The 50,549-nt window shown below is 43.4% G+C and carries 35 protein-coding genes and 1 pseudogene; 33 read left to right on the top strand and 3 right to left on the bottom strand.

The features are described 5' to 3' along the window. The first annotated feature begins 15 nt into the window (after positions 1–15). From K339_RS0114195 to K339_RS0114205, 3 genes are all read left to right on the top strand, one after another. Positions 16–7,305, top strand: coding sequence for a T9SS type B sorting domain-containing protein (locus K339_RS0114195; RefSeq protein ID WP_157607594.1), 7,290 nt, complete (start codon positions 16–18; stop codon positions 7,303–7,305). Positions 7,306–7,310: 5 nt separating this feature from the next. Beyond that, positions 7,311–8,315: a PorP/SprF family type IX secretion system membrane protein gene (locus tag K339_RS0114200; RefSeq protein ID WP_028524188.1), complete on the top strand. Its 1,005-nt coding sequence runs from the start codon at positions 7,311–7,313 to the stop codon at positions 8,313–8,315. Between the two features lie 101 nt (positions 8,316–8,416). Next, a complete protein-coding gene (locus K339_RS0114205; protein ID WP_028524189.1) occupies positions 8,417–10,801 on the top strand; it encodes a carboxypeptidase regulatory-like domain-containing protein in 2,385 nt (794 codons plus the stop codon). Positions 10,802–10,877: 76 nt separating this feature from the next. Here K339_RS0114205 and K339_RS0114210 read toward each other — a convergent pair whose 3' ends face one another. Further along, positions 10,878–11,237, bottom strand: a complete 360-nt coding sequence (locus K339_RS0114210; protein ID WP_028524190.1) for a helix-turn-helix domain-containing protein — start codon at positions 11,235–11,237, stop codon at positions 10,878–10,880. Between the two features lie 346 nt (positions 11,238–11,583). On the opposite strand from K339_RS0114210, the gene K339_RS0114215 reads away from it, so the two are divergent. The 16 genes and pseudogenes from K339_RS0114215 to lpdA all read left to right on the top strand — a co-directional run bounded on the left by K339_RS0114215 (position 11,584) and on the right by lpdA (position 34,047). After that, a complete protein-coding gene (locus K339_RS0114215) occupies positions 11,584–12,126 on the top strand; it encodes a cysteine peptidase family C39 domain-containing protein (protein WP_037300363.1) in 543 nt (180 codons plus the stop codon). A 17-nt stretch (positions 12,127–12,143) separates the two neighbouring features. After that, positions 12,144–13,271: a thioredoxin domain-containing protein gene (locus K339_RS0114220; RefSeq protein WP_211243801.1), complete on the top strand. Its 1,128-nt coding sequence runs from the start codon at positions 12,144–12,146 to the stop codon at positions 13,269–13,271. Positions 13,272–13,303: 32 nt separating this feature from the next. Continuing rightward, the gene (locus tag K339_RS37155; RefSeq protein ID WP_157607595.1) at positions 13,304–13,528 is read left to right on the top strand and encodes a hypothetical protein; all 225 of its coding nucleotides are present in this window, start codon (positions 13,304–13,306) and stop codon (positions 13,526–13,528) included. Between the two features lie 149 nt (positions 13,529–13,677). After that, positions 13,678–15,606, top strand: coding sequence for a TlpA family protein disulfide reductase (locus tag K339_RS0114225; RefSeq protein ID WP_028524193.1), 1,929 nt, complete (start codon positions 13,678–13,680; stop codon positions 15,604–15,606). Positions 15,607–15,819: 213 nt separating this feature from the next. Continuing rightward, positions 15,820–18,147, top strand: a pseudogene (locus K339_RS33685) (peptidase domain-containing ABC transporter). A 38-nt stretch (positions 18,148–18,185) separates the two neighbouring features. Next, positions 18,186–19,508 (top strand): HlyD family secretion protein, encoded by a 1,323-nt coding sequence (locus K339_RS0114235; RefSeq protein ID WP_051398008.1) that lies wholly within the window; start codon positions 18,186–18,188, stop codon positions 19,506–19,508. A 91-nt stretch (positions 19,509–19,599) separates the two neighbouring features. Beyond that, positions 19,600–21,597 (top strand): carboxypeptidase-like regulatory domain-containing protein, encoded by a 1,998-nt coding sequence (locus K339_RS0114240; RefSeq protein WP_084332210.1) that lies wholly within the window; start codon positions 19,600–19,602, stop codon positions 21,595–21,597. A gap of 164 nt (positions 21,598–21,761) precedes the next feature. Next, positions 21,762–22,886 (top strand): TlpA family protein disulfide reductase, encoded by a 1,125-nt coding sequence (locus K339_RS0114245; RefSeq protein WP_028524196.1) that lies wholly within the window; start codon positions 21,762–21,764, stop codon positions 22,884–22,886. Between the two features lie 268 nt (positions 22,887–23,154). Further along, the gene (locus K339_RS0114250) at positions 23,155–24,411 is read left to right on the top strand and encodes a TlpA family protein disulfide reductase (protein WP_211243802.1); all 1,257 of its coding nucleotides are present in this window, start codon (positions 23,155–23,157) and stop codon (positions 24,409–24,411) included. A gap of 64 nt (positions 24,412–24,475) precedes the next feature. Beyond that, the gene (locus tag K339_RS0114255; RefSeq protein ID WP_157607596.1) at positions 24,476–25,576 is read left to right on the top strand and encodes a TlpA family protein disulfide reductase; all 1,101 of its coding nucleotides are present in this window, start codon (positions 24,476–24,478) and stop codon (positions 25,574–25,576) included. Positions 25,577–25,734: 158 nt separating this feature from the next. Then, a complete protein-coding gene (locus K339_RS0114260) occupies positions 25,735–26,655 on the top strand; it encodes a PorP/SprF family type IX secretion system membrane protein (protein WP_028524199.1) in 921 nt (306 codons plus the stop codon). A gap of 83 nt (positions 26,656–26,738) precedes the next feature. Next, positions 26,739–29,513 (top strand): 2-oxoglutarate dehydrogenase E1 component, encoded by a 2,775-nt coding sequence (locus tag K339_RS0114265; protein WP_028524200.1) that lies wholly within the window; start codon positions 26,739–26,741, stop codon positions 29,511–29,513. Positions 29,514–29,561: 48 nt separating this feature from the next. After that, entirely contained in the window at positions 29,562–31,106 is a 1,545-nt protein-coding gene (gene odhB, locus K339_RS0114270; protein WP_028524201.1) for a 2-oxoglutarate dehydrogenase complex dihydrolipoyllysine-residue succinyltransferase, read from the top strand. A gap of 53 nt (positions 31,107–31,159) precedes the next feature. Continuing rightward, positions 31,160–32,188 (top strand): AAA family ATPase, encoded by a 1,029-nt coding sequence (locus tag K339_RS0114275; RefSeq protein WP_028524202.1) that lies wholly within the window; start codon positions 31,160–31,162, stop codon positions 32,186–32,188. Further along, positions 32,185–32,640: a hypothetical protein gene (locus K339_RS0114280; protein WP_028524203.1), complete on the top strand. Its 456-nt coding sequence runs from the start codon at positions 32,185–32,187 to the stop codon at positions 32,638–32,640. The genes K339_RS0114275 and K339_RS0114280 overlap by 4 nt, the downstream gene beginning before the upstream one ends. A gap of 3 nt (positions 32,641–32,643) precedes the next feature. Beyond that, positions 32,644–34,047, top strand: a complete 1,404-nt coding sequence (lpdA, locus tag K339_RS0114285) for a dihydrolipoyl dehydrogenase (protein WP_028524204.1) — start codon at positions 32,644–32,646, stop codon at positions 34,045–34,047. Positions 34,048–34,086: 39 nt separating this feature from the next. Here lpdA and K339_RS33690 read toward each other — a convergent pair whose 3' ends face one another. Then, on the bottom strand, positions 34,087–35,376 hold the full coding sequence (locus K339_RS33690; protein ID WP_051398009.1) for an McrC family protein: 1,290 nt from the start codon (positions 35,374–35,376) through the stop codon (positions 34,087–34,089). Between the two features lie 114 nt (positions 35,377–35,490). On the opposite strand from K339_RS33690, the gene rimP reads away from it, so the two are divergent. The 7 genes from rimP (at position 35,491) to K339_RS0114325 (ending at position 43,770) form a co-directional block, all read left to right on the top strand. After that, positions 35,491–35,958, top strand: coding sequence for a ribosome maturation factor RimP (rimP, locus tag K339_RS0114295; protein WP_028524205.1), 468 nt, complete (start codon positions 35,491–35,493; stop codon positions 35,956–35,958). A gap of 63 nt (positions 35,959–36,021) precedes the next feature. Then, a complete protein-coding gene (nusA, locus tag K339_RS0114300) occupies positions 36,022–37,266 on the top strand; it encodes a transcription termination factor NusA (RefSeq protein WP_028524206.1) in 1,245 nt (414 codons plus the stop codon). A gap of 168 nt (positions 37,267–37,434) precedes the next feature. Further along, the gene (infB, locus tag K339_RS0114305; protein WP_028524207.1) at positions 37,435–40,776 is read left to right on the top strand and encodes a translation initiation factor IF-2; all 3,342 of its coding nucleotides are present in this window, start codon (positions 37,435–37,437) and stop codon (positions 40,774–40,776) included. A gap of 224 nt (positions 40,777–41,000) precedes the next feature. Then, a complete protein-coding gene (locus K339_RS0114310; protein ID WP_064750983.1) occupies positions 41,001–41,897 on the top strand; it encodes a CPBP family intramembrane glutamic endopeptidase in 897 nt (298 codons plus the stop codon). Positions 41,898–41,951: 54 nt separating this feature from the next. Then, positions 41,952–42,164, top strand: a complete 213-nt coding sequence (locus K339_RS0114315) for a DUF2007 domain-containing protein (RefSeq protein WP_028524209.1) — start codon at positions 41,952–41,954, stop codon at positions 42,162–42,164. Beyond that, the gene (locus K339_RS0114320) at positions 42,145–42,978 is read left to right on the top strand and encodes a phosphatidate cytidylyltransferase (protein ID WP_028524210.1); all 834 of its coding nucleotides are present in this window, start codon (positions 42,145–42,147) and stop codon (positions 42,976–42,978) included. The genes K339_RS0114315 and K339_RS0114320 overlap by 20 nt, the downstream gene beginning before the upstream one ends. A 57-nt stretch (positions 42,979–43,035) precedes the next feature. Then, a complete protein-coding gene (locus K339_RS0114325; RefSeq protein ID WP_028524211.1) occupies positions 43,036–43,770 on the top strand; it encodes a carboxypeptidase-like regulatory domain-containing protein in 735 nt (244 codons plus the stop codon). Here K339_RS0114325 and K339_RS0114330 read toward each other — a convergent pair whose 3' ends face one another. Continuing rightward, a complete protein-coding gene (locus K339_RS0114330) occupies positions 43,771–44,586 on the bottom strand; it encodes a UDP-2,3-diacylglucosamine diphosphatase (RefSeq protein WP_028524212.1) in 816 nt (271 codons plus the stop codon). An 84-nt stretch (positions 44,587–44,670) separates the two neighbouring features. On the opposite strand from K339_RS0114330, the gene K339_RS0114335 reads away from it, so the two are divergent. The 7 genes from K339_RS0114335 to hemJ all read left to right on the top strand — a co-directional run bounded on the left by K339_RS0114335 (position 44,671) and on the right by hemJ (position 50,319). Continuing rightward, a complete protein-coding gene (locus tag K339_RS0114335; RefSeq protein WP_028524213.1) occupies positions 44,671–45,177 on the top strand; it encodes a cupin domain-containing protein in 507 nt (168 codons plus the stop codon). After that, positions 45,177–45,707, top strand: a complete 531-nt coding sequence (locus K339_RS0114340) for a YfiT family bacillithiol transferase (protein WP_028524214.1) — start codon at positions 45,177–45,179, stop codon at positions 45,705–45,707. The genes K339_RS0114335 and K339_RS0114340 overlap by 1 nt, the downstream gene beginning before the upstream one ends. Positions 45,708–45,789: 82 nt before the next feature. Continuing rightward, entirely contained in the window at positions 45,790–46,230 is a 441-nt protein-coding gene (locus tag K339_RS0114345) for a YkvA family protein (RefSeq protein WP_028524215.1), read from the top strand. A gap of 180 nt (positions 46,231–46,410) precedes the next feature. Then, positions 46,411–46,611, top strand: a complete 201-nt coding sequence (locus tag K339_RS0114350) for a Sec-independent protein translocase subunit TatA/TatB (protein WP_028524216.1) — start codon at positions 46,411–46,413, stop codon at positions 46,609–46,611. Positions 46,612–46,765: 154 nt separating this feature from the next. Further along, positions 46,766–48,220, top strand: a complete 1,455-nt coding sequence (gene gatA / locus K339_RS0114355; RefSeq protein ID WP_229598747.1) for an Asp-tRNA(Asn)/Glu-tRNA(Gln) amidotransferase subunit GatA — start codon at positions 46,766–46,768, stop codon at positions 48,218–48,220. 78 nt (positions 48,221–48,298) lie between these two features. Beyond that, a complete protein-coding gene (locus K339_RS0114360; RefSeq protein ID WP_028524218.1) occupies positions 48,299–49,768 on the top strand; it encodes a lytic transglycosylase domain-containing protein in 1,470 nt (489 codons plus the stop codon). Positions 49,769–49,779: 11 nt separating this feature from the next. Beyond that, positions 49,780–50,319, top strand: a complete 540-nt coding sequence (gene hemJ / locus K339_RS0114365) for a protoporphyrinogen oxidase HemJ (RefSeq protein ID WP_028524219.1) — start codon at positions 49,780–49,782, stop codon at positions 50,317–50,319. Positions 50,320–50,549: the final 230 nt, after the last annotated feature.

The raw sequence follows: 50,549 nt of genomic DNA on the forward strand, positions 1-50,549 counted from the left end.
AGAAATGGCAACACAGTGAAGGATAAAGATTCGACGCCAGGCAACGGCTTCACCCGTGGTGAAGACGATGACGACGACGAGCCAGTATTCTTGGCACCTTGTCCAATTCCTCCAACTCCAACTTGCACGGGTACAATTACGAATGACTGCCCTGAGGTTTGTGTTAACTTAATGGCACACATTTCAAGCGATATTCGTACGCCTGGTGGTAAGTTTGAGTGGCGCACAGGCCCACGCCCAACCGACCCATTGGTTGCTGATCCAACAAAAGTATGTGCTTCTGGTAAATACTATTTGTTTGAAGTAGCTGCTTGTGGAGTATATAGCAACGGTGCGTTGGCAGAAGTATCTATTAAGAGATGTCCAGCTGATTTGAGTTTGGCTAAAACAGTTAGCAACAAAACACCAAATCAGAACGATAACGTTACTTATACTATTAAAGTAACAAACAGCGGGCCGTCAAGAGCGACCAATGTAGAAGTAACAGATACATTGAAAGCTGGATTGCAGTACGTTTCTGGTGATGCTGCATTCACATTGACAGGTTCAGTATTGACAGGAAAAATTGCTCAAATTGATTCTGGTGCAACTGTTTCACTTTCGTTTGTAGTAAAAGTAACTGGTTCAGGAACCATCAAGAACTTTGCTCAAGTAAGCAAGTCTGACCAACCTGATCCTGACTCAACTCCAGGCAACGGTACAGGTACACCAAAAGAAGATGATGAAGATGATGAGGTTATCACCGTGAAGGTGCCATGTACAATTCCTCCAACACCAACGTGTGGTGGTATGGGCGAAAATACATGTCCTGATGAGTGTGTAAACTTGACTAGCTTCGTTCACAGCGAAATTCGCACCGAAGGTGGACACTTTGAATGGTACACTACGTTTGACCACAAACCTGGCACACAAGTAGAGGATCCAACGAAAGTATGTAAATCAGGCGAATACTTCTTGTTTGAGGTAGCTAAATGCGGTGAGTATAGCAATGGCGCGATGTTGAGACTTACAATCAGACCTTGTATTAAATTCACTGACTTGGCAGTAGCAAAATCAGTAGTAGAAGCAGGCCCATACACAGTTGGTCAAACAATTACATACAATGTAGTTGCTTCTAACAATGGTCCAGTGAATGCTACAAGTGTAACAGTAAGCGATGTGTTACCAGCGTCATTGACGTTTGTAAGTGCAGATCCAGCGGCTGAGTACAATTCAGCAGCAGGTGTTTGGACAATCGGAAACTTGGCAAATGGTGCAAACCGTACCTTGAAAATCCGTGCAACAATCAATGCAGTTGGTACAATTACTAACACGGCGATTGTGAAGAGCCCAGACAACGATCCAAGCAAAACGTCTAACGATACGTCGAGTGTGACGATTAGAGTGGATTGCGTGAAACCAGAACCACCAATCTTGGCATGTGCTATTACGAATATCTGTCCAAGTGAAAGCGTAGAAATTCATGCAGTGGGTTGTGCAGGTGGAACCATCCAGTGGTCAAACGGCGCAACAGGTTCTAGCATCACTGTTAGTCCAGTAACAACTACAAACTACACAGCAACGTGTAAGAAAAATGGTTGTGAAAGCGTATCATCAAACGTAATCACGATTTATGTAAATACACCAACAACGCCAACAATCACAGTAAGTCCTTCGACGACCATCTGTGCTGGAAGCTCGGTTGTATTGACAGCTGCTAATTGTGCAGGTACACTTTACTGGAACACAGGCGCAACAGGCGCTCAAATCACAGTAACACCAGGCACGACGACAACTTACACTGCTTATTGCAAAATTGGTAAGTGTGAAAGTCCAAAAGCAAGTGTAACAATTACTGTAACACCAGGCGGCCCAACACCAGAGGTTATTTGTAGCACAGACAAAGTTTGTCCAGGCGAAAGCGTAACACTCGAAGTGAAAAACTGCACGGGAGTTGTAGAATGGTCAACTGGCGAAACTGGTCCAGCGATTGTAGTAACACCATCTACAACAACTGCTTACTGGGCAGTGTGTAACAATGGTGGATGTAAGTCACGCTCGAAAGACTACGTGATTACTGTAACTCCAATTTCGGCACCAACAGTAACAGCAAGCGCTACGGCAGTTTGTAACGGCTCAGGGGTAACCTTGACAGCAGCAGGTTGCACAGGAACAGTATTGTGGTCAAATGGCGCATCAGGTGCAAGCATCGTGGTGACACCAGCTTCGACAACTACTTATACTGCCACTTGTACAATTGGTAAGTGCGTAAGCGCTCCATCTGCTCCAGTGACAATCACAGTAGGTAACCCAACTGCACCAACAATTGCAGCGGAACCAACGTTGATTTGCGCAGGTCAGAGCACAACGCTTACAACAAGCAGCACTTGTGAAGGTACAATCGTTTGGTCAAACGGTTTGACTGGAAGCTCAATCGTAGTAAGCCCAGCTTCTACAACTGAATATACAGCAGTATGTAAAGTAGGTGCTTGCGAAAGTGCTAAATCAAATAAAGTGAAGGTAACTGTAACAACCGCGGGTGCAGCACCAACCGTAGTTGCTTCTAACACAAGCATCTGCGCAGGTGAAAGCTCAGTACTCACAGCTTCAGGATGCTCAGGCACGTATGTGTGGAGCACAGGGGCAACGGGTGTAGCAAGCATTACAGTATCTCCAGCAACGACAACGACTTACACAGTTTCTTGCCGCGTGAATGGTAAGTGCGACAGCGCACCAGCAAGCGTGACGATAACAGTAGGTCAAAACGCAACTGCGCCAACAATCACTGTAAGCCCATCATCAACAGTATGTGCGGGTACGAAAGTGACGTTGACAGCAGCAGGATGTAACGGTGGAACAATTACTTGGAGCACAGGCGCTACGGGCTCAAGCATCGAAGCAGTAGTAACAACGACAACTACTTACACAGCAATCTGTAAAGTAGGTAAGTGTGAAAGTGCGCCAGCAACAGCTACCGTAACAGTAGTACCTGCGCCAGAGAAACCAGTGGTAATTTGTAGCACTGACAAGCTCTGCCCAGGTGAAAGCGTAACACTCGAAGTGAAAAACTGCGCAGGCATAGTTCAGTGGTCAACAGGTCAAACAGGCCCAGCTATTGTAGCTACACCTGCTGTAACAACTACGTACACTGCCATCTGCAAAGTAGGTGAGTGCTCAAGCCCAATTTCGGCTGATTACACCATCAAAGTGATTCCAGTAACACCTCCAACCGTAACAGCTGCACCATCGAGCATCAAGCTAGGTGAATCATCAGTGTTGACGGCAACAGGTTGCGAAGGCGAAATCACTTGGTCGAATGGTCAGACGGGAGCAAGCATCGTGGTATCACCAACTTCAACAACTTCTTACACAGCAGTATGTAAAGTAGGCGTATGCGTAAGCTCGGCATCAGTTCCTGTAACAGTAACTGTGAAGACTTGCACAGCACCAGTGATTGCTGCAAATGCGGCGGTTATTTGTGAAGGTACGCCAGTATCGCTTACTGCAACTGGTTGTGAAGGTGGTACAATCAACTGGTCAAACGGTGCAACTGGAAGCAGCATCACTGTCAATCCAGTAGGTACAACTACATACACAGCAGTATGTCAGAAAGGTGATTGCACAAGCGAAGCATCGAATGCCTTGACTGTGGTCGTTACGAAAGTATATGCACCAACTATCTTGGTATCGAATACAGTGATTTGCAAAGGCGAATCAGTAAGCTTGAAAGCGTCAGGTTGTGAAGGAACAGTGTTGTGGTCAAATGGTGCTACAGGTAGCACAATTACCGTAACGCCAGAAACAACTACTACTTACACTGCCACATGCAAAGTAGGTAACTGTACTAGCTCGGCTTCTACACCAATCACAATTACGGTTGGAAAACCAGAAGCTCCAGTGGTTACAGCATCGAAAACAAGCTTGTGCTTCGGTGAGTCAGTAACGCTCTCAACAACGAGCCAGTGTAATGGATACATCCAATGGTCAAATGGCCAAGTTGGAAGTTCAATTACGATTGTTCCAGCGGCAAGCACTATTTATGTAGCATACTGCTGCAACAATGAAGCTTGTAAGAGTGTAGCATCGAACCCAGTGAACGTCTCAGTAGCTCCGAAAGTAACCACTCCAGTGGTAGTAAACATCGCCAATGTTTGCCCAGTGAAGACGGTTGATTTGGCAACGGCTGTTAAGAACTACACGGCAGGTTCGGGTCTAGTACTTGAATTCCGTCAAGGAAATACACCAAGCTCACCGTTGGTAGAAAATCCATCGGCAGTAGGTGTAGCAGGTACTTACTACGCATTCTTCCGCTCGACAACAGGCTGCTATAGCGACGGTGTGGCGATTTACGTACAGATTTCATCTTGCGAAAATACGCCATGCGAAACTAATCCAGCTACGGCGGATGCAGGTGCAGATGCTTCAATCTGTGCGGCTCTTGAATACAAACTCAATGGTAAGATTGGCGGTGTAGCGACAAGTGCTGTTTGGACAACAAACGGTACTGGTCGTTTCAGCAACGCTCTTGCACTTGATGCAACTTATTATCCATCGTTGGAAGACTTGATTAAGGGTGACGTAATACTCACCCTTACCACCAACGATCCAGACGGTGATGGTAAATGCGTTGCAGGAAAAGATGACTTGAAGTTGGTGTTTGAAGGTATCAAATTCAGACCTCAAATCATCGTAAACGGTACGCTTAAAGCAGATACATTGCCACAAACAATTACTATCTGCCAAGGTGACACCGTGAAATTGAAAGCCAGCGAAGAAGGCTACCAAGTGAAATGGTTTAAGGATGGTAAAGTGTTGTTCCCTGCTTCTGATGGTATCAGACAGTGGAATGTGACTGAGCCAGGTACTTACTCTTACGCTTTGGTGGACGCTAAACGTTGTTGCTCAGTTAACTCCGCTTACATTACAGTAGTAGTGAAGTCGGTACCAACGCCAATCGTGAAAAACATGCGTAATACTTGCCCAAGTACTACAGTGGATTTGACAAAAGCGATTGAAGGTGGTTCAAACTACACGACGGAATTCCGTTCGGCAGCCGAACGCCTTTGCACTTGCTTGGTCGGAACACCAGAAGCAGTGGGAGCTGGTACTTACTACATCTACTACAAGAAAGATGGATGTTTCAGTGCGCCAGCAGCAGTTGAAGTGAAAATCTTCGACTGTGCTACTGATACGCTTCGTTCGGATGTGAGCATTGCAAAAACGGCTAACAAGTCGGTTGTAAGCTTAGGTGAGCAAGTAACGTATAAAATTGTAGTGAAAAACGGTGGCCCTCATACCGCAACTAACGTGGATGTACGTGACGTGATGCCAGCTGAACTCGAAGTGGTTTCAACTTCAGGAATGACAGCATCAAACGGTACACTTACAACACGCATTGCAACGTTGGCATCGGGAGATTCGGCTACATTGACTGTCGTAGCGAAAGCAATCAAAGCAGGTAACCAAGTGACAAACAAAGCCTTGATTACGTATGCTGACCAAGTTGACCCAGCTACTTCAAACAACCAATCTTCAGTGAGTATCGTAGTAAGCGATGGTACAGTTAGCCCAGCTATCGGTGTTGCGCTTGCGGTTGATAAAATCACGAAGAAAGGCGAAGGAAGCGATGAAAGCTATGACGTAACGTACAAGATTACGGTTAAAAACGTAGGAAATGTGCCACTTACGAATGTAGCAATTGCGGATAGCCTAACTAGTAAGATTGGCGCACCAGCTACGTTCACCGTAGTGGGAGCCCCAGCAGTAGTTAGTGGAAGCACATTGGTTCCAAATACCAACTACAACGGAACGACTGATAAGAACATCTTAGGTACTGGAAGCGCACTTGCAGTAGGTGTAGAAGAGGTGATTACAGTAGTTGTAAACATCAAGCCTAACGGCAACTACGGACCGTTTGCTGGTAATGTAGTAGCAAGTGGCGATGGAAGCGGAACACCAGTATCTGATGTGTCAAACAAAGGTACAGTGGTGGATGCTCCAGCAAGCACTTCTACAGCAGTACGTTTCGATTTGCCAAGCAACTTGATTGGTTTGTCTAAGTCAGCAGGTTCACCAGTATTGCTCGAAAATGGAACTTTCAAAATTCCATACACAATCACTGTAACGAACTTGGGTACAAATGACCTTACAAAGGTTCAAGTAAAAGACGACTTAGGTCTTACATTTGGAAACAAAGCGTCGATTATTGGTAAGCCACTTGTGACTGCTGAAGAAGGATTCGTAGTAGAATCTAACTACACAGGTCAAGGGCTTCTTACAAACATGTTGGTAGATTCGTTGAGCTCATTGCCAAAAGGTGCGTCTCGCAAAATCGAGCTTGCAGTGATTGTTTCGTTGCACAACCCTGATTCGGTAACAACGTTCAATAACATTGCGATTGGTTCGGCACTCACCCAAGCAGGGGTTGCAACGTCGGATACGTCAACGGTAGGTTCAAATGCTGACCCTGACAATGACCTTGATCCACGTAACAACAGCGAATCGACACCAGTATCGCTTAACTCGACTCCAGGTAAAGGATTGCTTGGTCTTGCGATGTCAATCAAAGATACCTTGCGCAAAGGCGACGGTAGCTTGAACATCACTTACCGTGTCATCCTCAAAAACTACGGAACGGGTACATTGACGAACGTTCAGGTATCTGACTCATTGTCGAAAGTATATAGCTCATTGACTGGCGCAAGCTATCAATTGGTTGGAACACCAACGGCAAATGACTCAAGTACACTACGTATCAACCCTGACTTTGATGGTCTTCGTGATGTGAATCTCTTGATTGCAGAGCAAAGCCGCTTGGCAGGTGGACGTACAGATTCGTTGTTCTTCACAATCAATGTGACAACGGATGGACGTTTGACACCATACCAAAACCGCGCCCTTGGAACAGCCCTCGCTGGTCAGAATACGGTAACAGACTTGTCAACAAACGGTCTGAACCCAGATTTGAACAACGACAACGACCCAACAGGTGCAGCAGAGTCTGAGTTTACTCCAATTGTGATTCCTTCGGATGGCGGTATGTTTATCCCAGAAGGTTTCTCACCAAACGGCGACGGTATCAATGATAAATTTGTCATTCGTCACCCATCTGGCACGAAGATTGTATTAGAAATCTATAACCGCTGGATGAATTTGGTGTATCGTAACAACGATTATAACAACGATTGGGAAGGTACATCAAACGTAGGTATTGGAACAAGTAATCAGAGCATACCTGCTGGAACTTACTTCTACAACGTAGTTCTGATTGACCAAAACGGCGGCGAGATTAAGAAGTCAAGTCGATTTATGACCATTAACCGCTAATAACGATGATCAACCTCATCAAACAAAAGTATGCGTTCTTACTGCTGCTAATCGCTCTGATTAGCAGCAGTAAAACCTGGGCCCAGCAGGACAAGTTGTTCTCGCAGTACATGTTTAACATGATGGCCTTGAACCCCGCGTATGCTGGGAGTCGTGACGTGCTAAGTGCAACTGCACTGTACCGTAACCAATGGGGCGGAATGACAGGAGCACCCCAAACCGCAACTTTCAGTATTGATATGCCCGTAAACCGCGAAAGAGTAGGGTTGGGCTTGCAGTTGTTCAACGACCAAATTGGTCTCGAAAACTGGACAGGTGCGATGCTTTCTTACGCTTTCCGAATTAAAGTTGGCGAACGTACAACTTTGGCATTAGGTTTGCAGGGTGGTGCCATGAATTTTCGTTGGGATTTGGCCAAGGCAGATTTAGGAAATAACTTATCCGATCCTGCTTTTGCTAGTAACATCTCGAAAATTCTGCCAAACTTCGGTACGGGTATTTACCTGAGCAACGACCGCTCATATCTAGGGGTGTCAGTACCTTATTTGATTGAGAACAATTTGAATGATTATGACAACGACCAACGTGCGAAAGTACGTCGTCACTTCTATGCAATGGCAGGTTTTGTGATAGGAAAAAATTCCGTTAAACTCAAACCTTCTATGATGGCTCGCTACGTAAATGGCGCGGGGCTATCGTTGGATGGAAACTTAAACTTGTGGTTCAACGACCGTATTGCGTTTGGAGCTTCTTATCGCCACAATCGTTTTTCAACTTATGCGGGCAAAATCCAACAACTTCCTAATGGGAGTGTAATGAGAGGAGACGCCCTCGTAGGAATGATTGAGCTTCAGCTTTCTGATCAATTCCGATTGGGATACTCGTACGACTGGACGCGTAACAACCTCAATCAAAGTCGTAAGTTTTTGAACATCCCAACCCACGAAATTATGCTGCGTTACGAATTCGGATTCAGCAAGAGTAAGATTCTTACTCCACGTTATTTCTAAGGGTTTATTAGTAGAATCTAGTTAAGGGTATATTCTTCATGAAGGGGTATTGCAACGCCAACAGGGGAATATACCTTTTTCTTTACCCAAATTTTGGAATTATGAAGACGTCTATCTTATCGACTCTATTGGTAGTTGCGCTTGCATGTGTTGAAGTGAAGGCCCAGACGACGTTGAGTCACGCAAATCGCCAATACGAAATGATGGCCTATTCAAAGGCTATCGAGCTTTATGAACAGTCATTAAAAGACAACCTAAAAGACTCTACCAAAGTAAATACACTCGTCAAATTAGGGCATAGTTATCACCAAATTAGAGATACCCAGAACGCCGAACGTGTGTATCGACTTTTGTTTGGAGAAACAAAAAGTATTCCTAAAAGCCAAGCAAGCAGCTATTTGTACTACGCCCAGGCATTGGCAAGCAATGGCAAATACGATGAGGCAAAAGACATGTATGAGCGCTACAGCCAAGCGCAACAAGATGACACCCGTGGCAAAGAATTTACGAAGCTTTACGGCGACGTAAGTAAGCTTAAAAAGAATAAAACAAGTTATAAGATTGAGTCTCTCGATAATATAAATACCAATAGAGCAGAATTTAGCCCTACCTATTATAAAAAAGGCTTGGTGTTTGTGTCTTCAAGAAATGAAGGCGTAAACATCAAACGAACCTATGGTTGGAACCAAACCGCGTTTTTGGATTTGTACGAAATCCCTGATTTGTCGGTGGTCAACTCTGCTAAAACAAGCCGTGTGGGTGGCTCTGAAACCACTGCAAGAGCGGCCAAAGGCAAAGGCGTGTATTTACTTGGCGCGGATGAATATACCGAAAGAACAGCCAACGATTCGAATACGCCAGGGAATTTTAAAGTAACGAGTGCTGGAAAACCTGACCCTCTTCAAAATGCGAAAATTGAATCGCAAAACATGGGGAAAGCAATCAACTCAAAATACCACGAAGGCCCCGTGGCTTTCTTTAAAGATGGAAGCAAAATGCTCTTTACTCGTAATAATTACTTGGATGGCAAGTACAAAACGAGCAAAGACGGTGTGAATAAATTGAAACTGTACATCGCCGATAAAACAGGCAGCGACTGGGGAAAAATCAAAGAACTACCTTTCAACAGTGACGAATATTCGGTAGGGCATCCTGCTTTGTCCAAAGACGATAAGCTGCTGTATTTTGTATCCGATATGCCAGGTGGTTTTGGTGGAACCGATATTTACGTCAGCAAGTACGAAAATAACAATTGGTCGGTGCCCGTCAATCTAGGCCCAGCCGTAAACACCAAAGGCAACGAAATGTTCCCGTTTGCCGATGAGCAAGGAAACTTGTATTTCTCTTCAGATGGTCACGCAGGACTTGGTGGACTGGACATGTTTTATGCCAAACTCATCGAAGGCGTAATGGCCAAAAAACCAAAGAACCTTGGTGAGCCTATCAACTCAACCAAAGACGATTTTGGACTTATTACTGACGGTGAGCGTAAAAGTGGCTTTTTCAGCAGTAACCGCCGCAACGGTGGTGCCGACGACGATTTGTACCGTTTTGAGCGTTCGGGGCCGCTAGACCCTTGCCAAGACATCATCGTAAACGTGTTTGACGCTGAAACCAAGAATGCCTTGGCCAACGTGGATGTAGAAGTCATTAGCAAAGATGAAAGCGCGCCAGAGTCAAAAACAATGACAACCGACAGCGAAGGAAACCTTCGTTTGTGCTTGGATAGCGACATTGATTTTGTGTTTAAAGCGTCGAGCGAGGGCTATTTGAACAATACCCGCAATTTTACCACCAAAGACCTTGATATTTCGGAGCTGGTAAAATTGGAAATCCCGCTTGACAAAGCAAAGCCTAAAAATACGGGACCTAAGACCTTTACGTTGCGTGGGTTGGTAACGACGCAAAAAGAACGTAAACCCATTCCTGGCGTAAAAGTATTGCTCCACAACGAATGCGACGGCTCGACACAAGAGTCAGTGACGGACGAAAACGGAAGCTATAAATTTGAGGTACCTATTGGCTGCGATTACTCGATTGAAGCCATGAAAGATAACTTGGGTACGATGGGTAGCAAAGTCAAAGGAGGCGAAACGACCGAGGCTAACATTACGATGTTTGAAAAAGGTGACGTCATCAAAATTGATAATATTTACTACGACCTCAACAAATGGGATATTCGTTCGGACGCAACGGTAGAGCTCAATAAGCTGGTTGACCTGATGAAAAAATACCCGAAAATGAAAATTGAGTTTGGGTCGCATACCGACAGCCGTGCCTCGGCCAAGTACAACAAGACGCTCTCAACGCAGCGGGCAAAATCGGCCGTGTCGTACATCGTAAAACAAGGCGTTAATTCAAAGCGGATTATTGCGGCGGGTTACGGTGAAAGTAAACTGGTAAACAAATGCAAAGACGGCATTGGCTGTACCGAAGAAGAGCACCAACAAAACCGTCGTACCGAAATCAAAATCCTGAGTTTATAGAAATAGATGTTTTGAAGGTGAGTTATTAGAAAAGCAGAGGTTCGAGAGAGCCTCTGCTTTTTTTTAGTGGATGGTATTATTCACCGCGCAGCTGCTCAATTTCTTTTAGTAACATCACATTCATTTTTTCAAGCATTCGGCAGCGTTCGGCGTATTCTTCAGCTAACTTACGCCATTTTTCTGTTTCTGTTTCTGTTTCTGTTTCTGTTTCTGTTTCTGTTTCTGTTTCTGAAATGAAGTAGGATACGCTAGTGCGAAGCGTTGTGGCCAATGCCTGTAATTGAAAGAGTGAGGGGTGAGATTTGTTGTTTTCCCAATTGTTGATGGTTGGCTGGCTTACTTTTACTTTCATGGCACTACCCAACTCAAAAGCAACCCACTCTTGCGTTTTTCCGAGATCATAACGTCGTTTTCGTAGTTTTTCACCAATGCTCATACCCTATAAAAATTAGATGTGGTCTAATGATTTTGCCAAAACCATACTTCCTCACCTATCTTATGATAGATAAGTGGGTTCTATTATTTTACTTTTGCAGGGTAGAGTGTTGTATTTACAAATAAAACTAAAAAAAAACGTAAATAAGATATTTAGTTGAAAAACTTATCAAACGGTAAAAAAAACGATACAAAGTGCAGAAAAGATACGCCAAAATGGCTATAAATATAATTTTACCAAGTTAAAATGGTTTTATTTTATCAGAATAACTGATAATTTTATCAAAAATCCTGATAAGAAGGTATGAGATGGTTAGTTATGTTTGTACTATCAACTCATTTCCGTTATGATGGCTTTACGACTAAACTCTTTTACCGATCGAGAAAACTTACTTGGAGTAGCTTGGGCGTATCTACGTAACCTACAGCCAAACCTTACACTTACTAGCTTGCGTGCTGCGCTCGAACAGCATCCCGATTATCCCAGTTTGTTGAGTTTGGGCGATACCCTCGATCGTTATCACATTGAAAATGCCGCCCTGCGCATTGATGCCGAACAGTTGGCATTGTTACAGGTATCTTATATAGCGCACCTGCGTACCAATGGAGGTACATTTGTGCTAGTAGAATCTGCTACTGCTGATGTCTTCATCTACCGTAACGAAAAAGGCAAACGCTTTACTGAACCCCGCGAAGAGTTTCTCAAAAAATGGTCGGGTGTGGTGTTCATTGCCGAGCCCAACGAAGCCTCAGGTGAAAACGATTATGCCAAAAAACGCCAAAAAGAACAACTCGAAAGCCTTCGCTGGCCATTAGTGTTGGTAGGTTTTATAATGCTGACAGCGTTAGGAATGTTCCAAAGTCCTGATCAGGGGTATTATTGGGCTTGAAAGCCACTGGGGTGATATTGACTGCCTTGCTCTTATCAGTACAGTTCGGAAAAACCAACGACTTTACCGATTCTCTTTGTCGAATCAACCAAAAAACCGACTGTAACCATATTCTGACTTCCCCAGCTGCCAAAATTACCTCATGGTTAGGTTGGAGCGAAGTAGGCTTTTTTTACTTTATGGGAGGATGGATGTATTTATGTAACCTCACCCCTGCCCCTCTCCTTTCAGGAGAAGGGTTCTTACTCCCCCTTTGGGGATTGGGGGGCTTGGCTTTACCTTACACTTTTTGGTCTATCTGGTACCAGTGGCGGGTAGCCAAGCAGTGGTGTCCGTTGTGTGTGGCGGTGCAGGTGGTGATTTGGGCGGAGTGTCTCAGCCCCCTAACCCCCAATGGGGGAATCAATTTACTTTCAGACTGGAATGATTTGATAAAGCGGAAAGAGATTTACAGCGTAATTTTAGCCCCCATTGGGGGTTGGGGGGCTGCCATCCTCCTCTGGCTCATTATCAAGCCTTTACTCCTGAAATCAAAACAAGCTGACGGATGGCAGCGAGAATTACGGAAGTTTAAAAACAACCCTGTGTTGTTTGAAGCATTGCTCAAGCAGCAAAAACAAATGCCATCCGTACCTGCCGATTTACAGCCAATTGTTTTGGGAAACCCCGCTGCGGAGCATACGATTACAATGGTTACCAACCCTTATTGTGGGCCGTGCGCCCACGCACATGCAAGGTTAGAGGAAGTATTAGCTGAAAACCCAAATCTAAAAGCCCAAATCATCTTTGCTGTTTGCTATGACCCCGATGGTCGTAAAACAAAAGTAGCCAAACACATGATGGCAAGATTTGTTTCAGAAAGAGGAATTCGGGTAGGACTCTCGCAGAGTTTAGGGGCTGCTATAGCGGCTTGGTACGGCCAAACCACCAAAAACTACGACGCATGGGCGGCGCAGTATCCTGCCGATTCGTCTATTGTGCCCGACAATATAATAGAAGCTCACTGTGATTGGACAAAAGTAGCGGATATTGAGGGAACACCCACATTTTTTATAAACGGAAAAGAACTACCCGAATTATATGGACTGACAGGAGCATCACGTCTTATGCAACACCTTACTACGGATTTGGCCGAATCAACATAATAAATCATCTTAAACTTTTAAACAATCAAAAAATGGAAAAGTTACTAACAAATTTTGCAAACAATACGCTTAATCGTATGCAGATGAAGGAAGTGAGAGGGGGGGATAACCCATTATGGTGTGGTACAACATGGTATAGTTGTACTTGTGGAAATGGAACATCTTCTTTTACTGCACATATGGGAACATCGACAGAGCTTGCAGAGGCTGCCAATGTTTATTGCGGAGAAGTTTTGGGAGTTCTTTGTGAATGTTAAAGTATGATATTTATGAATACAAGACGCATAAACAGGTTTCTTGTATTCATAAATAATATTTCCTAAATTGTAATTTCTTTACAATACTTGATAACCTTACTGTTTTTACTACAACCTATTTGTTGTTTTAGTTTTAATGGCATAAAAATATGAAAAATGTAATATTATTATTGTTAATTGTTTTGTCTAACTTATTTATTGCTAAAGGTCAAAAGTCTGGTATCAGTTTTTTGCCAGAAAAACCTCGTCTTGGGCAAAATATACATATATATTATAACCCTAAAGGTACTCCATTAGATACTTGTAAAAATATAAAAGCACTTATATATTATGTGAGATCAGACAATAAAACATACGCTATTGATATGAATTTTGATACAGAAAATAACAACTTAATGTTAATTCTAAAGCCTGATAATGATGTGGTAAGTATAGTAATAATTCCAACAAATGAAAGTTTCGATATTCTTGATACTAATAACAATTTATCTTACTACATTATACTTCATGATAATAAAGAAATTCCTCTAAAAGGGTCATATGCAGATACGGGAATTGCCTATTGTAGATTAATAAATAGTAATAAATTAAAGAATGATGCAATGAATATTGCCAAAGAATTGTTTGAGACAGAATTTGAAAAATATCCCCTAACAAAACGTAGTTGGTATATGAAATTTTACTTTAACACTTTAAGTAGTGATATAAAAAATCGAAAATTATTAGAGATTGAACTGGAGCAATTTGCGAAAATAGAAGATTTGAATGAAGATGAGTTTCAGACACTAATAGAAAATTATAAACAACTAAAAAATATCAAAAATGTGGATTATTTTACTAATTTACAACAGATCCGATTTCCTGATGATAACTATGCCATTCAGAATAAAGTGATGAAAATTCAATTAGCATTTAGTAAAGCATTAAATTTTGAAGAAAAAAAAAATATCTACGAAAGTTTAGTGAAAGATTATGCTTATTTAACAAATGAGCTGGCAATACGATATGTGAAAACTACTCAGATACTTTTCCTGATGAGATTATATAAGGATTATTTTGAGAGAAATAAATGGAAAGATTGGTACCAATTGTTACTTGATGTCAATATTGAAGATAGTATTGCATCAATCTCAAATTTAGTTGCGTCAGATTTTTGCAAGACAGGTGTTTATTTAGATATTGCTGAAAAATTAATCATTAATTCAATAGATATTACTGAAAGGGATTTGTTAAAATTAAATAATAACTCTTTTCAATCTTTTTTAACAAAGAGAGAAATGATTCAAATAAAGGAGGAGAAATTTGCTAATTATTTAAGTACTTACGGGTGTATATTAAAGAAAAAAAATAAGTATGAAGAAGCTCTCGTGTTGTTGAGAAAATCTGCAGTCGATTATGGTAAAAGACAATTAATTTATTGTAACGAAGCTTATATATTTACTTTAATTGAGTCAGGAATGGAACAAGAAGCTCAACAAGAAATGAAAATTATTATGGGGATAGGTAAAGCAAGCACTGCTGTTAGTAAATTATTCAAGGAAACTTATTTAGATGATGTTGAAATAATACAAAAACAGGAATATAAATTTTGGGAAAATTCTTTAAAAAAACAAATGGTTAAGCAAGTTTCTCCTAATTTTTCTTTATTGAATAGGAAAGGTGAAGTTGTTGATTTACGTCAACTGAAAGGGAAAGTGATTGTAGTTGATTTTTGGGCCACTTGGTGTGGCCCTTGTATAGCTTCTTTTGACTATTTTTATGATATAATGAAGAAACATGAAAATGATTCAACTTTAGCTTTTGTCTTTATTGATACAAAAGAGAAGGACGCGAGATATAAGGAAAAAGTCGAGCAAATAATGGAAAAAAAAGGACAAAATTTTAATGTTCTTTTTGATGATACAGATGAAATTGCGCAAAGCTATGGGGTTATTAATCTACCAACCAAATTTATCATAGATAGAAATGGGTATATTCGATTTAAGGATATAGGTTTTGATATAAATAAACCAGATGAGTTTGTTAAAAAAGTAAATTGGGTGATTGACTTTCTAAAAGAAGAACTTGTTCAGAAATAATTCCTGCACTCTATTACGTCTAACTTTCCATATATCAAATCGCCAAACACTAATTGAACCGCAGTTGAGGCGTATATTAACTCATAGAATCCAATTGCTTTGCGAATGACTTTCTTGTCATTGATACTATCAAAATTTTCTAATACCCATCAGAGGACTCTGTTAATCGGTAGTTAGGTTCATTCATTTGGCAAAAATAACCTTTTATCAAGAATGCTCAAAAAGTTCCACCTCTACCGCCAACACGAGGCCATGGATTGCGGCTCTACGTGCTTGCGCATGGTAGCTAAGTACTACGGGCGAAGCTATTCGGCGCAGGAGTTACGGGAACTTACGCAAATCGGCAAAGATGGGGTCAATCTACTCGGTATTGCGGAGGCGGCGGAGAGTATCGGTTTTCGCACCATCGCGGTCAAAGTCTCGTTAGATAAACTCCTCCAAGAAGCCCCTCTTCCGTGCATTGTACACTGGTCTCAGAATCATTTTGTGGTAATAACCCCACCCCAACCCTCCCCAGTAGGGAGGGCTTTTCTCTCCTCCTCCCTACTGGGGAGGAGGTCGGGTGGTGGGGTTCAAGTCGCTGACCCTGCCCGTGGCCTTATCACCTACACCCGCGAAGAGTTTGAAAAACACTGGGCTACCACCATTGTCAATGGCCAAAAGATGGGCGTGGCGTTGTTGTTAGAGCCAAGCCCCCTTGCCCCCAATGGGGGAATGGAATACAGTGAGGATAAAGGGAAAAATAATTCCCCCATTGGGGGTAAGGACGGTACGCCGCGCGGGGCTGCTTTGGGGGCTGGCCGTATTTGGGATTATCTTCTTCAGCATCGTCGTTTAATCGGGCAATTAGCTATAGGGCTGCTGGTGGCGAGCTTGTTACAGCTTATTTTTCCTTTTCTCACGCAGTCGGTGGTGGATGTAGGCGTACAAACGCGTAATCCTTCCTTTGTACTGTTGGTTTTGTTGGCGCAGTTGGCCTTAACCGTGGGGCGTACAACGGTAGAGTTTATACGTTCTTGGTTGCTGATGCACCTCAGCACGCGGCTCAATCTGTCGCTGCTCTCCAATTTTCTTATCAAACTCACCCGTTTGCCGCTGTCTTTTTTTGATACGAAGCAGTTTGGCGACATCATGCAGCGTATTGGAGACCACCATCGCATTGAGCAGTTTCTGACAGGTCAGGCGCTGAATACCCTCTTTTCGATGTTCAATTTAGTGATATTTGGGTCGGTATTGGCATTTTATAATCTCACCATTTTTGGGGTTTTGATGCTGTCAGCGTTGATGTACGCGGGTTGGGTAGTGTTGTTTTTGAAGGTTCGTCGAAAATTAGATTATCAGCGTTTTGGCGTATCCGCCCAAAGTAATAGTACTTTGGTTCAGCTTATCCAAGGAATGCACGAAATTCGTTTGGCAGGGGCGGAGACTCCCATGCGCTGGCAATGGGAACAGTTGCAAACGCAGTCGTTCAAGCTCGGGATGAAAAGTTTGGCTGTTTCGCAGTGGCAGCAAGCAGGTGCACTGCTTATCAACGAAGGTAAAAGCATTTTTATCACGTTTTTGTCGGCACAGGCGGTTATTAATGGTCAACTTACCTTGGGGGGAATGTTGGCAGTACAGTATATTATTGGTCAAGTCAATGCGCCACTTCAACAACTTATCGGATTGGTTCAGTCGGGACAGGACGCCAAAATTAGTTTGGAGCGATTGAACGAAATTTATGAGTTGGAAAACGAAGAGGGCCCGCGCGGCGTACCGTCCAATGGGGGAATAACTGTTCCCCCATTGGACGGTACGCCGCGCGGGGTTAGGGGGCTGTTCTTCCGTAATGTGTCTTTCACCTATCGAGGAGCAGGCAATGAACCTGTACTGCGCGACATCAACCTGAGCATTCCAGAAGGGAAGACTACCGCCATTGTAGGAATGAGCGGTAGTGGCAAAACCACCCTCTTAAAATTATTGCTCTGATTTTATGACCCTACGAAAGGACAAATCCGAGTAGGAGAGGTGGGGTTAAACAATATCAGCCATAAGCATTGGCGCAAACAATGCGGTGTAGTGATGCAAGATGGATTTATCTTCTCAGATACCATCGCCCGTAATATCGCCGTGGGAGTAGAGGTCATTGACCGCCAAAAACTCTATCATGCCGCACAGGTTGCTAATATTTTGGAGTTTATTGAATCGTTGCCTTTGGGATTTCATACCAAAATAGGAGTCGAAGGGACAGGCGTGAGCCAAGGCCAAAAACAACGGTTACTCATTGCCCGAGCCGTTTATAAAGACCCCCAATATATTTTCTTTGATGAAGCTACGAATGCCTTGGATGCTCACAACGAAGCTGTGATTGTAGAAAACTTGAACGAATTTTTTAAAGGCAGGACAGTCATTGTAGTAGCTCACCGACTAAGCACGGTCAAGAATGCAGACCAGATTGTCGTATTGGATAAAGGGGAAATCACCGAAATAGGAACTCATGCTGAATTGACACGCAGGCAAGGGGAGTATTACCAATTGGTGAAAAATCAGTTGGAGTTGTGATATGGGATTGGATTTCTACGAAATGACAAATAATAAAAATGACAAAGGAAGAAAACGACCTATACACTGACCGCCCCGAGGGAGCTGCTTTGTTTGAAGAGCTTCGTAACGAAGAGCTACAAGAAGTGTTAAGTCATCAACCTCCCTGGATAGTGCAATGGGGAAATTCGTTGTTTTTACTGATTTTAGGGGGAGTTATGGTGTTGGCTTGGGTCATTCGGTATCCTGAAATTGTAACAGCTAAATTACGACTTACGTCCGACAATGCTCCCACTCCCGTAGTAGCCCGAACCAATGGTCGGTTAGTCAAATTAAGCGTTCGCGAGCATGAGCAAGTACGTGAGGGACAATTATTGGGATATGTGGAAAGTACAGCTTCACCGCAGCAGGTAGCAGCTTTGGAAAAACAACTTGAAACCATAGCAAAGTGGGTGAATAAAAGCCGCTTTGACTTGTTGTCGGTTGTGGGAAGTAGTGATTTTGAACAATTAGGCGAGCTACAGGCCGATTACCAAGCGTTTATCCAGCAATTTAATGAAACCTCTACGCTTTTTGCCAATGGATACCTAGCTAAAAAACAGCACTTTTTAAGTCAAGAATTATCAGATTTACGGCTGAATCACGAACACCTGAAAGCCCAATTAGAAATACAGCGAGAAGAATTTGCGTTGGTGGAAAAAGAATTTAAAATGCACCAACAACTTTTTCAAGAACGGGTGATTGCAGCCGTGGAAATGAACCGAGAAGAACGTAATTACCTGAATAAAAAAATGCCTTTGAAGCAGTTAGAAATGAGCATAACGACCAATGGAACTGCTCAACTTCAAAAACAAAAGGAAATGGCAGAGCTTGAAAAACAAGCTAATGACCAAAAAGTAAAGTGTAGCCAAGCCTTACATACGTTACGCGCTTCGCTAATGGCATGGAAAGTACGTTACTTACTTATAGCTCCTAAAAATGGACAGGTTTATTTTACGTCACTTTGGCAAGAGACGCAACTGGTAAAAGCTGATGATGTGCTTTTTTACGTAGGAAACGCTGAAAATAACGCTTTGGGGGAAGTGAAAATCCCTCAACAAAATGGGGGGAAAGTAAAAGTAGGACAGCGTGTAATTATCAAATTTCAAAGTTATCCATTTGAACAGTTTGGCGTAGTCGCGGGCGAGCTCCGAACCATCGCCTCAGTTCCTTCGTCCGACAGCACTTTTCTGGCTTTTGTCGTTTTACCCAAAGGTTTACAGACCTCGACGCACAAAACTTTACCCTTCAAAAATGGCTTAAACGCCACAGCAGAAATAGTTACGGATGATGTCAGCGTAGCCGAACGTATGTTGTACGAACTAAGAAAATTGTGGAAATGACCTATTTTCTCAACTTGGTATCAAAACAGTTGCTAACCATTTCGTAATTCACTAACTTTCTTGGAATAATGGCATCATTCGACTAAATCGTATGTACAGATTCTGGGAAAGGACGTTAATCGTCGGGTTACTGTTTTGTTTGTTTCTTGACGCGGCTGCCCAAACGCTCGTGGGGAAGGTCATAGACGCGCAAACAAAAGCCCCCGTGCCCTTTGCGGTTGTGTTCGTGAGCAATACCTCCAAAGCGACCGAAACCGATACGTTGGGAAATTTTACCCTCAAAAACATCTTTCAGCACATAAAGGGGGGTAGCGTTGAGGTGGTGGTGTCGTTGGTGGGTTATACCACTTTTCGTCAAAAAATGGTGTATTCCCAGCGGGATTCCCTGTGGTTGGCCGTGTCGTTGGTGCCCGCCCAGCAATCCATTGCCGAAGTAGCCGTTAAAGGTAAGCGTGACCAAACATGGCTTAAACAATTCAAAAAATTTGAGAAGGCGTTTGTCGGAACGGGGGAAAATGCGCGACACACCAAAATCACAAATGCCTGGGTAGTTGATTTTGAGGAAGACGGCGATGCGCTTATGGCGTTGGCCAAACAGCCCATTGTGCTAGAAAACAAAGCCTTGGGATACACTATTTTCTTTGAACTTCAACGAGGAACGATTTCCTCTATACGCAGTAGCTTTGCGGGTTTGGCGCGGTTTGAGGAAATGAAACTCAGCGACCCCAAACAACAAAAGAAAGTCGCCGAAAATCGTCAACGGGCTTATGAGGGGTCGGAGCGCCATTTCTTCAAAGCCTTGTCCCAAAACAAACTCAAACAAGAAGGGTTTGTGGTGTATGAAGTCAGTCCTACGTACCGCGAAAAAACAACGTTTACGCATTTAAACCCACAGTTAGGAAAACGGTTGTTTCCATTCAATGATACTGCTGCCGTACGAATGGGAAAATTGCCGACTTCACGAGAACTATACATTCGGAATGAAATAGAAATCCTGAATATCAACCAAATGTCGCGAATAGGTACGTACCAAGATGCACCCTTTGCCGTATCGTGGCTACGTCTCAAAGGCGGCAAAGCAGAAGTGACGACCTCGGGCTTGCTTTTTGATGCGAATAGTAGCGAATGGGCGGGAGACATTGCCGAGCGAAGAATGGCTGATTTATTGCCCTTGGATTTTGACCCTGAGCCGCTGGCAGAAACCTCTAATTGGCAACTGTTATTACCCAAACAGGAGGCCCCGCTGCCCATTTTAAGTGCTTTGGAAACGCCGCCACCGCCGTTGGTATCGGTTAAACATTCGTTTGAAGGCGATTCCATTCTTTTTAGGATTCAGGTAAAAAAAACGGATGGGACGCCCGTGAAAGGAAGCGTATCCATTGCCATCATCGAAGATACCCAAGCAACAAGCGCGGATACTTCACTGCCAGTAATGGCCATAGCGGATACGTCAACGCTCGCGAGTGCCCCCAATACCATCACCCTCGAAGAAGTCAAGGTGAAAGTCAAGCAAAACAAACGTGCTACCCAGACCTTGTTGGGGAAAATAGATTACGTAGTCGAGAGCAAAGACCTACGAGATATTATTTCGGGGAATGTTGTCACGGCCTTGCAAAGCAAAGTGCCAGGCATTGATATTTTTGAGACGACCGACAACGGTGGCTTTAGCCGAAAGGGAATTCGAGTCAGGGGCGGAGGATATAGCCTACGCGCCACCGCTTCCACCGAAGACGAACCGCTTTTTTTACTAGATGGCATTCCTTACGGAACGCTACAGAGCCTCAGCGCTATTCCCGTGAGCGAAGTAGAACGTATTGAAGTCATCAAACGCGCGAATCCGTTGTTGGGGTTGCGCGGTAAAAATGGCGCTATCAACGTCGTGACAAAGCGGGCGGTCAGTCACTCCAATGCCCCAACGGCTTCTGTCAACGAGGGAAAGTTGTTTTATTGGCAGCCAACCACGGAGTTGTCAAAAGAAGGAGAGACGACGGTTCGTTTTCTATTGCCCAGAGGTACTACCTATTACGTGACCATCAACGGCCTAACCGCCGAAAACCAGCCATTTTCGCATGAATTTCGGGTTCGGTAAAACGTATTAAAAAAGTAGCCTCAGCGAGGGCGCTGGATGACGTGGCGTACATCCACTTTTATCACAGCAAGGAGCCATCGGTGAGAGTATGAATATAACTTACTTGCTCTTGCAGTAGTCATTATATGATTTCCAATAAGCAATCTTCTAAAACTAAATAGGTTATGAAATACTTATTAATTGTTTTTGTTTTTTTGCCAAATATAGTTGTCGCTCAGAGATTGTTTTCGGCAAAAATTGTTGTTCCTAATAATGTGAACGAAAAAGCATTTGTGATTTACTATGAAAATGGGAAAAGTCGAATTCAAATAAAGCCGTATTTTAAGGATAAGCAATGTATGCTTTCTGATAGTTTTTATGCAAGGTATGCTACTATTATGATTGCATATCGGGATAAAAATAATAAATATCAGGAATTTAATAACTTTTGGGTAACTGATAAACCTGCAACCATAACTTTTATTTCTGATTCAACTTTTTCTGACCCACTAAGTAAGAGAAAATTGGTTAATGCTATAGAAGTTAGCCAAATGGGAGAAAGTAAATTCAATGATTTTAAAGCTAATGAAGAAAAGAACTTTCAAGATTTTTATTTTTCAAACCAAGAAAAAATAGCAAAAAATGACGAAGAAGCTGTAAAATTATATCATGAAAAATCGCAGCTACTTAATGATAGATACCTAGCATTTATCAAAGAGAACGGAAATTTATACTATTCATTTTGGTTATTCAGAAAAGGAATGATTGTAAATTCTCTCACCCCTCTGGATACATTATTCAAAATATACAACACGGTTTTCCCAGATAGCCTTAAAAACAGCATTGAAGGTGAATTTATAGAGAATACACTCAGGTCAAGGAATTTAAAAAAGAGAGATTTAGCCCCTAATTTTAACTTGCAGGATGTTAGAGGGAAGGGTATTAAATTGCCTGATTATAAAGGTAAGCACATTTTGCTAACATTTTGGGCATCTTGGTGTGGGCCATGTGTCAAAGAAATTCCAACTTTATTGAAAATTAAAGAAAAATATCCTTCGGATAAATTAGAGATTATTTCAATCAATTTGGATGATGATTCAACAAGTTTCAGCAAAGCTGTTCAAAAATATAAAATGGAATGGGTTCATATTTTTGGAAATAGATCTTTAAGAGATACTTACGGAGTAATGGGTATTCCTGAAGTTTTTTTAATAAATAAATCGGGGGAAATCATCTATAAACGTGGGCAAGAGAAGGACTACGATTCAACACTGCCTATTTTAAATAAATTATTGATAGAGTCATTATAATTCTCTTGCTATTCGTTTATGAACGAGTGGTTATCGTTATGCCTTATACAGTGTATTTTATTGTACGTAACATCATTCAACACGAGCTAGAGCGACCTGTAGTTGTGGCTCAATTTCTAAAAATACTTACAAAATGAGGTATTTTCAAATTCCATACTCTTTGCTATTTGCGTTGATTTTCTGTGCAACTTTCAAACTTTGGGCACAAGAAAAGCCTAATGTTCACATTAAAGGCAGAGTTACTGCTACAAAACTCCCAAAGTTAAGAGTGCGTCACTTCGACTTTGTTTTACAAAAGAGTACGATTGTGGCAGAGGCAGACCTGGACAGCACGAATCGGTTTAAGCTTAATTTCTTTTTGCCAGAACCACAGTACTTGCAATTAGGGAATGCCTACGTCTGGATTAGCCCCAATGATACCATTTCTTTGGTGATGAGTGACGAAAACTATGTAACCGAGGCGATGGGTAAAAATAAGTACAACTACCTGATGAAGAGTAGGCTAAAAAGCATGAACTATACTGTGATTGATAGAAATCTAAGTGATTGGTCACTTTATTACAAGGATTTGTCAAGTGAGTATGATAAAAAAATGGCGATGATTGCCAAGCACGCAGACAGTATGGCGGTTGACTACAAAAAGTACTTGGAAATAGATACCAAGTATAATATGGTTCATCGAAAACTTGTCCCCATCAAAGCGGGTTTTGTATCACGTTCGGTGGCCGATGATTTTATCAAAGACATTGATTTATCCCTTTTTAATAAAAACAAGGTTGATAACTACAGTTATGCGGTGGGGCTAAAAGAGTTTTATGATTTTAAGCTAGGGAATAATAAAGAGGACTATAACCGAGAGAATCTAGCCTTCAAATACGAATTAATCAATGAACTCTTTCGAGAAGAAGATCGAGAAGCGCTCATTTTGTTAATGCTAAAACCATTTGCTTCGCAAACGATTGAGCCATATTCGGACTTAATCAAGGAGCTCTTTTCTAAGGAAAAAGTGGCGTTTAAAGATTCAATCCGCTTGAATCATTTAAAACACATTGAATCAATTACGACGACGACCAACCAGTATTTCAGTAAGGAGGTATTATCGACCAAATTTAAAGATGCTTCCAACAATGACATTACGCTGTCAGCTATTATTGAGGCTAATAAAAATAAAGTAATCGTGGTTGATTTTTGGGCAACGTGGTGCGGAGCTTGCATCGAAGCTTTTCCTGCACTTGCGATGATACAACAACAAATGGAGAACAGCGAAGTAGTATATATGTTTGTCTCCTTTGACAGAAAGTACGAAGATTGGGTGAGGGGTAAAAGTCGTTGGCCGAAGAGTAATTTGCATTATTTTTTGCCTGAAGGTTTTAACTCGTTGCTGTGTCGAAATCTCTATTTCACAGGCATCCCAAGAACGATTATCATCAACAAAAAAGGAAATTTAGCGATATACAACGCGCCAAGCCCAATGAATGGTAGCCGACTGTATGATTTAATAAAGGATATAGGAAGCCAGCCCTGATAAATTTTTATTAGTTTTAGCTAATTGTGCTAACGTGGCAAACGCAGTAAAAACAAACAGTACAATGAAACCACAACCATTCTTTGTAATTCTTATTGGGGTGATGATAGGAAGCCTGAAAGGTGTTGGACAAACCCTGACTATTCGCAATACGACCGAAAAGCCTATTACTGTCCAATTGGAAGAAATGAGACGTTACAATGATTTCCAACCGTTTGATTCTCTCAAGATTGGTGCCAAAGAAGCAGCGACACTAAACCGCAAAAAATCACCGTTGACTTTTTATAGGGTGACAGCAAATAAAGTAATGCAAACCTTTAAAGATTTTGTTTGGGAGCGTGATGCCGAAATCGTCTTTGATGAATCTAGTAAGTTTATTGTCAATGGGAGTAGTTTAACGACGGAATTGGATGATTTTAGTCAAAAAACGATATTGCCTCTACGAAATAAATTAGTAGCCAATACAATTGAGTACAATAAGTTACAAGCAGCAGGGGATACCCTAGGGGCAGAAAAATACCTACAAAAGTCTAATCAGGCAATTGAGGAGCTAAATAAACAGTTGGACAGCATGATTTTTGCTTCCCGTCGAAATTTCAATGATTTTTATTTAATGGTAGGTAGGTGGGCGGCTTGGCCTAAAAGCGTGCAAAAAGAGCAATTGAAAGCTTATGCAACTGCTTGGGGAAATCACCCGTTTTACCAAGCGATTGTGAATGAAATCAAGAAAATAGAGAGTTTTGGAGAAGGGGTTCGCATTCCGCCGTTTAAGAAGACGAGTATTGAGAGCAAAGAAGTAAACTTGTCGAAAATAAAATCAGATTACATTCTATTGGATTTTTGGGGGAGTTGGTGTGGGCCGTGCATCAAGGCGATTCCCGAATTACAAGACCTATACACGACTTTTGACGCCTCCCGCCTTCAAATCATCGGGATTGCGGGAGAAAATGAAGTCCCCAGTTCGCCGCTCCGCGCGCTGCTTACGAAAAAAGACATCCGTTGGACTCAAATAGAAGAAGAGCGTCAGGGTGAAAAAACGCTGGCAAAACAGCTAAATGTCACGTTTTATCCAACGTACTTTTTACTGGACAAAAATCTGAAAATCATCAAAAGAGGCGATTCGCGTATTTTGAAGGAGGTAAGGGAAATATTGCTCGGTAATTGATAAAACTGTTTTGTTTATCTAGTTGGGATACTGCGTACGCCTAAAAAATGGCTTTAAATTCACTCCTAAGCAGAAGCTCGAAAGGACTTCTGCTTTTTTTGTTGTGTTTGGCAAGATTCCTGCTTTCTTTTGCGTTGATGAATGAATCAACTTGTGTAATGATGAAAAAACGATATTTACGACAAACGGCCTCCTTACTACTCCTAACTGCCAACTGCTTCCTGCTAACCGCTCACCACGCCCAAGCCCAGCGCGAAGTGCAGTATGCCCAGTATTTGGTAAATCCACTGGTGATTAACCCCGCCGCAACGGGTGTCCGTGAAACCTTCCATTTCAATGCCGTATTGCGGCGTCAATTTGTGGCAGGTGTGCAAGGGCTGCCTATTACCCAATCATTTGCCATGGACGGAACCGTAGCGAACGGAAAAATTGGCTTAGGGTTACAAGGGCTAAACGACCGCGTGTCGGCCAATACGGCCGTGTTTGGGAGCATTAGTTACATCCATAAAATATCGGACTACCAAAAATTGTCGATTGGCGCTTTGGGTGGAATCAACGTATTACCTGCCCGCGACGTGCTCAATACGGGAGGAAACATCAACAAAGCCCTACCAAGTGCGGGCGTGGGAATTTATTACGAAGATGAAACGTTTTTTGGAGGAGTGTCGATGCCCGAAATCCTCAAACAGCAGTACGGATACAACAGCACGAGCGGATTAATCAATTACCAACGCCCCATTTTTGTCCAATTGGGTATGAAATCAGAAGTAAGCGACGGAATCATTGTCAAGCCATCTCTACTTCTTACCAAGCCCGAAAAAGCAAAAATGCGCCTTGATTTAAACGCCATTGCTACTGTACAAGACCGCTTTACGGGCGGGTTATCGATTCGATTTGGCAGTACAACTTACTGGCAAGCACTGCTCGCTTACGACATATCGAAGAATATTCGGGTTGGTTATGCATATAGTTCTCGTCGAGTAGAAGATTTTAACGCCCAAACCAATAACATCGCAGGAGTAGGAAAGGGAATCCACGAAATTGTTTTTACCCTTCAACCGAATCCTCAAAGAGATTAGATTTTTGCTAAAACTATACGATTTTTGCAATTAATTACAAATTCAAAGCTAACTTTGCGCCCCTGAAACTAAGTGGTTTTTAAATGGAAAAATACTCATATATAGCGAATTCAGAAGCTGCGTACATTGAAGAGTTGTACCAAAAATACCAACAACAACCTGATTCCGTTGATTTAAGCTGGCAACGTTTCTTTGAAGGGTTTGAATTTTCACTCAAATACGGTGATTCAAAGCCTACACTGAATGGAAACGGTGCGACTACGACCGAAAAGCCCGTCTCGGCGAGCCATACGCGTAAAGAAATGGAGGTCGTACACCTTATCAGAGGGTACCGCCAACGGGGACATTTGGCCTCGCAAACCAACCCACTCGGGCCTCGTACAAACCGCTATCCAGAACTCGATTTATCGGATTTTAACCTCTCAGACGCAGATTTAGATACTGTTTTTGAAGCAGGAATTGAGGTGTTTGGCCGTGCCGCTACCCTCCGCGAAATTGTTGCCGCTCTCCAAAAAGTTTATACGGGTAAAATTGGTTTTGAATACCAATACATCCGCGACCGTAAAGTGAAGAGCTGGTTGCGTAAAAAGATTGAAAATGAGTTTCTTAACTTCAATCCAACGATTGAACAGAAGAAACGTATTCTCGAAAAATTGAATGATGCCGTTACGTTTGAGAACTTTTTGCATACCAAATTTTTGGGCAAAAAGCGTTTCTCGCTCGAAGGTGGTGAAGCGACAATTCCAGCGTTGGATGTGGCCATCAACCGTGGTGCTGAATTGGGTGTCGAAGAGGTAGTGGTGGGGATGGCTCACCGTGGTCGCCTCAACGTATTGACCAATATCATGCACAAGCCTTACGAGCAAGTGTTCAATGAGTTTGAAGAAAACGTAGTGTTGGACGAGTTTAGCGATGGTGACGTAAAATACCACATGGGCTACGAGAGCCAAATCGAGACGCCCGAAGGCAAACGAGTAAGCCTCAAGCTGATGCCAAACCCGTCGCACTTGGAAGCGGTCAATCCTGTCGTAGTTGGATACGTGCGTGCCCGTGCGGATGAACACTACAACCACATTCCTGGTCAAGATAAATATGACCCTGTATTGCCAATCTTGATTCACGGTGATGCTGCCGTGGCTGGACAAGGTATTGTATATGAAGTAACACAAATGTCGAATCTTCCTGCGTATTATACAGGAGGAACGTTGCATTTTGTCATCAATAACCAAATTGGGTTTACGACCGACCACGAAGACGACCGTTCGTCGATTTATTGTTCGGATATTGCCCGCATTGTGGATGCGCCGATTTTCCACGTCAATGGTAACGACCCAGAGGCAGTGGCGTTTGTGATGAAAGTAGCGGTAGAATTCCGTCAGGAATTTAACCGTGATGTGTTTGTGGACATGGTTTGTTATCGCAAATACGGCCACAACGAATCGGACGAGCCGCGTTTTACGCAACCGACGATGTATGCCAAAATTTCGCAACAACTCAACGGCCGTGATTTGTACTTGAAAGAGTTGACGGAACGTGGTGAATTGGATGCGCAGATTGCCGATCAAATGCGTGCCGAGTTGGAAGGTGAGTTGCAAGAGTTGTTACAACAAGTAAAACAAAAGCAGTTGCCTTATGAGCGCCCGAAACTCGAACGTGATTGGGCGGAACTTCGCCGCTCGGTACCTGAAGATTTTGAACAGTCACCCGAAACAGGTATCTCTAAAGAAGTAATTGAGAAAGTGGGTAAAGCCCTTTCAAGCCTTCCTGCCGATTTCAAGGTGTTGAAACAAATTGAAAAGGTGTTGGAAGAACGCAAGCAGATTTTTGCGGGCGAAAAACCTTTCAACTGGTCAGCGGGTGAGTTGTTGGCTTACGGTTCACTTTTGGCCGAAGGCAGAACGGTGCGTATGACAGGGCAAGACGTACAGCGCGGAACTTTCTCGCACCGCCATGCGGTATTGCACGAAAGCGAAACCAACGCTACGCACAACAGCTTGGCTTACATTGGTGAAGGACAAGGTAAATTTGAAATTTATAACTCATTGCTTTCAGAGTACGGAGTAATGGGCTACGAATATGGGTATGCGATGGCCAACCCCCACGCATTGGTGATTTGGGAAGCACAGTTTGGAGACTTTGTGAACGGTGCTCAAATCATGATTGACCAGTTTATTGCGGCTACCGAGTCAAAATGGAATGCCATGAACGGCTTGGTGATGCTATTACCGCACGGCTACGAAGGCCAAGGCCCTGAGCACTCAAGCGCCCGTCCAGAGCGTTTCTTGATTCTTTCGGCTGAGTACAATATGTACGTGTGTAACATCACGACCCCTGCCAACTTGTTCCACATGATGCGCCGTCAGCTCACGACGCCGTTCCGTAAGCCGTGTATTTTGATGTCGCCTAAGTCGATGCTACGTAGCCCAATGGCGGTTTCTCCAATGAGCGATTTCTTGGAAGGAAGTCGTTTCCAAGAAACCATCGGCGATACGTACGCTGACCCTAAAAAGGTGAAAAAAGTGTTGTTGTGTACTGGTAAAATTTACTGGGAGTTGTACGACAAACAGCAAAAAGACCAACGCAAAGACGTGGCCATCATTCGGGTTGAACAATTGCATCCGTTCCCTAAAAAGCAAATTGAAGCGCATTTGGCTCAGTACAAAAAAGCTGACGTTGTATGGGTGCAAGAAGAGCCAGAAAACATGGGTTACTGGTCGTTTATTCTCCGTGAGTTCCCAGAAATTGGTTTGGGAAGTGTGATTGCCCGCAAAGCAAGTGCATCACCTGCGACGGGTTACATGAAAATTCATACGGTGGAGCAAGCCGACCTCATCGAACAAGCTTTTGCTGGAAAATAACAATTAACGATTAACTTGTGCCTCAGCACGTAAAGGATAATAAGAAGGATGTCACAAATTGAAATAAAAGTCCCAACCGTTGGGGAATCTATCACCGAAGTAACCATTGGTTCTTGGGTGAAAAAAGACGGGGAAAGCGTCAAGCGTGATGAAGTAATATGCAGCTTAGACTCTGATAAAGCATCTTTTGAAGTAGTGTCAGAAGCCGATGGCGTATTGCGTATCAAAGCACAAGAAGGAGATGTTCTGCCGATTGGTGGTTTGATTTGTATTATCGAAGCGTCTGCTGCGGCACCTGCTCCCGCTCCTACACCTGCTCCAGTAGCGGCGTCACCTGCCCCTGCTGCTTCGGCACTCGTAGCCGCTAAGGTGGTTGAAATGAAAGTGCCAACGGTGGGCGAGTCGGTTACGGAAGTGACGATTGCAAACTGGAACAAAAAAGACGGTGATGTCGTACAATTGGACGAAGTTTTGTGCGAACTCGAATCGGACAAAGCAACGTTTGAGCTTCCTGCCGAAGCCGCAGGAACGCTTCGTATCGTTGCGGAAGCAGGTGCTACCTTGCCTATTGGTGCGACGATCTGTCGCATCGAAGTAGGAGGAGGGGTTAGCCAATCTGCTGCTCCAGCCCCAGCTCCCGTAGAAACCCCAGCTGCTGCGCCAGTGGCATCGGAAAGTGGTTATGCCTCGGGTCATCCATCGCCTGCTGCCGCTAAAATCCTTTCGGAAAAAGGCATTAGTGCATCGGATGTGTCTGGCTCAGGTGTTGGTGGACGTATTACCAAAGAAGACGCCGAAAAAGCGCAAGTTGCAGCAGCACCAGCAGCAGCTACGCCCGCTCCCGCTCCTAAAGCAGCTCCTGCAGCCCCAGCGGCTCCGAAAGCAGCTGACCCACGCGGACAGCGTCGCGTAAAAATGACTTCGTTGCGTAAAACCATTGCTCGCCGTTTGGTGGCAGTGAAAAATGAAACGGCCATGTTGACGACCTTCAACGAGGTTGACATGAAGCCTGTCATGGAGTTACGCGCCAAATACAAAGATAAATTCAAAGAAAAACACGGTGTTGGCCTCGGCTTTATGTCGTTCTTTACCAAGGCGTGCGCGATTGCGTTGCAGGAGTTCCCTGTCGTAAACTCGTTCATCGACGGTGAGGAAGTGGTATATAACGATTACTCAGACATTTCAATCGCCGTTTCTACTGACCGTGGTTTGGTTGTGCCTGTTGTTCGCAATGCTGAAAAAATGACCTTTGCCGAAATCGAGAAGGAAATCATTCGTTTGGCAGGTTTAGCGCGTGACAACAAGTTGACCATCGACCAAATGCAAGGTGGAACGTTCACCATCACCAACGGTGGTATCTTTGGCTCGATGCTTTCTACACCGATTATCAACGCGCCACAATCGGCGATTTTGGGGATGCACAACATCGTAGAACGCCCAGTTGTCGTAAATGGCGAAATCGTGGTACGTCCTATCATGTACGTGGCACTTAGCTACGACCACCGAACCATCGACGGTCGCGACTCAGTAAGCTTCTTGGTACGTGTGAAACAAATCCTTGAAGACCCAACTCGTTTGTTGTTGGAAGTATAAAAAAATAAATAACCTGCGTCCTGTAAAAAATTACAGGACGCTTTTTTTACAATATGATTGATAATGTACGCATCCAAAATTTTAAGTCGATAAGGGACTTAACTTTCGATACTAGGCGAGTTAACGTCTTCATTGGGGAGCCGAATACTGGTAAGTCTAATATATTGGAAGCATTAGGGATGTTTGCTTTTGGACACGTACGAGATATTCGCCAGTTAGTTCGCTTTAAGAGAATGTCTGATATATTTTATGATAATCAGATTCAGGATTCAATTAAAGTTCAGGCTGATGGAGATTGTCTCACGTATAAATTTGGTAAAAATGTAAGCGTTTTAAATTATACTTTTTCTAAAGAATCCAAAGAATACTATTTCGGAATAAAGAATAGTGGAGTGACTGTTGATCAGCCTTATGATTACGAATTGCCAAGTGGGTACGAAAACTGGAAAACTTATTTTAAAACTTACGAAGAAAGTAAAGAGCTATATTTTAAGCCATATAGGTTTCAAAATGTTAAAAAATTTGTGGCAAAAAATGGTTTTTTCTTGTACCCTCCTCACGGAGAAAACTTGTATGATGTCATCCATTTTAATCCTAGCGTGCGAGAAATTATTGCTGAAATATTAAAATCAAAAGGTTATAAGTTAAATTTAGACGTAGAAAGAAAAGAGATTAACATGCTAAAAGAATTTAAGGATGTTGTATATACATATCCTTATACGTCTCTTTCGGATACTTTGCAACGGCTAATGTTTTACATAGCGGCTTTGGAGAGTAATAAAAAATCAGCACTATTGTTTGAAGAGCCTGAATCAAATATATTCCCATTTTATAATAAATATTTGGCTGAACTAATTGCCCAAAATGAATCAGAGAACCAGTTTTTTATTGCGACTCATAACCCGTATTTCTTAGGTTCATTAATTTTTAAAACACCGATACGAGAGTTGGCTGTATATATTACTTATATGGACAATTACGAAACCAAATTGCGCCTTTTATCAAACGACGAAATAGAGGAACTGGCCTCTATGGATACAGGAATGTTCTTTAATTTGGACTTATTTTTACCACAAGCATGATTTTTTTAGAGTGTAATCCTGATGAAGCTTTGGTAATGACTTTGGGTATTACTAGAAAGGAAGTTAGGCATGAAGACGATAAAGGTGAAGTTTGTAAAAAGGTAGCCAGAAATTCAAGCGTGAAAGGGTTGATTGAAGAAGACCCTGAAATAGCCCAGCCGAAGTACATTAGAGGGTTGGAGCTTAAAGAAGAAAAGCATCAAATTAAGCTTTTTTACGATAGAAAAATGGACAATAGTATCATAATGATTTGTCCGAAATTGGAGACATGGATTATTCTTGTTTGTCAGCGGGCAAAACTAGATATTACAAAATTTGGACTTCCTGATAAACCTAATCAGCTGCATAAAGTCCTAAATACTCGTATCGCCCAATGGAAAACGCTCCTTACCTATCTAGAAAGCCATGAAAACGAATCCATCCTATATTTGAAATCTTTATTAAATAACTAACCAATGCAATACGACGTTATCGTTATCGGTTCAGGGCCAGGAGGCTATATCTGTGCCATTCGTTGTGCTCAATTAGGCTTGAAAACGGCCATCATCGAAAAATATAAAACGCTTGGAGGAACTTGCCTTAACGTAGGTTGTATTCCTTCAAAAGCATTGCTTGACTCGTCGGAACATTACCACAATGCGGCGCATAGCTTTGCTGAACATGGCATCAAACTCGAAAACCTGCAAGTGGATTTGGCACAGATGATTGCCCGCAAAAGCGAGGTGGTTAGCCAAGTGTGCAAAGGGGTAGAATTTTTGATGAAGAAAAACAAAATCGACGTTTACCAAGGAAAAGGCTCTTTCGTGGATAAAAACACGGTGAAGGTGACCAAAGATTCGGGCGAAATTGAAATGGTAACGTCAAAAAATATCGTTATCGCCACAGGCTCGAAACCTTCGTCACTGCCTGGCATCACCATCGACAAACAACGCATCATTACTTCTACCGAAGCCCTTCAAATGAAAGAAGTGCCTAAGCACCTTATCGTGATTGGCGCAGGGGTGATTGGGGCAGAATTAGGCTCGGTCTATGCACGTATCGGTGCTAAAGTGAGCTTTGTAGAGTATGCGTCAGCCATGATTCCGACCATGGACAGTACGATGGGCAAAGAGCTTCAACGTAGCATGAAAAAGCTTGGCGCTGATTTTTATTTGAGCCACAAAGTAAAAACGGTGGAAAATACGGGAGATGAAGTGGTCGTAACGGCCGAAAATCCTAAAGGAGAAACGGTTACTTTCACGGGTGACTACTGCCTAATGAGCGTAGGACGCCGTCCATTTACTGATGGATTGGCCCTCGAAAATGCAGGATTGGCAACCGACGCACGTGGGAAAATCGAAGTGGACGAACATACACTTCAGACCAAAGTATCTAACATTTATGCCATCGGTGACGTGATTCGCGGGGCAATGCTCGCCCACAAAGCCGAAGAAGAAGGCGTATTTGTGGCAGAAACCATTGTGGGTCAAAAACCACACATTAACTATTCGCTAATTCCAGGCGTTGTTTATACATGGCCAGAGGTAGCGAGTGTCGGAAGCACCGAAGAAGAACTCAAAGCCAAAGGTGTGCCTTACAAGTCGGGTTCGTTTCCGTTCAAAGCCTTGGGACGTGCCCGCGCTAGTATGGACATCGACGGTACGGTTAAGGTATTGGCTCATAAAGAAACTGACGAAATTTTGGGCGCTCATATCATTGGCCCACGCGCTGCCGACATGATTGCGGAAGCCGTGGTAGCGATGGAATACCGTGCATCTGCGGAGGACATTAGTCGCATGTCGCACGCACACCCGACTTATACCGAAGCGTTTAAAGAAGCGTGTTTGGCAGCTACTGGCAACCGCGCCTTGAATGCTTAGTAACTGAATTAATAACAACAGTATGGATACCCCGATGAGCTAGCTTGTCGGGGTATTTTTTTGATGGTCAATAATTGCCCGAACTGTTCCGATGGCGGTCGATAAAGGTTGAGTAATGTCAAAGGGCAGAATGATTAGCTGAAGCGTATCATCAAAGCGGAAAGCGGGGAGGGGAGTCGTAAAACTTTCGTGAGCAGGATAGAGCAAATGCAACTCGGTTGCGCGGTATTTCTGGCCGTAGGCGTAGAGTTGGTACAGATCTGCTTGGTCGATGCCGTAATTGGGGGCATCAGGGGCAATGTGTTTCCATTTTATATCAATCACAATCACTTGTTTGTGAAGTCGCAAAACCAAGTCGGGGCGTAATTTAAATTGGGGTTTTCCGTCGTGGCGTTGAAGCAAGTAGTGGGCTGTTTCTTGATAAACAACTTCGTATTCTTGACAGTATCGTTTAAAGCCTTGTGCTACATATCGTTCAAACAATTGTTCGGTAGGAAATAAAAGCGATTCGTTAGTGTTTTTTCCGAAGGTACTCCACGATTGATTCAGCAACAGGATTTTAGCCCATTTTAACGCTTGGGAATAACGGTCGAAACTTCGTGGCAAATGGCTAACCTTTTGAAAGTCTTCTGCCAGCGTAGAGGAGGGCTGTATTTCGTCCCAAATAAAGCGGAGCTTTCGCAGTTTGGCCTGATTGGGGAAATATTGACTTCGTTTGGCCAAAAAATCAATGCAGGTTTTGAGCAACCGATTGGGTAAAATATCGGCGATAAACTGGTCGTGTTCAACGGCTAATAATTCGGGATGAGCGTGATTTTGGCGATGATACTGCCATTTTCCCTTCAAAAAACGACTTTGTGCTTCTACCGTTTCGTACGCTTTTTGAATCCCTTGTCGGGTCAATTGTTCAATTTCAGTAATAAACGCGGAGATAAAAATCTCCCAAACTGGTAAGTGTGCGTGCTGCAATTGCGCTTGCGAAAGCCGATGAAAGGGCAAATCAGGCACTGTTCGCAGCATTCGAAGCAGCGCCAATCGCATTTCCGACACTTTAGCGAAGTCGGAAATTTTGGGTAAAATTTCGATGTGGGTTCCGTCGGGTAGTTGTAGTAATCCTACGTAGTTTTTGAGCCGAATAAACTCTTGCCCTTTCTGAACCCCATAACTTAAAATTGGTTCGGCATTGCCCCGAAAAGAAAGTTGTTTCATTAGTTCAAAAACTCGGTCAGGAACAAAAACAACGGACTGTGTTTCTCTTTGTTCGTTACGAACTGCAATAGATGCTTTTCGGATGTGCCCGTATTCGGGAAGGGTAAAGTGCTGTGGCATAGCATAAGTTAGAGTCACACTTGCTAAATTAGTAAAAATCAATTACCTTTGTCCCTAATTATATGATGATTGATTACAGAGGGGAACGAAATTCCCCTTTTTTGTTGGCAAAAAATGAACCTAAAAGAAAGAATAATCGCTTTGCTGTCAACGCTTTTGGAAGAGGATAAATACTTCATTGTGGAGGTACAAGTTTCTCCTTCAAAAGTTCGACAAAAGGTGACGATATTAATGGATAGTGACGCGGGAATTAGCATCGACGAATGTGCCGAAATAAGCCGCAAACTAGATGATATGATTGAAGCGGAGGAGCTTATTCCGCACGCTTATACCCTTGAGATTTCCTCGCCAGGCGTAGATTATCCCTTAGCTTTTCCTCGTCAGTTTCAGAAAAACATTGGCCGTACGCTGAAAGTGATTCTGAAAGATGGAATCGAAAAAAGGGGAGAGTTAATTGCTGTTTCGGACGAAGGTTTTACGGTCAAGGAAGAATTGAAGAAAAAGAAGAAAGACCAAGTCCCTGCGGAGTTGACTTTTGCCTATGGTGATATTGCCAGGGCAGAAGTACAAATCAAATTTTAATACGAATAAAAACTAACGAATAATCATAAACTGTGGCTTGCCACTTAACTCTTTCGAAAGAAAATGGATAGTGCAGTATTGATAGAATCATTTGCGGAGTTTGCGCGTTCCAAAAACATCGATCGTCCTACGATTATCAAAGTATTGGAAGATGTGTTTCGTACAATGATTCGTAAGAAATATGGAACCGATACCAATTTTGACGTAATCATCAACCCAGACAGTGGAGACCTCGAAATGTGGCGTACCCGCGAAATCGTGGACGATAACTCGGAAGATATTTGGGAACCGGATAAAATTCCATTGGCAGAAGCCCGTAAAATCCAAGATGACTTTGAAGTAGGTGAAGAAGTAGCCGAAGAAGTGAAATTGGAGGACTTTGGCCGCCGTATGGTGCAAACAGCTCGCCAAACATTGATTCAAAAAATCAAGGATTTGGAGAAAGAATTGTTGTACTACAAATACAAAGACATGGTGGGCGATTTGCTTAACGTGGAAGTGTATCAAATTTTGAAAAATGAGCTTATTTGTTTGGATTCGGAAGGAAACGAACTGGCATTGCCAAAACAAGAGCAGATTTTCAAAGACAAGTACCGCAAAGGTGAGCCTGTAAAAGCGGTAATTCACAAAGTAGAGTTAAACAATGGTACGCCACGTATTACCTTGTCGCGTACGTCGCCAGTGTTCTTGGAGCGTTTGTTTGAAAACGAAATCCCTGAAATCTACGATGGCCTTATCCATATCCGTAAGATTGTCCGCGAACCAGGCGAAAGAGCCAAAGTCGCAGTTGAATCATACGACGACCGCATCGACCCCGTAGGAGCTTGCGTGGGTATGAAAGGTTCACGTATTCATACGATTGTACGTGAATTGAACAACGAAAACATCGACGTTATCAACTACACTGAAAACTTAGAGTTGTTGATTCAGCGTGCGTTGAGCCCTGCAAAAATCACCTCAATGGTTATCGACCGCGAAACCAAACGAGTATCGGTGTATTTGAAACCAGACCAAGTGTCGTTGGCAATTGGTAAAGGGGGCCAAAACATTAAGTTGGCAGGCCGCTTAGTGAGCATGGAAATCGACGTATTCCGCGATGTAGAAGGTCAGGAAGACGAAGAAGACGTTGACTTGAACGAATTTACGGACGAAATCGACGAGTGGATGATCGAAGAATTCCGTAAGATAGGTTTGGATACTGCGAAGCAAGTAATCAGCATCAGTAAAGAAGAGTTGATTCGCCGTACCGATCTTGAAGAAGAAACCGTTGATGAAATCTTAGAAATTTTGCGCCGAGAGTTTGAATAATTCAGGACTTTTAGATTTAAAATGTCCATTACAAACGGTTTTTAGGCGTTGTTAGTACGAGAGATACTAAGACTTGACAAATAAATCTGTATCTTTGGACTAATTTTCAGGGTTTTTCCAGAAAAACGAATAAACAATAACCCGTACTTTAGTACGAAAATTTCCAATATGTCGGAAGAAAAAAGTATGCGCCTTAGCCAAGCGGCCCGAATTCTCAACCGTAATCACGCAGCGGTTGCGAGTATTTTGGCTGCAAAAGGGTATAAGGTGGACAACAATCCTAATACAAAGCTAAACGCAGAACAACTTGAGTTTTTGGCGAAAGAATTCAAGGCTGAGTCGTTGTTGGGGGGAAGTGCACCCAAAAAAGAAGAAGTAGTAACCACGCCACCAGCAAAGGGAGAAGATAGCCCCGTGCTGTATTTTCGTAGCTCACAAGCAGCAGGTAACAACAAACCTGCTAGTGAATCAGCCTCTGAATCAACGTCGCCAAAAGAACCAGAGATTTTACGTGCCGAGACATCTCAAATTGGATTGAAAGTAGTAGGTAAAATTGATTTAGACGCGCCTAAATCATCGGTTACACCTCCTCAGCCAGCTCCCAAGCCAGTTGAAGAGCCAAAACCTGTGGTGGTAGTTCCTCCTGTTGAGGAGAAAAAACCAGAACCACCAGTGGCGCCTAAGGTAGAAGAACCAGTAGTTGTGAAACCACCAGTGGTTGAAGAAAAACCAGTGCCAGTACCAACTCCAGCCCCTGCTCCAGTAGTAGTAGTGGAGACAAAACCAGCTCCTGCTCCAGAGCCAATAAAACCACCTGTGGAAACCCCTAAAGTGGAGGAGAAAAAAGAAGAACCAGTGCAAGAGGTGAAGCCAACTCCTGCTCCACCAAAAGTTCAAGAGCCACCAGTGAAGGTAGAAGTAAGCCAACCGCAACCTAAACAGGAGGTTGAGAAACCAGCTCCACGAGTTGAAAAACCTCAACCACCCGTAACTCCTCCCCAGCCAGCTAAAGAAGAGCCGGCTGCTGCCGCTGCCCCCGAGGTAGAGGCACAACCTGTTCTTATTGAAGCGAAAGCTGATCCACTAAAAGGTCTGACCATTTTAGGGAAAATTGAGCTTCCAACTGATCGCCGTAGTGGTGGTGATTCGGGAGGAAACCGCGATAAAGACAAGGACAAAAAACGCAAGCGTAAGCGTGTACGCAAAGGGGAAAAGGTGGTTGAAAATGCGCCTGCGAACCGCAACAACAACAATAATAATAACAGCGGTAACAATACTGCTGGAAATAATAACAACAGTAACAATAACACAAACGCCAACAATAGTGGCAACAGCGGAAGACAAGGCGATCGACCTGCAAGGGACGGTCAGAACAGACCGCAGCAAGCTTCTGGAGGAAATGCGCAAGGTGGAGGTAACAACAATAATTCCAACAATAACAACAACCGCAGAGGACCAAACTCGGGTCAAGGACAAGGTGGGAATACAAATACCAACAATACCAATACCGGTAACAATACCAACAACAACAGTAATAATAACAATAAAAAGGGCGGAAACACGGCCAACAACAACCGCCGCGAACGCAAAGAGGAAATCTCTGACAAAGAAGTATCAGACTCAATCAAGGCAACAAATGCTCGTTTGAGTGGTACTACGCGTGGTAAAAACTTTGGAGCTGACAAACGCCGCGAGCGCCGCCGGGTTCGGGCAGTAGCAGAAGAAGATCGCTTGATGCAAGAACAAGAAGATGCAAAAGTACTCAAGGTAACAGAGTTTGTCTCGGCCAATGAGCTTTCTTCTTTGATGGACGTGTCGGTGCAAGAGGTTATTTCTGTTTGTTTGAGCATGGGTATGTTCGTCTCAATCAACCAGCGTTTGGATGCAGAAAGCATTACCTTGATTGCAGATGAGTTTGGTTATGACGTTTCCTTCATCTCTGCCGAAGAAGAAATTCAGGGCGATGTACAGGAAATCGAAGACGATGAGGCTGATTTGCAAGAACGCGCCCCTATCGTAACCATCATGGGTCACGTTGACCACGGTAAAACATCATTGCTTGACTACATTCGCCGTACTCGCGTAGCAGCGGGTGAGGCAGGGGGAATCACGCAGCACATTGGGGCATACAGCGTAAAAACAGATGGCGGTCGCCGAATTACATTCCTCGATACACCAGGTCACGAAGCCTTTACGGCGATGCGTGCGCGGGGTGCGAAAGTCACCGACGTCGTTATCATTGTGATTGCTGCGGACGATTCTATCATGCCTCAAACGCGGGAAGCGATTAACCACGCACAAAACGCGGGAAGCCCGATTGTATTTGCTTTTAGTAAGATTGACAAGCCTGGAGCTAATACGGAAAAAATCCGTGAAGCATTGGCAAATATGAATATTTTGGTGGAAGAGTGGGGTGGAAAGTACCAAACCCAAGAAATTTCGTCAAAATCAGGGATTGGTATTCCTGATTTGCTTGAAAAAGTATTGTTGGAAGCTGACTTGCTCGAACTCAAAGCCAACCCAGAACGTCGCGCTTCTGGTACTGTGATTGAAGCATCGCTGGACAAAGGCCGTGGTTATTTGGCAACGGTGTTGGTTCAGACGGGAACACTTAAAGTAGGAGATCCTATCTTGGCAGGTTCACACCATGGACGGGTAAAGGCAATGTTTGATGCGTCAGGAACGCGCCTGAAAACCGCAGGGCCATCTACTCCAGTACAGTTGCTTGGTTTGAACGGTGCGCCTCAAGCGGGTGATAAGTTCAATGCGATGGAATCAGAACGTGAAGCACGGGAGATTGCCAACAAGCGTGAACAAATCATGCGTGAGCAAACAATCCGTACTCGTAAGCACATTACGCTGGAAGAAATCGGTCGTCGTAAGGCCATCGGAACGTTCAAAGAATTGAACATCATCATCAAAGGTGACGTGGACGGTTCGGTAGAAGCCTTGTCTGACTCATTGTTGAAACTTTCGACGGAAGAGGTACAAGTGAATATTGTCAACAAAGCGGTGGGTCAAATCGCTGAGTCGGATGTTAACTTGGCGATTGCGTCGGATGCCATCATCGTTGGTTTCCAAGTTCGCCCTTCTATCAATGCCAAGAAACTTGCAGAACAAGAACAAATCGAAATCCGCCTTTACTCGGTCATTTACGACGCTATCAACGAAGTGAAAGACGCGATGTTGGGTATGTTGGAGCCAACAATGGAAGAAGTCATTGTGGGTAACGCTGAGATTCGCGAAGTGTTCAAGATTAGCAAAGTAGGTACCGTAGCAGGATGTTACGTAACCGATGGGCATCTTAAACGTAATAACAAAGTGCGCGTTATCCGTGACTTTATTGTGGTTCACGAAGGTGAAATTTCGCAGCTTAAACGTTACAAAGACGATGTAAACGAAGTTAAATCAGGGTTTGAATTTGGTCTTAGCATCAAAGGGCTTAATGATATTCAAGTAGGGGATATTGTAGAAAGCTTCGAAATGAAAGAAGTAAAACGGACGCTGTAAACATACAAATACATTGATTGCGACGGGCTTTTGGTATCACCAAAGGCCCGTTTCGTTTTAAGGAAGGTAGAGAACGTCGCACAAACTTTGTCTGAGTGAGGGACAAAGTATCATAATTTGGTAGGGAATGTTATATTTGTGTAAGTTTATTTAGTTAATCCGTGGAAGAAATACAATCAGATATTTTTCATAGTGTCCCCCAAAGACCCCCTTGGCGTAACGTCATGTTACTTTTCGGGCTGGTTTTGCTGGGCTCTTCGCTAGGCAATCTCCTCGCGATGGCGGCGATTATGGCCTTGAGCATGACACACGGTGGGTTGGGGCTAGAAGACATCGCTCAAATGTTGCAAAAGCCCGAGACTTACCCGCATTCATGGTGGTATTTGATGCTGATACAAGCCGTATCGCATTCGTTTACATTTCTTATTCCTAGCGTTATCTATTGGCGATGGTCAGAACAACATCGGGTAGAAGAGTTTGTGCGTCGTCCGTTACCTTCTTTTTTACTGCTAGGAGTTGCTTGTCTGGCCGTGCTGGCTTTTATGCCGTTGAATAGCCTCATCATTGAATGGAATAACAGTGTACACCTACCTCAGGGACTATTCAGGGTCGAAAGCTGGATGAGACGCAAAGAGCAAGAATTGGCCATAATGACCCAGTTTTTGACCGAATTTAAGTCATTGTCCAAGCTATTAGTGGCCATGACAGTGATGGCTATCATCCCAGCCATTGGCGAAGAAGTTCTGTTCAGAGGTATTATTCAGCGAAAAATATTTCATAAAATTGGAGACATGCACATCTCCATTTGGTTGACCGCGGCGATATTTAGTGCTACCCATTTGCAGTTCTTAGGCTTTATCCCCCGAATGCTTCTAGGCGCCATGTTTGGCTATATGTATGCGTGGAGCCGAAATTTATGGACCCCTATTTTTGCTCACTTCGTCAATAATGCAGCTACGCTGTTAATGGTTTACCTGTCCAACCAGCAGCTAATTTCAATGAATGTTGAGAACCCCGAATCTACTATTTCATGGACGGGGGCATTATTATCATTAGTACTAACGGCAGGTTTGCTTTTAAACTTAAAAATGATTTCTCACCGTAGAGCTGCCCAGTTGTAGATTGTTTAGCACTATCTGCATAGCACGGAGGCGCTTACATTTACAATAAACCAAATGACTGTTGATAATTGGGAAAAAATCTTTGAGACAAGTTTCCAGCATCGTGCCGAAATCGTGCGGGAATATTTAGAGCAACAATCTATTTCGGGAGTTGTTATTAATAAACAGGATAGCAGTTACCACTTTGGCAAGTACGAGTTGTATGTTCCTTTGAAAGATGCTATCATTGCCAAAACTATCGTAGAGAATGAAATCTCCTTTGAATAACCTATCTAATCTTCAACAACGTATTATTGCCGCCATCGTAGGGGTAGCCATCATATTATCCGCTATTTTGTACAGTGATTGGACGTTTTTATTGCTTTTTTGTGCCATCAGTATTCTTACCCAATTAGAGTTTTACAAACTACTAGGGCTTGACGGAAACCAACCATTGACGTATTATGGCACATTGTGCGGGGTGTTTATAAACCTCCTGACATTTTTGATTGAAAAAGAAGTAATTGATTTCCAAAATTACTTCCTGATTAGCCCGATGGTAACCATGATTTTCTTTATAAAACTATATAAGAAAAAAGACCTAAAGCCCTTTCAAAATATCGCTTTTACGTTTTTGGGAATTATTTACGTCGCCATTCCTTTTTCGTTACTAAGTGTCTTGGCGATGCGTGGGGGAGTATATAATTATGAAATCGTACTCGGAAGCTTATTTTTATTGTGGGCAACAGACGTGGGGGCTTATTTTGCGGGTACTTATTTCGGGAAAAGAAAGCTTTTTGAACGTGTTTCTCCCAAAAAATCATGGGAAGGAGCCGTTGGTGGTGCTTTCTTTGCAGCCATTGTAGCTTTCATCCTTGGGATATACTTCCGCTCGTTTGAAGAATGGGCTTGGTATTGTATCGGAGCACTGATTGTGGTGGCAGGTACATTAGGAGATTTAGTAGAATCTCTTTTTAAAAGAAGCATCGCCATCAAAGATTCTGGTAGTACGATTCCAGGACACGGAGGCTTTTTAGACCGTTTCGATGGCTTGTTGCTTTCGGCACCGTTTATTGTCACATTTGTTAAAATTTTTTCATAGATAATAACGTTACTCATTATAAGGACACACCTTTGCGTTCATTTTTGACCAGAAACTATGCTACAAAAACATACATACAGCTACTTCCTCGTTGGGGTTATTTTTTTGCTTTCATTGCTGAATACAGTAGAAGCACGTGCCCAAGGGCAGGTAAAAAGCATTATGTTTACGGGGCGTGTAGTCGGAGTAAAAGGGACACAAACGCTCGCGAAAGCCTATATTTTTATTCCAAAAGCGGGACGAGGAACCTTGGCAGACGAAGCGGGGTATTTTGCGTTGCCCGTATTTCCTGGGGATAGTGTGGTGTTTAGTTATCTGGGCTACCAAAAACAATACCACGTGGTTCCAAAACGCCACATGGAAGAATCGTATTCGGCCATCATTTTGATGAAAGAAGACATAAAAACGTTGGCTGAAGTGAAGGTCTATCCGTATGCAACGGAAGAAGACTTTAAAAAAGCGTTTATCGCAATGAAATTGCCTGACGAATTTGAACGCGAAAACCTCGAACGAAATACGCGCCAAGAGCTCTTGATGCAAATGGCAGCCGCCACACCGATGAGCGCCGCATCTAACTACCGAAGTTTTATGGACCAACAAATTTTTGGTCGTGATAATGCCGCCAACCGAAGTTTCTCAAACACCCTGCCTTTCTTAAATCCCTTTGCTTGGGCAAGCTTTATTAAGTCAGTCAAAAACGGTGACTTGAAAAAGAAAGAATACCGAGACATTCTTAAACAAGCCCCGCGCGAAAATATCTCTCGCCAAGATATTTTGAAGAAAGACAATTAATTACGCTTTTTGAGGTTCGTCATAATCGACGAGCTGCACTGCTTGGCCGTCAAAAACAGCGTAAGAATTATACACAATCCAATCTCCCAAAATGAGGGTTCGACTGTACTGATTGATGGGTAGGTCGAGCTTGATGTGTCGGTGGCCAAAAACGTAAAAATCGTGATGGTGTAGTTTTTCTTGTTCCTTCGCATACAAAACAAGCCACTCTTTGTCTTCACCCCAATACGAGGGCTGCCCTTCTTTTTCGTGTTTACGCCAACTGTGCAACGCCCACGATTGCCCCAGCCAAAGTGCAAGGTTAGGATGTAAAAGGTTGCCAAAAGCCCAACTCGCCAGCTTACTTTCAAAAACAATGCGCAGGAGTTTATAAAAATGGTCGCCTGGGCCAAGCCCGTCGCCGTGCGCTACGTGAAACGACCGAATGGGCGCATTAGGTGTGGTTTCAACCAGTAAGTCAAGCGGGCGGCGGTAGGTTTTGATGTTTAATTCTTTTTCAAAATAGTCGGTCATCCACATGTCGTGATTGCCAGGGAATGCGATAATCTGGATGCCTGCATCTGTCAGTTCCCCGAGTTTTCCCAACAACCGAACAAAGCCACGGGGCACAACGCGTTTGTGTTCGTACCAAAAATCGAATAAATCGCCAACCAAGCAGATAAGTTGTGCATCGTGACGGATACTTTCTAGCCACCGTATAATGCGCTTTTCGCGAATGAGGCTATCGGCATGAGTGGGGGCACCAAGGTGAAAATCAGAGGCAAAATAGATTTTCTTCGCGGGTGAAAGGCTAACTTTTAGAGATTGAAAAGACATGTGACTTTGAAACATTCGGGCAAAAATACGGAGATTACTTTACAAGATTTTTTCTAATTTTACGACTTACCCAAGCAAATTTTCATGGAAACACCCATCCCCACTAAATTAGAAGTATTTGAGGGCATTGCTACTCAACTTGCAGCACAAGGATTTGACATCGTCAAACAAGACCAAACCCGTCCGTGGGGAGGTTTTTTTGTCATTAATGAAGACCAAACGCCGCAGTTTGCTGCTACTTATTTTCCGACCGTCGAACTATCAAGTATTCAAATTACTCAGAAACTAAGCCCTAAAATCCTGGTCGTTGCCCCCGAAAAACGCTTATCGTGGCAATACCACCACCGTCGTGCAGAGATTTGGCGAGTTGTGTCAGGAACAGTAGGAGTAGTAAAAAGCGATACCGACGAAGAAACGGAAGTAAAAACTTACCAACCTGGCGAATTGATTACGCTGCGTCAAGGAGAGCGCCATCGTTTGGTAGGATTAGCCGAGTGGGGGGTATTGGCCGAAATTTGGCAACATACCAATCCTGAACAACCTTCGGACGAAGAGGACATCGTACGTGTACAAGATGATTTTGGAAGATAATGGAAAATCTAAAATACCCCATTGGCCGTTTTGCGTTTGGAAAAACCTATTCGGCGGCCGAAACGCAAGCGCACATTCAAGAAATCAGTGCGTTGCCTTCAAAGTTATTTAATGTGGTGAATGTACTTAATGAGGCACAACTAGAAACACCCTACCGTCCCGAAGGCTGGACGGTGCGCCAAACAGTCCACCACGTTGTTGATAGCCACATGAATGCTTACATTCGCTTTAAGTTGGCTTTGACCGAGGACAATCCCGCGATTAAGCCTTACGAAGAAGCACTTTGGGCTGAGTTGGCCGATGGCAAAGGCGCGCCCATAGAATGGTCGTTGCAGTTGCTGAAATACGTACACTTGCGTTGGGTGATGTTACTAAACTCGCTGACTGATGCAGATTGGGAACGTACCTATTTTCACCCAGAAACAAAACGGGTATTCCCGTTGCGCGAAGTAGCAGCGCTGTACGCTTGGCACAGCGAGCACCATTATGAGCATATCAATCAGCTTTGTATCAAAGAAGGCTGGAAATAAGATACGCGCCTAGCAAATCTTTTCAACCATTTTTACGTTTATGAGGGTGTAAATAAATTAACATCCAATTAATAGTACCAAAATGCCTTCCGCGTCCACTTCTGACAATATCTTAGTTCGGGTATTGAAGTCTGTATTTTTTAAAAGCGCCACTGGTAAAGCAGGGCGTTATGCCCGCAATGCGGGTAGCCTTGTTGAACTTTTAGGGAAAGTATTGAACAAAACAAACACCCTAAAAGGCGCTACCTACGATTCCCTCAGGGAAAAAGTAATGTTATTGGTACGTTTGCTCAAAGCCTACGTGAAAGGAGACTACAAAACAGTACCTTGGAAAACGCTAACCCGTATTATCGCGGTTTTGCTGTATTTTTTGTCACCAATTGATGTCATTCCTGATATACTACCGATTGTAGGGTTGACCGATGACATTGCCTTGGTTGTTTGGTTGTTTAATGCCATTGGCGACGACCTTGATGCTTTTCGTGAGTGGGAGTCAAAACGAAATACTATCACGATTGGCTGATAATCTGCGAAATAGTTGTTAATTTTGCCAAAAGATTCCTTAAAATAGGGTTAAAAATCGAAAATCAACGGTAAATAAACAGTCCTATTTCGTTTTATTACTGTAATCAATACATTGCTTGAATGTGCAGCAATGTATCAAAACAACAATTTAGAGAAATCACTAACCGCATTTTCAAAAATGAATACGCTTTCAATTTTTTTAATCATGGGCTTGGGTGGACAAGAACTCATCTTTATCGCCCTTATCGTGTTGTTACTTTTTGGCGCAAAGAAAATTCCTGAGTTGATGAAAGGGTTAGGAAAAGGCATTCGTGAATTCAAAGAAGCTTCTAAGGAAGTGAAAGAAAACATCGAAAAAGGACTTGACGAAAGTCGCTAAGGTCTGCCCGCTAATTTTCGGGGAAATGTCGCCGAAAAGAAGCTTTTTACGACAATTTAGCTAAAAATCAGCAGTAGCCTTCGGACTACTGCCGATTTTTGTTTTGTACCAATCCCAATTTAATGCCAATTCCGTTGGCGGTAATCTATTGATTGTGAGCTATCATTATACCTCTCTTAGTGAAATTCAAACAGACCTCCGTTCGGGAGCTGTATCGTGCCGTGAGCTAGTGGCGTATTATTTGAAAAACATAGAGGAAAAAAATCCAGTCTTGAATGCGTTTGTGGCGGTGTATGACCAAGAAGCAACGCAAAGAGCAGAAGAAATTGACCAAAAAATTGCGGCAGGAACGGCAGGACGCCTAGCGGGAATGGTACTCGGAATTAAGGATGTCCTATGCTATCAAAATCACGGATTACAAGCAGGAAGTGCCATTTTAAATGGTTTTGTGTCGCAGTTTACTGCTACCGCCGTGCAGCGAGTATTGGCCGAAGATGCCATCATCATTGGCCGTCAAAACTGCGATGAATTTGCGATGGGTTCTTCCAACGAAAGCTGTGCGTTTGGCGTTGTCCGCAACGCTGCGGATACTTCCCGCGTTCCTGGAGGTTCGTCGGGGGGCTCGGCAGTGGCAGTCCAAGCAGATATGTGCTTGGCGTCATTAGGCTCAGATACGGGTGGTTCGGTGCGTCAGCCTGCGGCTTTTTGTGGGCTTGTTGGCCTAAAACCTACCTACGGGCGCGTATCGCGTTGGGGGCTGATTGCCTACGGTTCGTCTTTTGACTGCGTAGGGCCCATCACCAAAAGTGTCGATGATGCCGCTCTTTTGCTAGAAATCATGGCAGGAGCGGATGATTTTGATAGTACGGTATCTCAGCTGCCCGTGCCTTCTTTTACGCAAGCGGTGGCTGAAACGACGGTTCAAAAGCATAAAGTGGCTTATTTGCGAGAAGGCGTAGAAAGCGAGGCATTACAACCCGAAATTCGCCAAGCTATGCAAGCCAAACTTGATTGGTTACGTGAGCAAGGGCATGAAGTAGAGCCAATAGATTTTGCGCTGCTTTCGTACATCTTACCTACCTACTACATTCTTACCACGGCAGAAGCAAGTTCTAACTTATCTCGTTTTGACGGCGTCCGCTACGGTCACCGCACGGCCAACCCCGTGGATTTGATGGAACTCTACAAAAAATCGCGCAGTGAAGGTTTTGGTAAGGAAGTAAAAAAACGCATCATGCTTGGTACGTTTGTACTCAGTGCGAGTTATTATGATGCGTATTATACCAAAGCTCAAAAAGTACGTCGTCTGGTAAAAAATCAGACCGATGAGCTTTTTAAGAAATATGACTTTTTAGTAATGCCAACTACGCCAACAACGGCCTTCCCGATTGGAGACAAAACCGAAGATCCGTTACAGATGTATTTGGCCGATATTTTTACGGTACAAGCAAACGTGATTGGGTATCCTGCCATTTCGATTCCTGCAGGAACCGACGCGCAGGGGCTTCCCATGGGACTTCAAGTACTAGGAAAACCTTTCGGAGAAGCTGATTTGCTGGCTTTCTCAAAATATATAGTCGCCAAAGAACCAGCAAATTCTTTGGCCTAATACTCAACATAAGCGATAAAATAGCCATTGAAAAACGAACAAAAAAGATGTAAAACCTAACGAGAAAACAACGGAACGATGATGGAATTGAAGCGAATTGTGGGCATGGGATTGGTAGCGGGGATGTGTTGGCTTGGAGCAAGCGAGGGTGCCCGTGCACAAGAAGTAGAGACTGACACCAACGTAGTGGAAGAACAAATTCAAATAGAAGCAATGGCCGACTCAACGGTGTCGGAAGCGCTTGTACGCGAACGTCTTGCAAAGTTGGAAAACATCATTCCACTCCGTTATCATAAGGTAACGCATCAATTTGTGGAGTATTTTATCTATCGTAAGCCGAGCTTTGTGAAGCGAATGTTAGAGCAAATGCACTTGTACTTTCCGTTGTACGAGCAGATGCTTGAAAAACATGATATGCCGCGCGAGTTGAAGTTTTTGTCATTGATTGAGTCGGGGCTAAACCCGCGCATTATTTCGTACGCAGGAGCAGGTGGGTTGTGGCAGTTTATGCCTGCAACGGGTCGAGAATATGGAATGAAGCAAAATGACTACATCGACGAGCGTTTTGACCCCGTAAAATCAACCGAAGCAGCTTGTGTGTATTTGAAACGCCTTCACCGTGCTTTTGGCGATTGGGAAATGGCCTTGGCAGCTTATAACGTAGGGCCAGGCAATGTAAAAAGGGCGATGCGACGCTCAGGCTCAAGTACTTTCTGGGGAATCTATAATTTCTTGCCCAAACAAACACGTCATTATGTGCCTCAATTTGTGGCCATGACCTATTTGATGCACTACCATGCCGATCACGGTATTTTTGCCGAAACCCCCGATTATCCCATGCTTTTTGACACGATTCAAGTATCGGGATATGTTAATTTACATACGTTTGCCAAGTTAAGCAATATTTCATTGGATGAGTTTTATAAACTTAATCCACAAGTTATCAACACCGAACTCCCCGCGACGACCAAAGAATACGTTCTCCGTGTTCCGAGCCATAATTTTGACTTTTTTCAAGAAAATCGTCTAGCGATTTGGGATTCGGCGACTAAGTCGCCATTCCAAGCTCGTATGTTATTGGCGGCCAATGGGGAGGAAATATCAGATAGTGCTGGCGCCATCAAAAAAGTAGGTGGATTGGTTGCGGCGGGCGACGAAAATGAAGATCCAGAAACCATCATTACGCGTCAGACGCGGAAGATGTACCACACGGTGCGCCGAGGAGAAACACTCGGAAAAATTGCCAGTCGTTATGGAGTAGATACCTACGACTTAAAACGCTGGAACCACTTGCGGGGCAATAGCATCATGCGTGGCAAGCGATTGGTTGTATTCAAAGAAACCACCAAAAATGTCAGTGCGCCAGTACAAGGGCAGTTGGCATCGGATACAAAAACGAAAATCAAGATTCGCTACCACCGCGTTCAGCCAGGCGATACGCTTTCGACCATTGCCGAACGTTATGGAATCAATATCAGTCGCTTGAAAAAAATCAACCGCTTAAAAGGCAATACTGTTCGTAAAGGACAGAAACTTATTGTAGGGTAACAGCATCATACATGGCACTTTTTTATTTTAAAGCTTTCCACATTGTGGGGGCAGTTGCGTGGTTTGCGGGGTTGTTTTATTTGGTACGGATGTTTGTGTATCACGTAGAAGCCGAACAGAAACCTACTCCTGAGCTTCGAGAAGCGTTTAAAGCGCAGTTTAACCTCATGGAATGGCGAGCCTACAAAATTATTTGTAACCCCGCGATGATGTTGACCTGGACGTGCGGCCTCACGATGACCTTGCTCAACCCAGGCTATTGGCAAATGGGTTGGTTCCACGTTAAGTTGGCCATTTTGATTTTACTAACGGTTTATCACCTTTGGTGCAAACGTATCATTGTGCAGTTGGAACAAGGCAAAAATCCGTTTGATTCCTTTCAATTTAGGCTCCTCAATGAGCTTCCTACGCTCTTTTTGGTAAGTATTGCATTGTTGGCGGTTTTGCGCGACACGCTTAATTTCCTGTACGCTTTTGGCGGCGTTTTGGCCTTTGGCGTACTGCTGTTTATGTTTGCCAAAGCGTACAAGAAACGGCGGGGGGCAAATTAGCCCTTGGTGTAAAGGGTTGCTCACAACCCGCCGAAGCGAAGTATTGCCTGAAAAATTCCTAGTTAAATCAATTTGTTGTGAGTAGCTTTCAAACGGGGTCGTACTACGGAATCCGTATCTTTGGTTAACATAATCTTTGGCCCTCACCATAAGGAAGTAGAACGTTGTGAGTAGCTTTCAAACGGGGCCGTCCTACGGAGTTCGTATCTTTGGTTAGTACAACTCGGGTA

Source organism: Runella limosa DSM 17973, from assembly GCF_000482465.1.
GTDB classification, from domain to species: domain Bacteria; phylum Bacteroidota; class Bacteroidia; order Cytophagales; family Spirosomataceae; genus Runella; species Runella limosa.

Excerpts from the sequence above, each read along its gene's own strand:
- K339_RS0114210 (WP_028524190.1), bottom strand. The coding sequence starts at position 11,237 with ATGAGCATTGGTGAAAAACTACGAAAACGACGTTATGATCTCGGAAAA.
- K339_RS0114275 (WP_028524202.1), top strand. The coding sequence starts at position 31,160 with ATGATTGATAATGTACGCATCCAAAATTTTAAGTCGATAAGGGACTTA.
- K339_RS0114315 (WP_028524209.1), top strand. The coding sequence starts at position 41,952 with ATGACTGTTGATAATTGGGAAAAAATCTTTGAGACAAGTTTCCAGCAT.
- K339_RS0114235 (WP_051398008.1), top strand. The coding sequence starts at position 18,186 with ATGACAAAGGAAGAAAACGACCTATACACTGACCGCCCCGAGGGAGCT.
- K339_RS0114205 (WP_028524189.1), top strand. The coding sequence starts at position 8,417 with ATGAAGACGTCTATCTTATCGACTCTATTGGTAGTTGCGCTTGCATGT.
- K339_RS0114345 (WP_028524215.1), top strand. The coding sequence starts at position 45,790 with ATGCCTTCCGCGTCCACTTCTGACAATATCTTAGTTCGGGTATTGAAG.
- K339_RS0114335 (WP_028524213.1), top strand. The coding sequence starts at position 44,671 with ATGGAAACACCCATCCCCACTAAATTAGAAGTATTTGAGGGCATTGCT.
- K339_RS0114340 (WP_028524214.1), top strand. The coding sequence starts at position 45,177 with ATGGAAAATCTAAAATACCCCATTGGCCGTTTTGCGTTTGGAAAAACC.
- K339_RS37155 (WP_157607595.1), top strand. The coding sequence starts at position 13,304 with ATGGAAAAGTTACTAACAAATTTTGCAAACAATACGCTTAATCGTATG.
- K339_RS0114215 (WP_037300363.1), top strand. The coding sequence starts at position 11,584 with ATGATGGCTTTACGACTAAACTCTTTTACCGATCGAGAAAACTTACTT.
- K339_RS0114240 (WP_084332210.1), top strand. The coding sequence starts at position 19,600 with ATGTACAGATTCTGGGAAAGGACGTTAATCGTCGGGTTACTGTTTTGT.
- K339_RS0114350 (WP_028524216.1), top strand. The coding sequence starts at position 46,411 with ATGAATACGCTTTCAATTTTTTTAATCATGGGCTTGGGTGGACAAGAA.
- K339_RS0114245 (WP_028524196.1), top strand. The coding sequence starts at position 21,762 with ATGAAATACTTATTAATTGTTTTTGTTTTTTTGCCAAATATAGTTGTC.
- K339_RS0114330 (WP_028524212.1), bottom strand. The coding sequence starts at position 44,586 with ATGTCTTTTCAATCTCTAAAAGTTAGCCTTTCACCCGCGAAGAAAATC.
- hemJ (WP_028524219.1), top strand. The coding sequence starts at position 49,780 with ATGGCACTTTTTTATTTTAAAGCTTTCCACATTGTGGGGGCAGTTGCG.
- K339_RS0114260 (WP_028524199.1), top strand. The coding sequence starts at position 25,735 with ATGATGAAAAAACGATATTTACGACAAACGGCCTCCTTACTACTCCTA.
- K339_RS0114320 (WP_028524210.1), top strand. The coding sequence starts at position 42,145 with ATGAAATCTCCTTTGAATAACCTATCTAATCTTCAACAACGTATTATT.
- K339_RS33690 (WP_051398009.1), bottom strand. The coding sequence starts at position 35,376 with ATGCCACAGCACTTTACCCTTCCCGAATACGGGCACATCCGAAAAGCA.
- K339_RS0114310 (WP_064750983.1), top strand. The coding sequence starts at position 41,001 with ATGTTACTTTTCGGGCTGGTTTTGCTGGGCTCTTCGCTAGGCAATCTC.
- odhB (WP_028524201.1), top strand. The coding sequence starts at position 29,562 with ATGTCACAAATTGAAATAAAAGTCCCAACCGTTGGGGAATCTATCACC.
- K339_RS0114360 (WP_028524218.1), top strand. The coding sequence starts at position 48,299 with ATGATGGAATTGAAGCGAATTGTGGGCATGGGATTGGTAGCGGGGATG.
- K339_RS0114200 (WP_028524188.1), top strand. The coding sequence starts at position 7,311 with ATGATCAACCTCATCAAACAAAAGTATGCGTTCTTACTGCTGCTAATC.
- rimP (WP_028524205.1), top strand. The coding sequence starts at position 35,491 with ATGAACCTAAAAGAAAGAATAATCGCTTTGCTGTCAACGCTTTTGGAA.
- lpdA (WP_028524204.1), top strand. The coding sequence starts at position 32,644 with ATGCAATACGACGTTATCGTTATCGGTTCAGGGCCAGGAGGCTATATC.
- nusA (WP_028524206.1), top strand. The coding sequence starts at position 36,022 with ATGGATAGTGCAGTATTGATAGAATCATTTGCGGAGTTTGCGCGTTCC.
- K339_RS0114225 (WP_028524193.1), top strand. The coding sequence starts at position 13,678 with ATGAAAAATGTAATATTATTATTGTTAATTGTTTTGTCTAACTTATTT.
- infB (WP_028524207.1), top strand. The coding sequence starts at position 37,435 with ATGTCGGAAGAAAAAAGTATGCGCCTTAGCCAAGCGGCCCGAATTCTC.
- K339_RS0114325 (WP_028524211.1), top strand. The coding sequence starts at position 43,036 with ATGCTACAAAAACATACATACAGCTACTTCCTCGTTGGGGTTATTTTT.
- K339_RS0114265 (WP_028524200.1), top strand. The coding sequence starts at position 26,739 with ATGGAAAAATACTCATATATAGCGAATTCAGAAGCTGCGTACATTGAA.
- K339_RS0114280 (WP_028524203.1), top strand. The coding sequence starts at position 32,185 with ATGATTTTTTTAGAGTGTAATCCTGATGAAGCTTTGGTAATGACTTTG.
- K339_RS0114255 (WP_157607596.1), top strand. The coding sequence starts at position 24,476 with ATGAAACCACAACCATTCTTTGTAATTCTTATTGGGGTGATGATAGGA.